This is a genomic window from Stenotrophomonas sp. CFBP8980 (assembly GCF_034046095.1).
GTDB lineage: Bacteria > Pseudomonadota > Gammaproteobacteria > Xanthomonadales > Xanthomonadaceae > Stenotrophomonas > Stenotrophomonas lacuserhaii.
In genome coordinates this window covers 230687-284643 of record NZ_JAXCXF010000005.1, presented here as the reverse complement: position 1 = coordinate 284643, position 53957 = coordinate 230687, and the positions used below count along the sequence as shown (strand labels likewise).

Genomic DNA, 53957 nt, shown 5'->3' with positions numbered 1-53957 from the left:
AGCTGCGCCGATGGTAGTGTGGCTCAAGCCATGCGAGAGTAGGTCATCGCCAGGGTTTATACCCAAAAACCCCGCTGCTCACGCAGCGGGGTTTTTTTCATGCCTGGAAACCTGCCGCTGCGCTCGCCGGGCGTGGCTCGGCGCTACCGGTTGGGTGCTGGCGTCCCTTGCAGCCACGCTGTCCACTGCAGTGTCGATGCACGGTGCAACGCTTCCAGCTCCGCCAGCGCCGTGTCTCCGACGTGTAATGCATTGAAGATCTTCAGCAGCGTTGGATCTTCCAGCGCCTGTTCAAAGCGCCCCTCCAACAGCGTGGTCATCTCACTCAGGTAGAGATGCTTGCTGCTGGTTATCCGGCTCGTGCCCATGCGTTCAATGTCGCCTCGCTCCAGCACCTCGACGTGTGCCTCCAGCCATCGCAGCGTGGCAGGCAGCAGTGACCGCAGGCAACCCGGCTTATCGAGGAACCCGGCAAATACCGGCTGCTTGCCCAGCTCCGAAGGCGGCTGGTCCAGCAACAGCTGGCGTGCCGACATTTCGAAGATCTGGCGTGACGCATGAGGCCAACTGGGATCAAGTTCCGATACGCCGTGGGCAATCAGATCATCCTGTAAGTTGCTCCAGCCAGAACGCAGTTGTACGGCGCAATGCTCAAAGGTCTGTCGCTCATAAGCAGTCAGCGCTTCGCTGCGTGGCGGGCTGATGACCGGCTGTGGCCCGTCGCTGTCGAGGCCAACGACGTCAATCGGCAGCGCCGATGCGTGCTGGATGACCGTAGGGCGGCCCGTGCCGATCAAAGGCTGGGGTGCCGACTGTGCCCAGACCAGCGTTGAGGGCAGTATCCGGCGACATCCGGTGCGGCTCTGCGGTGATTGCAGCGCGGTGGCACGTGCAGACCCCGCATTGGGCGCCCAGGCGTGAGGCATGGCTTCGTTTCCGACGCGGCAAGGTGCAGCCAACCGGCCGCGTGGGGGCTGTGCGGGCGACGCTGCGGGTTCTATCGGGGCGATGCGCCGGCTGCTCAGCACGGACGAGGTGTCGGTGATGGCCGGAGTGGTCTGCGGCATGGTGCCTCCAAGGTTGACGAAATCACTTCATCGTTCCTCCCATGAGACCACTGGAGCCACACGCACATCTGTCAGAAAACGCTCAGGCACAGAACCGCACGATGAGCTCGGCAACCTCGGCCGGCCGTTCCATGTGCACGTGGTGCGTGCCAGGCAGCACGGCCAAGCGGCCATCGCGCAGGTGCTTGAGCCGCTCGCTGCGCTGGGGTTCCGGGTAATACGCCTGCGCGGGGCTGGCATAGATCACCTGCACGGGGCAGGCGATGGCCTGCAGCAGGTTGTCGATCTGGCCCTCGGTGAGCCGTATCGCGGTTGGCAGCATCAGCCGCCGGTCGGTGCGCCAGCGGTAACCCCCCGGCACGTCGCATACCCCGCGCTCCACCAGCAGGCGGGCGTTGGCTTCGCTCAGCTGGTTGGCCATCATCCTGGCGCGGATCGGTGCGGCCAGTGTAGGGAACACCCTCAGCGGCCGGTCGTTGGTGGTGCGGCTGGCGGTTACGTGGTCGTGCAGGCGCTGCGCGGTCTCCGATTCCGGGCCTCGCAGGCCGCCGAGGGCTTCGATCGCCACCAGCCGCTCCACGCGATCAGAAACGGCGGCCGTCAGGCTGGCGATGCCGGCCCCCATGGAGTGGCCCAACAGCGTGAAGCGTTCCCATCCCAGCGCGTCGGCCACATCCAGCACATGGCAGATGGCTGCCGGCGTGGTGTAACCGGCACCTGCCGGCAGGTGGCTGCTGAAGCCATGCCCGGGCAGGTCCAGCATGACGATGTCCAGCTCCGGCAGATGCGCGAGCAGCGGCACGAAGCTGGCGGCGTTGTCCAGCCAGCCATGCAGCGCCAGTACCCGACGCCCCGTCCCTGGCCGCCGCAGTCCACTGACGGTCTGGCCGCCCAGTTGCAGCGAAAACGCCTGCGGCGTCACTTCAGCGCGTCCTCCGCCAACTGCGCCAGGGCGCCTGCGTGCGCAGGATCATCATTCAGACAGGGAATGTAGCGCATCTGCGCGCCGCGCTCGGCCAGGGTGTGGGTGAAGCCCAACGCGACCTCTTCCAGGGTTTCCAGGCAGTCGGTTGCGAACCCAGGGCAGACCACGTCGATCTGCTTGACGCCGCGCTCGGCCAGCGCCCACAGGCTGGGTTCGGCATAGGGCTGCAGCCACTTCTCGCGGCCGAACCGCGACTGGTAGCCCATCTGCCATTCGTCGGCGGACAGGCCCAGCGCCGCAGCGATGGCCGCCGCACTCGCTTCGCACTGCCGCGGATAGGGGTCCCCGGCATCGGCGACCCGCTGCGGTATCCCATGGAAGGAGAACATCAGTTTCTCCCCCCGGCCATTGCGTTCCCACCAGCGACGGATCGACCCGGCAACCGCATCGACCCATGCCGGATGCACCGGATAGTCGCGGATCAGCTCCACCTGCACATCGGGATTCCTGCGGCGCCAGCGCTCCACCAGATCCTCGACCGACGCCGTGGTGGTGGTTGAATACTGGGGATACAGCGGCAGCACCGCGATGCGTCGGACGCCGGCATCCTTGGCGGCATCCAGCTCGTTGCCCAGCGCGGGTACCCCGTAGCGCATCGCGTGGCGGACCCGACGGCCGGGCATCAGTCGCTGCATGGCCTCGGCCAGATTGCGCGTGTGCACCATCAGCGGCGAGCCCCCGGGCAGCCACACCTGCGCGTATTTTTCCGCCGAACGCCCGCTGCGCAGCGGCAGGATGACGCCGTACAGCAGCGGCTTCCAGAACAGCGCCGGGATCGCGACGACGCGCGGATCGGAAAGGAATTCAGCCAGATAGCGCCGCACTGCCGGGGCAGTCGGGGCTTCAGGCGTGCCTAGGTTTACCGCCAGCACAGCGGATTCGGGTGCGTTGAGCATGTGCCATTGTCGCTGATCGCGTCCGATGGCGGGATGAGATCGATCAATGAGGTGGATCGAAAGAGTGAATGAATAGCCGGACAACTCATTGCTGATTCATCTAAACAGCCCTACTTTCAGCTGCTTGCTATATCTTCTTGGTGAACTGATACGGAGTCCGTCATGCGTCGCCTTCGCCTTACCCTGTTGATCACCGCTGGCTTGATGTTGTCCAGCCAGGCCGCGCTGGCCGGCCCCCAGGAAGACCAGCGTGCGCGCAACGCGGTACGCGTGCTGGCCGAAATCCAGGAAATTCCCGAGCAGGGGATCCCGGACAAGCTGCTCGATGAAGGCCATGCCGTCGTCGTCATTCCCGACACCATCAAGGCCGGGCTGGTCATCGGCGGGCGCCGCGGGCATGGCCTGATGTCGGTGAAGATGCCCGATGGCAGCTGGTCCAATCCGGTGTTCATGAAGCTCACCGGTGGCAGCATCGGCTTCCAGGCCGGTGTGCAGTCCTCCGACGTGGTGCTGGTGTTCCGCAACGAACGCAGCCTGGACAACCTGGTCAATGGCAAGTTCACGCTTGGCGCGGACGCCGGCGTGGCCGCAGGTCCGGTGGGGCGCAATGCGGCCGCCGCAACGGATGGCCAGCTGAAGGCGGAAATCTGGTCGTGGTCGCGTGCACGCGGCCTGTTCGCCGGTGTCGCCCTGGACGGTGCCGTGCTGCAGATCGATGATGCCGCCAATCTGGATGCCTACGGCAGCGGCACCACGCCGCGCATGATCTTTGAAGGGCGTGCCGCAGGTGCCCCGTCGATGGATGTGGTGGCCTTCCGTGACCGCCTTGAAGAGGCCACCTACGCCGCCCGCAACAACCGTGGCTCCGGTGGCCCGGCGCCTGCCCCGCGTGCGGCGGCTGCCGCTCCGGCACCGCAGGTGGCTCCGCCGCCGGCCGCCGAAGCGACCACCGTGCCACTGCAGAACGTACCTGCCGCGCCGCCGCCGCAACAGGGCTTCCAGCCGGTCACCGAAGGCGAGATCCGTACCGAGTCCCTGGACGGCAACTGACTTCCAGCATGCGCGCCGGCCCCCTGCCGGTGCGCTATGCTCGGGGTCCTGATCCCTGAAAATATTTGCGAGCGTCTTTATGGGCAGTTTCAGCATCTGGCACTGGTTGATCGTGCTGGCCGTGGTCCTGCTGGTGTTCGGCACCAAGCGGCTCACCAGCGGCGCCAAGGACCTCGGCTCGGCCGTGAAGGAATTCAAGAAAGGCATGCGTGACGAAGACAAGCCGGGTGCACAGCTCGGTGATGAATCGCGCAACGATGCCTCGCGCAGCAGCACGGTGCAGGACGAGCGCGACCGCGACCCGCGTTGATCCGGAGGGGTAGCGGTGTTTGATATCGGCTTCAGTGAGCTGCTGGTCGTTGCGATCGTGGCACTGGTGGTACTTGGCCCGGAACGACTGCCGAAGGCGGCGCGCTTTGCCGGCCTGTGGGTGCGCCGTGCGCGCAACCAGTGGGATTCGGTGAAGCAGGAACTGGAACGCGAGCTGCAGGCCGAGGACATCAAGCGGCAGATGCAGGACGTGCGCCAGTCGATGCAGGACACCGAGAGCGAACTGCGTGCCAGCGGCGAAGCCGCACGCCGGCAGATGCAGGATGTGGATGACCAGGGTCGGGTGATCGCCGATGAAGTGCGCGGCACGCCACGCGCTACCGCGTCGATGGGCGAGGTGCCCCCCACGCCGGAAACCACCGCATTGGATCGGCCATCATCCGCACCGGCCGTGCTGCCCGGTTCGAGTCCGGCACCTGCAACGGCGGAGCCGCCGGCCGATGCGCCTGCGCCTGCCAATGCGAAGGAGAACAGCCCATGAGCGAGCACGAGTTCGGTGAAAGTTCGCTGGTGGAGCATCTGGTCGAACTCCGCGCACGGCTGGTACGCGCACTGCTGGGCCTGGGTGTCGTACTGCTGGGCCTGCTGCCTTTCTCGCGCACCCTCTACACGCTCGTCGCCGAACCGCTGATCTCGCAGCTGCCCAATGGGCAGTCGATGATCGCGATCAACCCGGCCGGTGCCTTCTTCGCGCCGCTGAAGCTGACCTTCTTCCTCGCCCTGTTCGTGGCGATGCCATGGTTGCTGTACCAGCTGTGGGCCTTCGTCGCGCCCGGCCTGTACGCACGCGAAAAACGACTGGCAGTGCCGATCCTCGGCTCGTCCGTGCTGCTGTTCTACATCGGCTGCGCGTTCGCGTATTTCCTGGTGCTGCCGGCGGTCTTCCACTTCCTGACCACGTTCCGGCCGGATGTTATTGCGATCACGCCGGATGCGAATGCCTATCTGGATTTCGTTCTGGCGATCTTCTTCGCCTTCGGCGGCAGCTTCGAGCTGCCGGTGGCGATGGTCATCCTGACGCTGCTCGGTTGGGTCACGCCGCAGCAGTTCAAGGAAGGACGCGGCTATGCGGTGGTCGGCATCTTCGTGCTGGCCGCGGTGCTGACGCCGCCGGACGTGGTGTCACAGCTGATGCTGGCCATCCCGATGTGCCTGCTCTACGAGCTGGGCATCCATGCCTCGAAGTGGCTTGTGCCCTCCCGCGCCGGCCAGACCGAGCCCTGACCGGGGCCACACCGGGCGCATCGCCGGTAGCGCCGAGCCATGCTCGGCGAGCGCAGCGGCAGCGGCAGCGGCACGCAAAGCCTCAGGCGTGGAACACGTTCGACGGTCCGCTGTCCGGCAGTGCCGGCGGTTCACCGACCTCGCCGAACATCTGCTTCCAGGCGCTGTACACCGCGCCGGCGAACACCGGCATGATCACGCCCATCAGCAGCAGCTGCGCGGCGAACAGGGCCAGCATCGCCCCGCCCACCAGCTGGGCCACCATCGCCACGATCATCACCAGGAAGTAGACGGCGAACACCGCCACGAAAGCGAGCAGGAAGAACACCCCCATCGGCAGCAGGTTGTGCACGCAGGCGCGCAGGCTCAGGCGCAGCGCCTGCAGCCCGTTGCGCTGTTCGAACATCACCTGCGGGGACAGCGTGAACAGCGCCAGCGCCACCGCGATGAACACCACCAGCACGCACAGCAGCCACAGCAGGATGCGGCCGGCGGGCAGGCTGGCGGCCAGCGCTTCCATCTCCGCCGGGCTCGGCTGCGCACCGGACTGGCTCAACTCATTGAGCTTGGTCATCACTTCGCTGAGCTGGCCCAGGCCGGAGCTGCCGATCAGCAGCAGCAACAGAATGCCCAGTACCAGGCCGGCCACCAGCTGCGGCAGCAGCGAGACCAGAAGGTGCGGCGCGCGGCCGTCGTGCAGGCCCTGCAACAGGTGCGCCGGCTGTGCCGGCCGACCGTGGTCGACCTCGCGCACGGCCCAGACCAGGCCGCCGAAGATCAGCGGGCCGGCCAATGCCATCACCAACTGCGCGGGCAGCGCGAGCACGGGCACCATCGTCGCCAATGCCGTCACCAGCAGCGCTGCCAACGCCCAGATCATGCCGAGGATGCCCAGGCCCAGCGGCGCCTTGCGCAGCAGGGTGAACCCGGACACCAGCCATTCCGCACCAGCCGAAGCCGGTAGCTTGCGCATCTCGCTCATACCAATCCGAAGAACAGGGGAGGGGCGGGGCGCAGGCCCCGCATCCGGTGATTATCCCTGTTTTATGGCGCCGTGACCTGAAGCGTGGCGGGCCTGGCGCACGAAACGGCGTAGCAGTTGCCGGGCCAGCGGGGCGGCGGTGATGGCACGCTCGATGCTGCGTGCGCAGCCGCCGTGCTGGCGGATGCACTGGGCACGCGCGCGCACGTAGCCGCGCATGTGGTGGGTGGCGAATTCCGGATGGAACTGCACCCCCCAGGCGCGGTCACCCCAGCGGAAGGCATGGCAGCCATCCAGCGTGGAACGGGCCAGCACCGAGGCACCTTCCGGTGCGCGCAGCACCGTCTGCATGTGCGTGGCGTGGGCCGGGAAACGCGAGGGCAAACCGCTGAACAATGGGTCTTGATGGGCAGCAGGATCCAGCGACAACTCGATCGTGCCGGATTCGCGGCCGGCCGGGTTGTAGTCCACCTGCCCGCCCAGCGCGTGCGCCAGCAGCTGGTGGCCGTAGCAGATGCCGAACACCGGGCTGCCGCCGTGCACCGCCTCGCGCAGCCAGGCGGCGCTGCGTTCGCTCCAGTCGGCACGGTCGGTGACATAGGCCGCCGAGCCGGTCACCAGCACGCCGGCATAGCCGCGCACGTCCGGCAGGGGGTCGCCGTGTTCGGCATCGACCACCACGGTTTCCTGTTCTTCCAGCCCCGCCGCGACCCGGATCCAGTGCGGAAAACGGCCGTAGCGCCGCAGCGAGGCAAGCGGTCGGCCGGTTTCAACGATCAGGAAGGGAAGGCGGTTCATCGGCAGGGGGCACGACTGACAGGACTTCTTCGATTGTAGTCAGCCCAAGGGCCACCTTTTCAAGCCCTGCCTGGCGCAGGGTGCGCAGTCCTGCACCGCGTGCTTCACGCGAAAACGCGCCCAGATCCATGTCCGCGCGGATCCGCCCGCGCAGCCGCGAGCCCAACGGCAGCAGCTCATACAGCCCGATCCGTCCCATGAACCCGGTGCGCCGGCACTCCAGGCAGCCGACCGGCCGGTACGGCGTGGCGGCATCTGGATATGCCATCTGGCCATCAGCCAACACCGCCCAATCGGCCGCTTCCAGCACGTGCGGCACCTTGCAGTGCGTGCACAGGGTGCGCACCAGGCGCTGGGCCAGGATGCCGTTCAGGGTGGAGGCCAGCAGGTAATGCGGCACGCCGAGGTCGAGCAGGCGGGTGATCGCCGAGGGCGCATCGTTGGTGTGCAGGGTGGACAACACCAGATGGCCGGTAAGCGAAGCCTGCACCGCCATCTGCGCGGTTTCCAGGTCGCGGATCTCGCCGATCATGATGATGTCCGGATCCTGCCGCAGCAGGGTGCGCACGCCGCTGGCGAAATCCAGGTCGATGTTGGTCTGCACCTGCATCTGGTTGAATTCCGGCGCGATCATTTCGATCGGGTCTTCCACCGTGCACACGTTCACGTCCGGCGTGGCCAGCCGTTTCAGCGTGGAATACAGCGTGGTGGTCTTGCCCGATCCAGTCGGGCCGGTGACCAGCACGATGCCGTGTGGCTGTTCGACCAGCGTGTTCCAGCCGGCCGCTTCCTGCGCGCTGAAGCCCAGCTGGTCGATGCTCTTGAACGCCGCGTCGGGGTCGAAAATGCGCATCACGCACTTCTCACCGAACGCGGTGGGCATGGTGGAAATACGCATTTCCACTTCGCGGCCACCGGGCGAGCGGGTCTTGATCCGGCCGTCCTGCGGGCGCCGGCGTTCGCCCAGGTCCATCCGGCCGAGCACCTTGATCCGGCTGACCACGGCGGTCATCACCGCTGGCGGCACTTCGAACACCTTGTGCAGCACGCCATCGATGCGGAAACGCATGCGGCCCATGTCGCGCCGCGGCTCCAGGTGGATGTCGGAGGCACGCTGCTCGTAGGCGTACTGCAGCAGCCAGTCGACGATGTGCACGATGTGCTGGTCGTCGGCATTGACGTCGCCGGCGCGGCCCAGCTCGACCAGCTGCTCGAAGCTGGGCAGGGTGCTGCTGGTTTCCGAACGGGCATCGCCGCGGGCGCCACGCACCGAACGGGTGACCCCGTAGAACTCCATGGTGTAGCGGTGCAGGTCCAGCGGGTTGACCAGGGCCAGTTCGATCGTGCGCCGGGTCAGGTGCTGCAGGTCGCGCCGCCACTCCTGCGCCAGCGGTTCGCTGGTGGCCACCAGCACGCGTTCACTGGTTACCGCCAGCGGCAGGAAGCGATGCCGGCGCGCATAAGCGTGGGACACCAGCGCGGTCACGCTGGCTACGTCCACCCGGGTCGGGTCGATGCGCAGGTAGCGGGTGCCGGTGCGCTTGGCCAGCCAGTCGGTGAGCCGCTCCAGCCCCAGCTCGCCGCCGCCGCTGGCGGCCAGTTTCAGGTTGGCCAGCAGCACCAGCGGATGCACTTCGCTGGCGTTCTTCGCGCCCTGGGCGGAAAAGCGCACGCGCTCCAGGTCGCTGTCGGCGACCAGGCCGTCGGCCACCAGCGCGGTGGCGACCTGTTCGAACAGCAGCCGGCCGGGCGGCAACACCGCTGCCGGATGCGGGGACGACGCCATCGGGTGCTGCTCCATCGTCCTGTGTCCTTGGTTGCCACATGGTGCGTTGAACGCCGCCGCCGCGTGGTCCGGATCACGTCCAGCGCCCGGCGGTGGTCGCTCGTTATACTAGCGCACCCCTCCGCCCGGCCAAGAAACGACCGCATGTCAGCGACCCCGACCGTTCCGATCACCTTCCAGGGCCTGATCCAGACCCTGAACCAGTTCTGGGCGCAGCAGGGCTGCGTGCTGATCCAGCCGCTCGACCTGGAAGTGGGCGCCGGCACGTTCCACCCGGCGACCTTCCTGCGCGCGATCGGCCCGGAGACCTGGAATGCCGCCTACGTGCAGCCTTCGCGGCGCCCCACCGATGGCCGCTATGGCGAGAACCCGAACCGCCTGCAGCGCTACTACCAGTACCAGGTAGCGATGAAGCCGGCGCCGGACAACATCCAGCAGCTGTACCTGGATTCGCTCAAGGCGCTGGGCATCGATCCGCTGGTGCATGACCTGCGCTTTGTCGAAGACAACTGGGAATCGCCGACCCTCGGCGCCTGGGGCCTGGGCTGGGAAGTCTGGCTCAACGGCATGGAAGTGACCCAGTTCACCTACTTCCAGCAGGCCGGTGGCCTGGAGTGCCGGCCGGTGCTGGGCGAGATCACCTATGGTCTCGAACGCCTGTGCATGTACCTGCAGAACTGCGACAACGTCTACGACCTGGTGTGGACCTACGGTCCGGACGGCACCCCGGTGACCTACGGCGATGTCTACCACCAGAACGAAGTGGAGCAGAGCACCTACAACTTCGAACACGCCGACGTGGAAGAGATGTTCCACCGCTTCGACGCGTGCGAACGCGAAGCGAAGAAGCTGGTCGAACTGGGACTGCCGCTGCCGGCGTATGAGCAGGTGACCAAGGCCAGCCACGCCTTCAACCTGCTCGATGCGCGCCGTGCGATCAGCGTGACCGAGCGCCAGCGTTACATCCTGCGCGTGCGCGCGCTGGCCCAGGGCGTGGCCCAGGCGTACTACGAACAGCGCGAGAAGCTGGGCTTCCCCGGTGCCAAAGCGCAGGCCTGAGTCCCGCACCTTCCCGAACCACCGGGCGCCGGCCGCCTCGCGCGCTGCGCCCCCAACTGGATTGAACCGATGAGCCACCTGTCTCCCCTGCTGATCGAACTGGGCACCGAAGAGCTGCCGGTCAAGGCGCTGCCGGGCCTGTCCCAGGCGTTCTTCGACGGCATCGTCGAGGGCCTGCGCAAGCGCGGCGTCGAACTGGACCTGGGCGATGCGCGCCCGCTGTCCACGCCACGCCGCCTTGCTGTGCTGTTGCCGGGCGTGGGCACCGAACAGCCCGAACAGCACAGCGAAGTGCTGGGCCCGTACCTGAACATCGCACTGGATGCCGACGGCCAGCCGACCAAGGCGCTGCAGGGCTTCGCGGCCAAGGCCGGGATCGACTGGAGCGCGCTGGAAAAAACCAGTGACGCCAAGGGCGAGCGCTTCGTGCACCGTGCGGTGAAGCCGGGTGCGCGCACCGCCGACCTGCTGCCGGAGGTGCTGCGCGAAGCCATCGCCGGCATGCCGATCCCCAAGCCGATGCGCTGGGGTGACCATGCGTGGGGCTTCGCCCGTCCGGTGCATTGGCTGGTGCTGCTGCATGGCCCGGACATCGTCGATGCCGAGCTGTTCGGCCTGAAGGCCGACCGCATGAGCCGTGGTCACCGTTTCCACCACGACAAGACCGTGTGGCTGACCCAACCGCAGGACTACATCGAATCGCTGCGTTCGGCGTTCGTGCTGGTCGATCCGCAGGAACGCCGCGAACGCATCGCAGCGCAGGTGCAGGCCGCCGCTGCGGAAGCGGGTGGCAGTGCGCGCATCACCGAGGACAACCTCGGCCAGGTGGTCAACCTGGTGGAGTGGCCGTCGGCGGTGCTGTGCAGCTTCGAACGCGCCTTCCTGGCGGTACCGCAGGAAGCGCTGATCGAGACGATGGAGATCAACCAGAAATTCTTCCCGGTGCTGGATGACGGCGGCAAGCTGACCGAGAAATTCATCGGCATCGCCAACATCGAATCCAGGGATGTGGCGGAAGTCGCCAAGGGCTACGAGCGGGTGATCCGTCCGCGCTTCGCTGATGCCAAGTTCTTCTTCGACGAAGACCTCAAGCAGGGGCTGGAGTCGATGGGCGATGGCCTGAAGACCGTGACCTACCAGGCCAAGCTGGGCAGCGTGGCCGACAAGGTCGCTCGCGTGGTCGCGCTGGCCGATGCCATCGCCCCGCAGGTCGGTGCCGATCCTGTGCTGGCGCGGCGTGCCGCGCAGCTGGCCAAGAACGACCTGCAGTCGCGCATGGTCAATGAATTCCCCGAACTGCAGGGTATCGCCGGCCGCCATTACGCGCTGACCGGGGGCGAGTCGCCGGAGGTCGCGCTGGCCATCGACGAGTCCTACCAGCCGCGTTTCGGCGGTGACGATATCGCGCTGTCGTCGCTGGGCAAGGTGCTGGCGATCGCCGAGCGCCTGGACACCCTCGCCGGTGGCTTTGCCGCAGGCCTCAAGCCGACCGGCAACAAGGATCCCTTCGCGCTGCGCCGCAACGCGCTGGGCCTGGCGCGTACGGTCATCGAAAGCGGCTTCGAACTGGACCTGCGCGCGCTGCTGGCGCAGGCCAACACGGCGCTCGCACCGCGCAACGTGCAGGCCGACGTGGCCGAACTGTACGACTTCATCATCGAACGCCTGCGCGGCTATTACGCCGACAAGGGCGTTCCGGCGTCGCAGTTCAACGCGGTGGCCGAACTGAAGCCCGCATCGCTGTATGACTTCGACCGACGTATTGACGCAATCCGCACGTTTGCAGCCTTGCCGGAAGCGCCGGCACTGGCGGCGGCGAACAAGCGCATCGGCAACATCCTGCGCAAGGCCGACATCGCCATCCCGGGCCAGATCGACCCGTCGCTGCTGCGGGAAGAGGCCGAGCGCGCGCTCGCCGAAGCCGTTGCCGCGGCCATCGACGATACCGGCGCCAGCCTGCATCAGAAAGACTACGTCAGTGTGCTGGAACGGCTGGCGCGCCTGCGGCCGCAGGTGGACGCGTTCTTCGACCAGGTGATGGTCAACGACGAGGATCCGGCCGTGCGCGCTAACCGGCTTGCGCTGCTGAAGCGGCTGTCCGACCGCTTCGACGCGGTGGCCTCGCTGGCACAGATGTAACACCCGGGGAGTCGGGGCCGGCCGCCTGCCGCCCCGTTGAGCGACCCGCAGGCAAAAGCGCAATTCGGCTCATAGCCCTCTGCGGCATGACGCAACACCATGTGCGTCATGTCGTACACCCCTCTTCCCCAGTCGCCGACGGCGCATCCGACCACCCTGTCGTGCGTGGTTCCCCGCACGGAATCGGTGTTTCTGGTCGCCGACCACCACGTGGCGGAGGTCGACCTGGGCGCGGCACGCGACTACGACGGCAACTCCCGCTTCACGATCGAACCCGGTGGCGTCCGCCTGCTGGCAGGCGGCGAGCGCCAGCTGAAACTGCTGGGACGCCATGTCCGGGTGCTGGCGGTGCCGGACAGCATGCCGCGCCTGCTTGCGTTCCACGATCACGCCAAAGGCCTGCAGCGCAGCGTGGAAGGCGATCGCCGCACGGCGGCGCTGCTGCCGGTCACCGGCGCGCTCGATCACCCGAACGCACCGCAGCACTGGCTGATGAACGAGCTGCTGGATGACACACCGGCCTTCCAGGCCGTGGCCGCGCGCTGGGCACGGCGTGAGGTCTACCAGCTGGTGCGGTTCGTGCTGGAAAGTCCGGACCAGGGCGTCCAGAAGCTTGCTGATCGCTACGGCCTGTCCGTCGCCCAGTTCCGCCGCATCGGCCGGCGCGCCTTCGGCCGCTCGCTGAAGGAACAGCTGCGCCTGCTGCGCGCAGGGCGGGTGCTGCATCGCTATGCCGAAACCGGAGCGACCTTCACCCGGCTGTCGTCGGATTTCGGCTTTTCCTCGCCTTCGCACTTCTGCAGTGAAATCAAATCGCTGCTCGGCAGGTCGCCCAGTTCCATCTATCAATCAGTCCATTCACTGTGAAAACCGTGCGCTACACCGTCTGTCTGTTCGTCGTGCTGCTGGCCGGCACCTTTCCCGCACCGTCGCATGCCCAAGAGGCGGGCGGCGACGATGTGCCGCTTGAAAACACCGCGATCCGCCATCGCGGCGAACTGTCCGCCGACGCCACCTTCGTATCCCGTGGCGACGGGGTATCGCTGCTGCTGCAGTCGGTGGCCGCGCAGATGAAACTGCCGGTCATCGTCAGCACCAAAGCGCAGAAGAAGCGTGTCCAGGGCAGCTTTTCGCTGCGTGAACCGCAGGCGGTACTCGACCAGGTCGCCCGCGATGTCGGACTGATCTGGTACAGCGACGGCCAGACGCTTTACGTGCATGACGCCAGTGAAACCCGCAATGCCATCGGCCACATGCAGCATGCCTCGATCGCGGTGCTGGAAGACTTCCTGCGCCGCACGCGCCTTGCCGATCCGCGGCATGCGCTGCGGGGGGGCAGCGGTGCGGGAACCTTCTACGTGTCCGGATCGCCGGTCTATGTCGACATCGTGCTGAATGCGGCCCGCTACCTGGATGAACTGTACCGCGGCGCCGATGCACGCGCCGAGCACGTGGAGGTCATCGCCCTGCGCAATAGCTTCGCGCAGGGCCGGCGCTATGGCATGCGGTCCTGGGAAACCACCCTGCCCGGCATGGCGGAAACACTGGCCAGTGTGCTTGCGGACTCAGGCGTCAGTGACATCATCGTGCGCAGGCCGCCGAACGAGGCCAGCGCGGAAGATCCCAGCCAGGAGAGTGCCGTTGCGGCGCGGCAGGGCCAGCCGCTGGCACGCCGTGAAAGCGGTATACCGGCTGCCTCGGAAGCCTCCACGCGTACGGTCGTGGTGGCCTACCCCGAAACCAACAGCCTGATCGTGCGAGGCACGCTGTCGGGCATCCAGAAAGTGAAACAGCTGGTGGCGGAGCTTGATCTGCCGCGCAAGCAGGTCGAACTGTCGTTGTGGATCATCGATGTGCAGAAGAAGCAGCTGGACGGCCTGGGGGTGAAATGGAGCGGTCAGGTGGGCATCAGTGGCCGCCTCGGCGTGGGCTTCAACGGCTCCACCTCCACCCTGGATGGTGAGCGCTTCCTGGCCTCGGTCACTGCGCTGTCCGAGCGCGGCCACGCCAGCGTGGTATCGCGCCCGGTGCTGCTTACCCAGGAAAACGTGCTGGCCCATTTCGACAGCAACAGCACCTTCTATGCGCGGCTGCAGGCAGAGCGCGCGGCGTCACTTGAAGCGGTGACCTACGGCACGATGATCAGCGTGCTGCCACGCGTCTCCGCCGACGAAGAAGTGGAGATGCAGCTGAAGATCGAAGATGGAACCGACAGCGGCAGTGAAGTGGAAGGGTTGCCGGTGATCAACCGCACCACCATCGATACCGTCGCCCGCGTGCCGCATCAGCTCAGCCTGCTGGTGGGCGGTTACACCCGCCACGAACAGGCACGCAACCGTGCGGCCATTCCCGGGCTGGGGCGCATCCCGTGGCTGGGCCATGCCTTTCGCCACCGTAGCAACCGTCGACAGGAACTGGTGCGTGTCTTCCTCATCCAGCCCCGCGTACGCACGCCGGCGGATCTGCTGCCTGGCGCAGGCTTCAACCGTATGAAAGACCTTCAGCTGCCCATGCCGGAACATTTCCAGCGCGTCCGCGAAAGCGTGCGGGAGGCGTTGAATGGCACACATTGACGTAGCCGCCGCACGGCTTTCCGTGCCGGTCCAGCGCCCTCGCACCGCACCGGTTGCCCAGCCCGTGCCCGAAGACGAGCCTGCATCCTCGACCTCCGCCATGCGGCGGACGAATTCGCAGCAGGGCTTGTTGAACCAGGCGCTGACCATGAGTGACGACCTTTCCGCTCTGGTATCGAGCCTGCGCCGCAACCGCTCGCGGGATGCCGACGAGTCTCCCTTCAACGCCCATGCCTGGCTGGAACAGGTGCTCGACCCGAAAGGCCCGGAAAAGCTGTCCGCCCTGCGCCTGCAGCTGCAGCAGTTTCCGCCTGCCGACGTGGAGCAGCTGCGGAACCTGCTCGGCGCGCTGTTCGCCGATCCCAGCGATGCAGTGGCCGCGTTGCGTGCACTGCGCTCCGGGGCGGAGCTGGAGGAGCTCGCAGAGATCCTTGACGAACTGGAACAGGAGTTTCTCGGCGGCAGCAGCGGCAAGGCAGTGCGCGCGGGCCTCAACGTCGCGTTGAAGGCGCGCCTGCATTCCAGGCTGCTGGACGCGACACCTGCCCAGCTCCGACAGACCTACCGCGATTTCCTCGGCGACGGCGAACCGCTGACCAGCTATGAAGAATGGATCGCCCTGTACGGCTTCGAATCCCGCACCCGGGTGGTCGACTTCATCGAACATGCCATGGGGGCGGACATGTATGCGCTCGACCCCTCCTGCAGCCGCCTGGAGTTCGGCTACCTGCTGCAGCGCGTGCGGCAGCTCACCATGCTGCGTTCGGCCGATTACCTGCTGCTGGCGTGCTGTTGGGAAGCCTCCGTGATGATCCGCATCGGCGTCACCCAATCGGCGCTGCTGTCGGCCCTGTTCGCGATGATCCGGCGGGGGGGAGGGCTGCAGGAGCTGTTCGACGGCGTGTTCGGGCAGGTGGCATGTGCCCTGCAGACCAAGGAAAAATCCCGCTTCGCCGCCAACATGCGGCGCTTCCTGAAGGCGGTGCCGCATGGCCTGTGGAGCGATCCCGGGCAACATGTCCGCGCGCTGGACGAGGTCGAGGGCTTGCTCGAAGCCGCGTTGAGGCAGGAACAGCAGCAAGCGGCTGCAGGCCGCTGGGTGGCGGTCTGATGTCCGCCAATGCACCCGCCGCCGGCGGGCTGGGTCAGGTGGCGCGTACGTTGCTGCGTCCGGAACTGGCTTTGGTCGTGCTGATGGCGGTCATCATCGGCATGCTGATCGTGCCGCTGCCGACCTTCCTGGTCGACCTGCTGATCGCCGTCAACCTGCTGATTGCGATCGTCATTTTCCTCAGTTCGTTCTACGTCGAACGCATCCTGAACTTCTCCACGTTCCCATCGGTGCTGCTGTTCACCACGCTGATGCGGCTGGCGCTGTCGGTCAGCACCAGCCGGCTGATCCTGGTGGACGCCGATGCGGGGCATATCGTGGCCGCATTCGGCGAGTTCGTGGTTGCAGACAATCTGGTCGTCGGTTTCGTCATCTTCGCGATCGTCACCATCGTGCAGTTCATTGTCATCACCAAGGGCTCCGAGCGGATCGGTGAGGTGGTGGCGCGCTTCTCACTGGACGGCATGCCAGGCAAACAGATGGGCATCGACGCGGACCTGCGCGCCGAATCCATCGATGCGGCCGGCGCCAAGCTGCGCCGCCGCGAAGTGGAGAAGGAGAGCCAGCTATACGGCTCGTACGACGGCGCGATGAAGTTCGTCAAGGGCGACGCCATCGCAGGCATCGTGATCGTGTTCGTCAACCTGTTCGGCGGCATCGCCGTCGGTATGCTGCAGCACGGAATGGGCTTCCAGCAGGCGTTGAGCGTGTTCACGCTGCTCACCATCGGTGATGGTCTGGTCGCGCAGATTCCGGCGCTGCTCATCTGCATCAGTGCCGGTTTCATCGTGACCCGCGTAGGGGGCGATGAAGGCAACCTGGGTTCGAGCATCATCAAGGAGCTTTTCAGCAGCCAGAAAGTGCTGTTCATCGCCGGCACGCTTGTCCTGCTCCTGGGCCTGCTGCCTGGATTCCCCTTGCCGGTGTTCTTCGTGCTGGCGGCCGGCCTGTTCGCGCTGGCAGCGTGGCGGCTGCGCGCCGATGGCGCTGAATCACAGCGCAGCGGCAGCGGCATCGCGCAGGCAATCGGGCACAGCGGCAAGCCGGACGCATCGGGCGGGCAGGGACAGCTGACCCACGATGGCAAGCAGGTCAACGAGACAGTCCCGCTGCTGCTGCTGGTACCGCCGGCGCACCATGCCAAATGGCACGCGGCCGGGCTGGAGCGCCAGCTTCGCGCGGAACTGCACCTGCGTGCGGGCATGCAGCTGCCGCCCATGCTGCTGCGCAAGCACGAAGCCGGCGCGCACCGGATCATGGTGATGATCAATGAGATCCCCGCTGCCAGCACGGAGATCGTCCTCGACCACGTCCGCGTGCTCGCCGACAGCGATGAGCTTGCGATGCTTGACGGTGCCATCGCGCTGCCCGGCGACAACGGCGCACCAACGCGGTGCTGGATGCCCGCCAGCATGCAGGAACAGCTGCAGGCGATGGGCATGGGCACCCGCAGCGATGAGGAAGAACTGCACCAGCTGGTACACGATGCACTGATGCGCAACATCGGCGAACTGTTCGGTATCCAGGAAACCAAGTACCTGCTGGACGAAACCGAAAAACGGTTCCCCGAGTTGCTCAAGGAAGTCCACCGCCACATTCCCGTACAGCGCGTCGCCGAAGTGCTGCAGCGCCTGCAGCGTGAGGGCGTCTCCATCCGCAACATGAAGATCATCCTGGAAACGTTGGCGCAGTGGGGCCAGCGTGAGAAGGACGTCATCCTGCTGGTGGAGCACGTGCGCACCGGTTTGGCGCGCTATATCTCTTCCCAGCACGCGCGGAATGATCGCATCGCGGCGGTCCTGCTGGCGCCGGATACCGAACACCTGGTCCGTTCGGGCATACGCCAGAGCCAGGGCGCGGCCTTCCTGAATCTTGACCCGACACAGGCGGAGCAGCTGCTCGACCGCCTCGTCATCGTCATGGAGCCGCTGCTGGCCAGCCGCCCGGAAGCGGTGCTGCTGGTCGCGCCGGACGTGCGCCGGTTCGTCAAACGGTTCGTCGAGAACAAGCTGCCCGGTCTCGCGGTTCTCTCGTTCTCGGAGATATCCGATGCCATCTCCCTTGATGTCGTGAAATCACTATGACCCTCAAAGAAACACTCTGCCAGGCACTCGAACAACTCGGTGCCAACTCCAGCGACTACGAGTTCGATGACCATTCGACGATCGTCATGTCATTCGACGATGTGGGGGATATCTACCTCGACCCACGCGATGGCGAACAGGTCTGGCTGTGGGGCTCGATTGAAGAAATCGGTGAACAGGCGCGCAGCGTGCTGGCCGAGCCGCTGCTGGGCGAGGTCATCCGGCCCGTCGCCCATTGGGATGCCGGGGCCATGGTGCTGCGTGAGGACGGCCGCGTCGGCGGCATGCTGCAATCCGAATACGCGCGCGATCCCTCGCGGTTGGCCGAGGCGCTGCAGGATTTCCATCAGTGCCTGGCCCGGATGCAGGCCATTCGATGACGTACCCACGGTCTCTCTGGCGGCCTGCCGCGCACCCGACGACCATCATCGGTTCGATGATGCGGGCGCCGCTGCCCCACGTGGCCATCGGCGATGTGTGCCGGCTGCAGGCCGCCTCGCACGATGACACGCCTGCCGGGTCCGGCACGGTCGTCGCAGTGGAGCATGGCCTGGCATCGATCGGACTGCTTCGGGACAGTACCGGTCTTTCATCGCAGTGCCTGGTCCTGCCCACTGGCCATGGCCCCCTGGTGGCCATATCCGAGGGGCTGCTGGGCAGCGTGATCGATGGACAGGGCAATGAAGTGGAACGTCTCGCGCCCGCGATCGTCTCGCATACCGAGATGAGGCGCACCGATGGACGCGGCGTGGAGTATCACCAGCGTCGCGCGATCGAGTCGCCACTGTGCACGGGGATACGCGCGGTGGACGGTCTGCTGACCTGTGGCGAAGGCCAGCGCGTCGGCATCTTCGCCGGGGCCGGCGCGGGCAAGACCACGCTCGCTGAAATGCTGCTGGACAATGCCGACGTCGATGTCAGCGTTATCGCGCTGGTGGGCGAGCGTGGCCGGGAAGTCGCTTCGCTGGTGGAGCGCTTCCGCCATTCCGAACGCGCCGGACGCACCGTAATCGTGCAGGCAACCTCGGACACCGCACCTGCACTACGCAGCCAGGCGCCGTTGATCGCCACCACCATCGCCGAGTACTTCCGCGACCAGGGCCGGCGCGTGCTGCTGGTAATGGATTCGGTGACCCGTTACGCGCGTGCGTTGCGCGAACTGGCGCTGGGCGCCGGCGAGCCTCCCGCTCGCCGTGGATTTCCCGCGTCTGTGTTCGAAGCACTTCCCCGCCTGCTGGAACGCAGTGGGCGTACTGACTCCGGTTGCATCACCGCCTTCTATACCGTCCTGCTGGAAGACGAGCAGGACGCTGATCCCATCGGCGAAGAGGTGAAGTCGCTGCTGGATGGACACCTCTACCTCAGCAGCAAGCTGGCCGGGCGCGGCCACCTGCCCGCCCTGGATGTGCTGCGCAGCGGAAGCCGCCTTTTCGGCTCCCTGACCAATGCGGCGCACCAGCAGGCGGCGGCGCGCATACGCGGTCTGTTGGGCACGCTTGAGGACCTGCAGCTGATGCGTGACCTCGGCGAATACACGCCCGGGGTCAGCGCGGCCTATGACAAAGCAATAGCGAGTGAAGCGGCACTGATGGCCTTCCTGCGCCAAGGGCAGCACGAACGGGCCGAGCTTCCGCACACGCTGGAGGCCTTGCATGGACTTTCGCGTTGACGCCCGGGGCCCGCGGCTGGTCCAGCTGAAGAAGGCGCAACGGCAGCTCTCGCTGCTGTCGGCACAGGCGCAGCACGCCGCGGCGAGCGCGCGGCGCGAAGAGGCCGATGCGCTGCGCAACGCCGCCGAACAGGCATTGCACCGCGCGATCCTGCAGCCGGAATCCGGCCTCAGCCGCAGCGCCCTGTTCGACCGCCTGCGGGTGCTCGCCGTCGCCCGCGCGCATGCGCTGGAAAGCGGGCATGCGGCCACCGACCTCGAGACCGATGCCGCGCGTTGCGATGCCGAGGAAGCCGGCCAGCGCCAGCGCGCCGCAGTGCAATACCGCAAGCAGAAGAAGATCGAGCACTGGCATGCCCACTACCGGCGGCAGGCCAGCCGGCTTCGCGAACTGCGCCTCCATACCCAACAGCTGGATGAAATCTCATGTCGTCGCCGCCCATCGCGCTGAACCCCGTGCACGCTGCCGAGCCTGCTGCTCCGGTCACCCCGGTGGTGCCGCTGCTGCGACGCGCACAGCAGGACCCCCGCCCGCCCCGGCCGGACAGGACGGAGGAGCTGGGGCCGCCGGATATGCCCGTCGATCCCGAGCCGGAATCCGAACCTGGGCAGTCGCAGGCGCTACCGACCACACTGGATGGCAATCCGTTCGCCACGGCCCCGCTTCACCCCGCAGCGCCGCAGGATCCGAGGCCGGGCGTGGGCCGCGGCGCGGCGAACCCGGCATTCCTCCGCAGCACCGGCGTGCATGCCCGGTCCGATGCGGCCGACGCGCCCGTGGGCGATCCCGTCCCGGTGCGGTCGCCACCCCGGCAGACCGCGCGGGTCGCATCGCCGCATGGCGCGGGCATCGTCGCGGCCGCGGGCGATCACAAAGCGGACGCCGCGCACCCGCTGCCCGCATCGGACCCCGCCCGCATCGCGGGCCCACCCCGCCAGGACCAGCCTGCTGATCCTCCCGCGCCCGCCCCGAACGCGGCGCACGTCCGCGACGGCGGCCACTCCGTGGCCGCGGCAGACGCGTTGCCGACCGGGGAACCGTCATTGCCCCAGGGCGACGATCCTCCACTCGTCGTGAGCGCAGGACGGAGGGCCCGCCACAACCGCGAGCAGGGCGCGCTGATACCGCAGCTTGCTGGACATGCGGGAGCGGCGACCGCCGCGAACCGGCCGCAGCCGCACGCGGCCCTCAACGCCGCGGGCACGCGCCCGGGAAGCCAACCGCCTGTCGCAGCGCGGACCGATGCACCGGGGGCCGATCTGCCGCCCGCCCCGGCGCAACGCATGGTGACGGTCAGCGTGCCGTTCAGCAGCTGGGGGCCGGGCCACCAGGCCACTGCAAGCTGGCTCCCCGGCGCATCGGGCAGTCTGCCGGCAGCGCCGGTGTTCCTGCGCGGCAGCAGCGAGAACGCGCAGCGGGCGCTCGGCGCCGCACTGGCCGCCGATGAAGGGATGACCTTGGGCCACCTGCAGGTCATCGCAGCAGATGCACCGGAAGACGGCACCGCTGAACGCAGGGCCGCCCGCCACCTGCCCGAGGACGAAGAATGAGTCCGCGCTTGCCGCTGCTGGCCGAGGTCGATCCTCAACAGCTCCGCGTCCTGACCCTGCTGCGTTGTCTCCGCCGCAGTGGCGTACACGCCGTGGCCAGCACGCCACCACCGGTAACCTGCCTGCGGTTCGAGCTGGGCACCGCCGATGGCGCGATGGTCTGCTGCGTGGACGCCAATGCGTGGGCAGCCGTGCACCTGCCCGGCCTTGTCGGCCTGGACTGGTCATCGATGGATCCGACCGTGCTGGCAGGCCTGACTGCGGTAGATCGCCCCCTGCAGTTCGCCGACGCCGTGCTGGATTACGGCCACGCCCGGGCATTACCCCCCACGACACCGCCCGCCGACGCTCCGGCGCTGGCCGCCGTGGCCGCCGCAGAAGGCGAGGTGTGGATCGAATCACGAACCGCCCCGTTGCCCCCTGCTCCGGGTGGGCCGGGACTACCCGCCGGGCTGCCGCTGCCGGTCCGCCTGCAGGTGGGCCACGCCTGCATGAGCCTGCAGCGTCTGCGCCGCCTGCGTGGGGGCGACATCGTCCTGCTGTCCGTTTCCGTAATGCGGGCGTGGCAGGGCCGCTACCCGTTGTTCGATTTCCACCTCCATCCGGACTCACTGATCGTGACCACCATGCATCTGCCCCTCACTCCTGATCCCGCCGCGACAGCCTCCGGCCTGCCTGCCGAACTCTCCGCGTCCGAAGCGCGCGGCCTGGACACATTGCCGCTGACCCTTGATGTGATCTTGTGCCGCCTCGACATGAGCCTGGGCGAGCTGGCCGCGCTGGAGGCGGGGAGCGTTGTCGCGTTGCCGGAACGCGCCAGCCAGCGCGTCGAACTCGTCCACAACGGACGGCGGCTTGCGGTGGGCGAGCTGGTGCAGGTGGGTGACCGCCTGGGGGTGAAGCTGGCGCAGGTGCCGGGAAGGGCATGAGCGTCGTGCAGATCAACAACGATGTGTCGTTGATCGCGATCCTTGCGGCCGCGTCCCTGCTGCCGTTCCTGGTCGCGGTGGGTACGTGCTACATCAAGTTCAGTGTGGTCTTCACCCTGATCCGCAACGCGCTCGGCCTGCAGCAGGTCCCCTCCAACATGGTCATCAACGCGTTGTCGCTGATCCTGGCGTTCTACGTCATGCATCCCATCGTCACCTCGGTGCAGGCCGCCTACCAGGAGCTCGGGCACCCGCTGACGACGGTGCAGGAAACCGCGGATTTCCTCGACAACAGCCTGGGCGAGTACCGCGCCTACCTGGCCCGCCACGCCGACCCGGAACTGCTGCGGTTCTTCGAACGCGCCCAGGTGACCGACGGCACCGACGTGCCTGCGGCAGACACCGCCGCGGAAGACCGCTCGCTGTTCGCGCTGCTGCCGGCCTATGCGTTGAGCGAACTGAAGGATGCCTTCCTTATGGGCTTCTATCTGTACCTGCCCTTCATCGTGGTCGATCTCATCGTGTCCAGCATCCTGCTCGCGCTGGGCATGATGATGATGAGTCCCGTCACCATCTCCGCCCCGATCAAGCTGATCCTGTTCGTGGTGCTGGACGGCTGGAGCCTGCTCTCGCAGGGGCTGGTGATGCAGTACATGGATGTGCCGGCATGAGGCGGGCGCAGCAGCCACGTGCCGGCCACCCAGGCAGCCACGGATGAACGAACTGATCACCATCGGTAACAAGACGCTGATGCTGGTGCTGCTGCTGTCGGCCGGGCCGGTCGCCGTGGCGACCGTGGTCGGGCTGCTCATCGGCCTGTTCCAGACCGTCACCCAGCTGCAGGAGCAGACCCTCCCCTTCGGTGCGAAGATGCTGGCGGTCGTGTTGACCGTGCTGGTCCTGCTGGGCTGGATGTCGCGCATGTTGATCGACTTCGGCATCCTGGTCTTCACCCGCGCGCTGGGCGTATAGCGCAGATGGGCCTCACCGCACTGAACACTGTGCTGATCGAATCGCTCGGTGAGTACGCAGTGCCTGCCACGCTTGGCATGGCCCGATTGCTGGCCTGCTTTGCCTGGCTGCCTTACCTCTCCAGCGGCGCGATTCATTCGCGCATGATGCGCGTCGTGCTGTCCCTGGTGGTGCTGATCGGGCTGTGGCCGGTTACCGAAACCGTGGAACGGCCAGCGGACATGACGGCGCTGGCGATGGCGGCGTTGCGCGAGGCCGTGGCCGGCACCGTCCTGGGGCTGATGCTCGCCTTGCCCTACCACGTCTTCCACGCGCTCGGCTCGATGATCGATACCCAGCGCGGCGCAGGCGTCGGCGCGATGCTTGATCCGCTTACGGGCGTGGAAGCGACGGAAATGGCCAACCTGCTTCAGATGATGAGTGCGGTCGTATTCCTCGTGGCCGGTGGGCTGGTGCCGCTGCTGGAAGCCATCCAGGGCAGCTACGCACTGCTGCCGATGGGCACGGGATTCCTGCCGGAGTCGTCCAGTATCCACAGCTTCGTGGATATCGTGCTTTCCTCGGCGATACGCATGGCGGCCCCGGTGCTGCTGCTGTTGCTGCTGGTGGAAATCCTGCTGGGCGTGGTGTCCCGGTTCGCCCAGCAGCTCAACGCGTTCTCGGTGTCGCTGGCGGTGAAATCGGTCCTGGCATTCGCGGCGATGGTCGTCTACCTGATGCTGGCCATGACCGAACAAGTGCCTGCGCTGTGGCGGCAGTATCCGGTGCTGCGCGCCCTCCTTCCCGGAGTGGGCGGATGAGTTCCGGCGCCAGCGAGAAAACCGAAAAACCGACCCCTCAGCGCCTGAAGAAGGAATCCCGGAAGGGGAAGTCGTTCAACAGCCGCGACCTGGTGGCCGCTGCCGTTCTGTGGGCGGGGCTGCCGGCGATCGTACTGCTGGGCTCGCTGATGCCGGTAGCGCATCTGTACATGGATATTGTGCGCGGTGGCTTCTCCATCACCCCCGCGGCGGCAGCGCTGGGCGCGCTGAAGGCGCTTCTGCTGGCGCTGGCCCCGGTGTTCCTGGCGTGTGTGGCCAGCGTAGTGCTGTGTTCGCTGTGGATGAGCGGGGGAATGATCGCGAGCGAGGCGATCCGCTTCGATCTGAACAAGCTGAACCCGATCAACGGGTTCAAGAACCTGTTCTCCGTGCGCGTGGTGAAGGACCTGCTGCGTACCGTGCTCTACATCGTGTGCTGCGCGTTGTTCGCGTGGTGGGCCATCGCGCTGTGGGGCCCGCAGCTGTTCAGTCAGATCCACGCCACCGACGCGCAGCTCGCTGCGCTATGGCAGCACGTGGCGTTGAGGTTCGCCCTGGGCTTGTTGGTGGCCTTGGCGCCGGTCTATCTGTTTACCGCCTGGCTGGACCACGTGCTCTTCATCCGCGAAATGAAGATGGAAAAGCATGAAGTCAAGCGCGAGCACAAGGAAAACGAAATAAAGCCGGAAGTAAAACAGCGTCGCCAACAGATCAGCGACGAGCTCTCCGCGCAGGTCCAGGCGGACACCCGCGGTTCAACGGTGGTGCTGGCCAACCCGACCCATATCGCGGTCGGCATCTTCCTGATGGACGATGACATGCCGATGCCCTTCGTTTCGGTACGCGAGCGCGGCGCGCGCGCGCGCAAGGTCATTGCGCTGGCCGAAGCCCACGGCGTGCCGGTGGTGCGCGACATCAAGCTGGCGCGGGCCATCTATTCCAGTACGCGGCGCTACCGCTTCGTCAACGATCGCAACATTGATGCGGTCATGGCCGTCGTGCGCTGGCTGCGCGACGTGGAACGCGCCGGCAAGCCGCCGGAGGACGGTGATGCAACGCCTGCCGAGCCCCCGCACTGACTCCTTCAACCAACCCACAACTGGAGCACCACATGACTATCGATGACGATCCGACCCGCCCCCCCGTGACCGCCGACGACCATGGAGAGGTAGCCCGGTTGATCCTGGAGGGGCTGCGGGAAGGCGCTACCCTGTCCGACCTCAAAGGCGTCAGCCGGGATACCCTGGAAGGGGTGTATGCGGTCGCACATCGCTACTACCAGAACGGCCAGCTGGAGGAAGCCGAGGCCTTCTTCCGCTTCCTGTGCCTGTACGACTTCTACAATGCGGACTATGCATTGGGCATGGGCGCGGTGCTGCACCTCAAGCGCGAGTATGAGAAAGCCATCGGCATGTACGCCGTCGCCCAGGCACTGGACGTGACCGACGACCGCGCAATGTTCCATGTCGGCCAGTGCCATCTTGCGCTGGGTCGGCTGCGCAAGGCGCGCGAATGCTTCGAGGCGGTTGCCGGCAGGGCGGCCGGAAGCGAGCTGGGCAGTCGGGCCGAGGCCTATCTGCAGGCGGTCAAAGGCCAGCCGGATGGAGCGCCTGAAGCCGGGGCGACCCCGCGGCAGGAAGGCTGAGCCGTCCTCTGTCATCCATCACGCATCGGCCGCGGCTGCATGGGGCGAACCCGGTGGGCAAGGACGGAAACTGAAAGTTGCCCTGCCAGGTGCTCGCGATACTGGCCGCACTGACATCCGCTGCCGCGCTTCTGCGGCGCCGACCCGCCCCACCAGGGCCCAACCGCACAAGGATTCTCCCATGAGCGATCTGCTCCTTGCCATGCCGGCTCATCGCACACCGCTGGTGTTGCGCACGACCGGCCATGAAAGCACCCTCCGCGCCGCTCAGGGGTTCGGCGTCCCGATCACCGAGGCACAACTGGCCAGGATCGAGGCGGACCTGTTCGCTGCATTTGAATCCGCCTCGCCGCAGGCCGATGGCCAAACGTTCAAGCCCAATGACCCGATGGCCCTGCGCCAACCGGACATGGCGCGCGTGCATCGTGCCGTGGGCGATGGTGCCCAGCGGCTGAGCCCCGAGGCGACGATGACCCTGCTGATGAGCACGCTGCAGGCCACCCTGGGCGACGCCAGCCTGCAATCGCTGCGGCAGCGGCTGGACATGCATCGCGTCCAGTTGAGCGCGCGTGTGGCGCACGGCGGCGCGCTGGCGGCCAGACTGCAGGCTGCGCTGGATGCGGCCGTGGCCGCCCAGGGCCTCGCCGATGCGGCGGCCGCCGAAGTGGGGGCGCAGGAAGGCGCTTTGAACGCGGCCAAGGAAGAAGTCCTGCGGCTGCGCGCCGAGCTGGAGGCGCTGGACCCGGATGATCCCGCCCATGCGGCCAAACAGGCCGAGCTGGGCTTGGCACAGGCTGCGCTGCAGCGGACCCAGAGCCGCCTGGAGGCCGCCGGGCGCGATCTCATCGAGGCCGCCAGCGCGCTGGACCAGGCACTGGGCGACCTGGACGCAGAGCAGGCCAAGGCGGACGCATTCAATGCCGGACAGCCACTGGGCGTGGACCCGGGACGGCAGAAGAAGCTGGACCCCACCAGCACCTTGCAGCTGATCATGGGAATGCTCAGCAGGTTGATGTCCGAGATGACCGATTCGGGGATGAAGGCGACGGCCGAGTTCACGATGACGTGGATCGAAATGCGCCGTGAGATAGAGCTGGAGAAGATCCGCAAGCACGAGGAAGAGGTGCAGCGGGCGCGCGATGCAGAGAAGAAAACCGGATGCGCCGGCAAGATCTTCGGCTGGATCGGTGCGGCGGTGGGTGCGATCGCCAGCATCGGCGCCATCGTGGTCGGCGCGCTGCATGGCAACGTCGCGCTGGTCGCCGCTGGGGTGATGGGCATGATGCTCACCGTGGACAGCATCGTAGGGATGACCACCGGATTCTCGGTCGTCGGCAAGACCATCGAAGGCCTCGGCAACGTGATCTCCAAGGCGCTGATCGCCTTTGGGGTGCCCGAAGACGTAGCCAAACAGATTGGTGCGATCACCGCCACCGTCGTGGTGATCGTGGCCATCGTGGCGGTGATGCTGGTGACCGGCAACATTGCCGCGGCAGGGCGCACGGCGGCCGGCGCCGTGGTTGCGGCGAAGGCGGCGGCCGATTCCGGTTTGACGGCGGCGCGCCTGGTTGAGCAGGGCAGCCGGATCCTGCAGTTCGTCGCGCAGGCCGCCGGTGCCATCGGACAGATCACCCAGAACGCCGGGCAGCTGGTGGTGGCCGGCATCATGCTGGAGGCCACCAAGCTGCTCGCGCAGATCCAGGAAAGCCTGTTCGGCAATGAAGTACTGCTGGACATGCTGCGCAAGCTCGGCGAGGCCGTCGCGCTGCAACACCGTACGGCGCTGGACCTGCTGGTGCGGATGACAGAGGTCGCCGACGACCGCGCTGAAACCGCCACGAGCATCGTTGCCCATATCCGCAGCCGCGCCTGAGTCTCTCGGCGGCGCTTCAACAGACAGGAATCACTCCAATGACTATCAGCATTTCTCCTACCGCACCCAGCACGCTGCTGCGATCCCTGCAGGAACTGCCCAGCGCGCATGCTCCCGCTGACCTGGATCAGGCGCAGGCACAGCGTGCCGCAGAGCGGCTCAGCCAATCGCTGGGCAAAGGTGCGCAGGGCAGGCGCCTGCGCGTTTCGCCCGAACTGACCGCGCCCGGCGCCACCGCGCTGGATGCGGCGCAGCTTTCCGCGCTGTTGCCGCAGATGGCAGGTCAACACCCGGCGATGGTGCCTGGCGCCACCGCAGAGGCCTTCGTGACGCTGCACCGGATGGCAGCAGCGCTGGCAGCCGCGGGCGGCGCGGCGCAACGGACCGACGCCGCCGCGATGCGCGCGGTGATGGCACAGGCGCAGGCCCTGGTCGGGCTGGCGAGCGCGCAGGACGAGCGGGCCCAACCCATGGCGGCGCAGCATTCGGCGCCTGCGGGTACGGCGAAGGTCGGACCTGCAACGCTGGAATTCGTCAACGACGTCCTGGCCGATGCGCCGGGCCTGCGTGAGGTGTTGGACGACGCACACACCGTGCCGCCGGAACAGCTGCCACTGCGGATGGAGCTCGATACCCGGATGGCCTACGTGCTGCTGCTGGTCGAGATACTGATGCAGATGAATGTCGGCCAGCGCCGACAGGCCGTGGCCATGGTCCAGTTGGCCGCGCAATCGGTGCAGGCGATGGGCCAAAGCATGGTGAAAAGTGCCAAGGCCACGCAGACCGCGAAAATCGTCGTGCTGGCGGTGGGTGCGGCGGTGGCGGGTGGCGGCGTCGCGATGGGTGGCGTGGCGGCGGCCAAGGGCGTGGCCAGCCTGCGCGCCAACAAGGTGGGCGCCCAGAACAACGAGATCAAGGCCGACCAGCACAATGTAACGCTGGCGGAGAACTTGAACACGGCGCCGGCCGGTTCGTCAGCGACGCCGGCGCAATTGGCTGCCCTGCGCCAGGAATCGCAGGGTCTGCAGGAAATCGCCTCGGGCCAGAGCACGGCTCACGCCATCGATACCACCAAGCTGGGCGTGATGACCAATGCCAGCCATGCGGTCGTCCAGACCAGCAACGGCGCCGGCGCGGTCGCCGGCTCGCCGCTGGATCTGGAATCGACCGGGCATTCGGTGGATGCCGAAAAGGATCGCGTCAACAAGGATATCGAGTTGGACGTCGGCGGCCGCACCCAGCAGGAAGTGAGCAAGACCAGCGAGGCCGAACGCGCGCTGTTCAGCGCTTACGGAAATCGCGGCCAGGACAACAAACAGACGGCCGATCACATGGTCGGCAACATGAAGCACTGACACTGCCGCCTGCTCCCCTGATCACAAGCGCCGCCCTGCGTGGCGCCCTTCTGCAAGGAAATCATCATGATCGAAACTTCGACACCCGCGGTGTATCCGCCTGTCATGCGCTTGCCGGCCCTCGGCACCGTGGGCAAGCAGACCCCCATAGAGACGGATAACGAGGATCTGCCTGCGTTGCGGTCCCATGCCGCCGGCTCGGCGCTCCTGCAGCACCTGCGACAGCGCGCGGCGGGCACGCTGCCGGGCGCTGTGGCCGATCAGCAGGCGCTGTATCTGCACGCACTGCGCAAGGATGAAATGTGGCTGGCAAACCAACAGGCCAGCATACTGCAGGCCCTCGTCAGCACGGCGCTGCCGGACGCTGCCGACGCCGGTGATCCCGACGCCGCGCGGATCGTCGCGCAGGTGCGCGACCTTGCTTCGGGCCTGCTGGGCGACACACTGCAGGAAGATGCAGCGATAGGCGAATCCAACCGCGAGTTCTTCGAAAGGATCGCCGCGCTGCTGGGACAGCTGGATACGGAGTGGGTGAAGAAGTTCGGCGATGCGCTCTCCGAGTATGTCGCGATCTTTGCCAGGATCAACAAGGCCATGCTCCTGTTGTCTGCCGACGGCGCACTGGGGAAGCCGGACAAAGACGGCAACGTCGAGGTGGACTTTGACGCTCTGGTCCAGGCGCTGGCGGAGATCGAGAACGCGCTGGCCAGCAAGGGCCTCGGCCCGGTATTCAAAACCGAAGACGAAGCCAAGGCATTCCTGCAAGAGCTGGGCGGCCTTAATGGACTGACGGTCCTCACGCTGAAAACCTGGCACTTGGGCCCCCCTCCGTGGGTCGAGACAACCTACCAGGTGGGTGTGAATCCCGCTCTGGTGACATCCCTCAGGGAAGTCTTCGAAGGGAAAACCAAGCTGTCGGCAACCGAACTCAGCACGCTGATGTCCAGCAAGGAAAGCGCGCTGGAAGCGTTCAATCAGCTCAATCGCGCGTTCCCGGAAAAGTACCAGCAGCTGCTGCGCCTGTGGGACACCCTGCAGAAGGTGCTCAGCAGCAGTATCGAGACGATGAACGAGGGCAACATGGCGGCCATCAGAAACATTGGCGGATGACAGGAGAAGAACATGCCAACAGCTCAGTTAGCACCGGCGACGTCAGCGCGCTTTCAATCCTTGCACATGGAGCCATCGGCAAAAACCAAGGCCTTCGTACCGGAAAATGTAGGTAACTGTCCGAGCCCGCCAAGGTGGCCAAGCAATACCTCGCTCAGCAGCATCAGCAGCAGCGGGAGTGGTCGCCTCGACCCGGATGGTGACGACATCAACCGGGCGGCCTACCGCGCGCCGCTCGCACGTTCCAACCCGCTGGACAACGCACCACGTCCTGCAGGTCCCTGTGCCGCCCACGTGCTGGCAGTGGGCACATCGCTGGCGCCGCTGCTCAACGAGTGGGGCGGTCTGGATGCACGCGTGGCGGATGCCCGTACCATCGCAGGCGGCACGCTGCAGGTCAGCCATCTCTATGACCCGGAGCAGGTACGTACTGCGTTGTCGCCACGTGAGACGCATACCCGCGCGGTGCTGGGTGACCTGAAGACGTCGGCCGACATCATCAGGGCCGTACTGGACAGCGAGCGCAGCGCGGGCGGCCGGGCGATCATCGATGCCTGTCGTCTGTTGTCCATGCCGGAAGTGCGCGAGCATGCGCAGGTGGTAGCAGCCCTGGAGGAGGCGCTTCGTTGCTACATCAAGCGAGCGGAAGGTGACTACTCCGGTAACTACAAGGCATTCGGTCACCGCTCGCACGAGGAATGCAAGGCGCTGGAGGCCTGCATCAAGGACAGTATCGCGAAGATCGGGCCGCAGCAGGTGCGTGATCGCCTGCTCAAGGACATGGCCCCGGCGATCCTGGACACGATGGCCCGCAAGAATCCGGGCGTCTGCGCGGGTGAACTGCGTGGCAGGCTGGCCGAGCTGCTGAACGTGCAGGGATTCTCGGCATACAAGGGCCTACTGGACTCCGCTACCGGCCAGGAGCTTCTGCACGTTGCCGAACTGCTGCCCAACTTGATCGAATCGGCGGAAAAGCCCGCCCGTCCACCGGCCAACGAGCGCGATGCCGCTCCGCCCACAGCCGTGCGGCCCACGGCAGACCCGATAGCCGATGTGGCGCGCATTCTCAAGGCACTGCAGGGCGTGCTGCCGCCTATCCATATCGGCAACATCGGCAACAACAACGGCAACAACAACGGCTTCCGCGGCAAGAACTTCGGAAACGCGAAGATCGAGTGGCCGACGATGCCATTGCGATCCGAGCCCGCCTTCGAACGGCTGGCATCCCGCGAGGAACAGCCCGTTGAACGCCCGGTCGTGCACACTGAACAACGCGCGATCGTCCGTGTCCCCGTGGCTGACAGAGTAGACGAGGACAGGCACGTCGAGCAGGCCACTGCCCAGCAGGCCTTTTCACCGCCACCGCCACCGCCGCCTGGGAATCCCAACCCGCCAGCGGTTCGAGACCACATGCCGCGCCTTCCGGAGGGGCTGAACAGGGAGATGTTCAACCGGCTGCTCGAAGAGGTACGGCAACGCCGTGACGTGGAAGGATTCGGACTGCGGAGAACCCTCGCACCCGCAGCGAGATTTGTACAGGACCTCTCCGCACAAATCGACTTTGATGATTACCGAAAGGGCAATGTCCCGATCACGCAGTACACCCGCACGAACACCGAGCACCTCGCTGCGATCAATCCATACATGAAGGCACCGATCAGGCCCGGCGCTACAGTGGACTCGACCTTCCTGGCCTTCGGCGAAAGCACGCGCAACAACGTTGCGGGAGCCGTGCCGCTGGCCGTTGCGCCAGCAGCGGAAGAGGCTGGTCAGGCATCGTCTGGTGCAGGCACCGCTACGACGCTCGGTCGGGTCAAGGTGCAATGGGACGTGAAGGCCCTACGCAAGCACTTTGGGGAACCCGGGTTGCCCGAGCCCGCGCCCATCCCTGAGCGCAGCGCGAGTACGTCGCAGTGAATCTGAATCAGCTCATCTCCCTGGTCATTCCTGCCTCCATCGCCCGGAGCATCGCCCCGAGCGACCGGCTTCATGAAGACCTTGGCATGGATTCGCTGGAAGTGGCTGATCTGCTGGTATGCATCGAAAGCCAACTCGGCGTGGTCATCACCGCGCCGATGCTGGCGCAGATCAAGACAGTGGCCGATCTTGAATCGGCTATTGCACTGGCCACATGCGGCGTGGAATGAGGCCATTGCTGGCGCTGGGCGTAATGCTCGGCGCCAGCACGGTTACACAGGCACACAGCTTCCACGCAGGACTGTCCGCCGACGGCAGGTTGATCGTTTCCGCAGCGCCCGCTGCGGGGCTGCACCGCTTCGATCCCCATGCGCCGTCGCCACCGCATCGCCCGGTATCGGCACCGCGCCTTGAAAGCACGGTCAGCGAATTGATTGATCGCGCTGCGATGGAGAGCGGCGTCGCCCCCAGTCTGCTGCGGGCGGTGGTGCAGCAGGAGTCCGCGTTCAATCCAGCGGCCGTCTCGCGTGCCGGGGCTGCCGGCCTGATGCAGCTGATGCCAGGCACCGCGCGGCGTTTCGGCGTGCAGGATCGATTTGATCCCGCTCAGAACCTGCGCGGAGGGGCAGCCTACCTGGCGTGGCTGCTGCGCCACTTCAACCACGACATCGATCTGGCATTGGCCGCTTACAACGCGGGCGAGGGCAGTGTGCGTCGCCATGGCAACCAGATTCCACCCTTTGCCGAAACGCAAGCGTATGTGCGGTCTGTCAGGCGTTACGAGGCGCAGTGGCTCAGGAAACTCCGCGCCGAATAATTGCAGTTCTTCTGATATCGATCTGCTGCAACCGCGCAGAGAATAGCCGTCAGCCAACCACGGCACGTCATTGTCTGTTGAATCCCATGTCGTATGTTCTGAAAATCCTGGCCGGGACGTTGCACGGCGTCGAGTACGCCGTAGCAGAGGGTGAAACGGTGTTCCACGTGGGCCCGCAGGACGATCTGGCCAATGGCCGCGCCGAGCAGCTGCTGGGTGACAGCGAGGCGGCGTATTTCATACCGGCGGACCTGCCTTCGGCCGCCTTCGCCATAAGATGTACTGCGGACGACCCCGGCCTTCAACTGGGCGAGCGTTCGAACGATCAGACGCCCTGGGCCTGGCGGCCGATGACGCTGCAGCGCCCGCTGCAGGCCGGTGGCATCCATTTCGCCGTTCGCGAAGCTTCTGCGGAGTGGTCGGCCGATGTACAGACCTTCGCAGCACCTGCATTGCCGGTTGAATATCCGGTCGATCCAGCGAACGCCCGTCCGGTGCCCATGCGGCGGCGTGGCGCGCTGCTGTTGGGTATCACGGTACTGCTGGCGGTAGCCACGACGGCGGCATGGTTCTACTGGCAGCATCAACCTGAAGCACGCGTGCGCGGACTGGCCGCCGTGTTGGCGTCTGCTCCCGTGGACTATGCGATCGCCGCGGGCCACGACGGCCGTCTCTATGCTTTCAGTGACAGCCCCGCCGCGCGTGCCTGGGGTGAGCGTGCCAGTCGCCGTGCGCAGCGCCGCAATGATGTGCACCTGCTGCGTCCCCAGGAGGCGCTGCGGTTGGAGCAGGTCCTTGTCAGCTCCGGCGTGGAGCTGGTGGTGGTCCGCCTGGATGACCCGGCGCGACCGGAGGTGGTGCTCAGTGGCCAAATGACAACCGCCCGCAGCGCACAGGTCGCCACGCTGCTTGCCGCCCAGGCGCCGTATGTGGTGCAGCCGCAGGTATCGACCATCAGCGACCAGGCACTGCTGGCGCTGGCCCGTCAGGAACTGGCGGTACTGGGTATCAGCACGCGAACGGAGCCCCGCGGTCAACGGGTCAGCGTGGTCAACGACGTGTTCCTCGACGATGCCGGGCTGAACGCGATGGCGGGTGCCGCGCGGATGTTCCATCAACGCTGGGGCACGCGCCGCATAAGCGTTGCGCCGCAGCTGTGGGACGACCTGCTGCAGGGGCGGTCCTATCGCTATTCCCCAGGCCAGCTGCTGTCGGTTGGCAGCGGGCGCTGGGACTACGCCGGCGCCGCTAATCGTCATGCCGCGCCTTGATTACACGCTGTCACAACGGAGATAAACGATGAGCGACATGAACAAGCCCGTGGTACCCAGTTACGGATGGGGCGATCCACCGGAGGCGGGCGGTGATGCCAGCAGGTGGGACGGCTGGATGAGTAATCACTCCCGATCCTTCAACAAAGGCGTCAATGACCTGAAGGCCCTTCTCGATAAGGCATTCAACGCTTTGGCCGCCAAGCCCAGCAGCCCCGAACTGCTTGCCGAATACCAGAGCGCGCTTTCCGAATACAACATGTACCGGATGCTGCAGTCCAATTCGACCAAAAGCCTGACCGACCAGAGCAAGTCCGTCATTCGCAACCTGGCCTGAGTTCATCGGCCCCTGCACCGCAGGGGCCGACTTTCGCCGCAAGGATTTTCCATGATCAGCATTGCCCCCCTTTCCGCCGCCGGACTCGGCGTCAAACCGGTCGACGGTGTGCCCGTTCCGCTTTCAGATCATTTCAATACCGCACTGGCCGAAGCTTACGTGTGGGCCGGGCAGGAACGTGCCGGCATTCTCGCAGCGGCCAACAACCCCGCCGTGGCCAGCGACCCTGACAGCATCTACGCACTGCAACTGCGCCAAGAGGCGTACATCAAGACGATCTCGTTCGGCGCGGCGGTTACCAGCCATATGACCAAGGCCGCTGAAACGCTGCTGAAGAGTTGAACGATGAGTTGCTTTCTCATGCGTCGTGTGACGGCGGTTGCCCTTTGCCTGCTGCTGGCGGGTTGTGCACGATCCGAACTGCTGCAATCGCTGGACGAGCGCCAGGCGAACGAGGTGATGGCTGCGCTGCTGCACCATAATATTCCCGCTGAGAAACGCCCGCAGGGCAAGGCCGGCTTCGTGGTCCGTGTGAGTGCGGCAGACCTGGCCGAGGCCATCGATCTGGTGCAGTTGAAGGGCCTGCCTTCCACCCCCCGGATGCAGATTGCCACGCTGTTCCCTGCCGATACGATGGTCAGCACGCCATTGGCCGAACGGGCGCGTCTATTGTCGGCGATCGAGCAGCGGCTGGAAGAGTCGTTGACCACCCTGCTCGGCGTGAAGAGCGCACGCGTACATGTGAGCTACGACGCCGGGCCCACCGAGGGCAGCCTGCAGCAGCGCAAGCCACCGGCCATGCACGTGGCGGCCGTATTGGCACATGCACGCGATATCGACCAGGCGGTTCTGCTGGTCACCGCGAAGCGGTTCCTACGCAACGCTTTCGTCGATGTCGCATATGACAACGTATCGGTCGTGCTGACGCCCGCAGCCGAGCCGCGCAGCCTGGCGGTAACCCCGGCCGAGGAAACGACCCCGACCTGGATGCTGCTGGCCGTGGCGTTGTTGCTGCTGGCACTGATCGTGGTGGCGGCGGCTTGGTTGCTGCGGCGGGGCGACCCGCGTGCTGTCGGCATGCGTGACCGCATCCTGCGCAGGGGCAGGGCAGCGGACGGCCCCTCCCATGCATGACCGGCTGGGCATCCTGCACGATCCGATCAGCTACTACCGGCCCTGGTTGGCGCTGGAGCTGCCCCGCGTGGCGGCCCAGCGCAGTGCCTTGAACCGATGGATCTGCCAGACCCACGGGCTGCCCTCGCCGCCTTCCCGCACTGCCTCCGGCCCGTTGGCGGACAGGATGATCCGAGCCTGGCGGCGGGTACCGGCAACGGCGTGGTTGCTCGCCTGCGCCCGCCACCGCAGGCATGTGCTGGGGGCACGCTGGCTGCCCAGCCAGCCGCCGGCCCTGCATGCTTTCCTGCGTCTGGGATGGCCGGAGACATCCGCCTGTTGGCCTGCTCCGCCTACGTCTGAGCTGTTGCTGGCCTGGGGGGGGGGGCAGCTGCAGCACGGCCTGCGCGCGCACCTGCCGGACTGGCTGCACGCCCGGCTCGCGCTGTGGTTCGCCGGCCTGCCGGTTGTGCCGGCAGCGGTCCTGGACGCTCCGCCCCCTTTTGACATGACCTGTTTCCTGAGTGCCTGGAACCATGCTGCAGACCTATCCTGAAAGCCTGCTGGCGCGCGCCGTCGACGATGTCATACAGGCATCCAGCGTCCAGCAGGGCATCGATCTCGCCCGCGTGCAGGCATTTGCTCGACGGCAGATAGCCAAGGAACGTGAACAGGCCCTGCTGGATGCGCGTGAACTGCGTGCGACCGCTGCGTTCGAGGGCTACCGCGACGGCGTGCTGTACGCGCTGGGTGCCTTGCAGAACGTCATTGACGGCATGCAGCAGCAGCAGGTAGTGCTGGCAGCAGCGGTGCGCGATGAAGTGCAGGCCGCCCTGCTGTCGATGAATGCTGCACCGGATGTCGTGGTGGAGCCCATCTGCACCGCGTTCGCCCATCGCATGGCGCAGGCCGGTGCCGACACGCAGGCGGTGCTGCACGTGCCCCGTGAGCAGGAGGCCTTGTTGCAGGCCTTGCGAGACCACCCACGCCTGCAGGCGCTTGATGTCCGCCCGGCTGATCGCGAACGCCCGCTGCTTGAATTGGGCCCGCTGGCATGGGAGCTGGACCTGCAGGGCAGCCTGCTGGAGGACGTGGAACTCGCCTTGGCCCGGGCGTTGCCCGGCGTGCAGGACCGCCTCAACGCGCTCGCCAGCCAGTACAGCAGCGGCGTGCTGGATGCACTGGACTCCGCCGCACAGGTACGCGGCTTCGCTCGACTCGGTGACACACAAATGGAGACGCAATGAATCCCATAGATCCGTACGCAACATCAATGGCCGTCGGCCCCCATGAAACAGGCGGCGCAATCGGCTTGGCCGATCGTGTGCTCGCCCAGCGCAGGATGGCTGTCCCCACCGAGCCCACTATCAAGTCCACGCAGGACAATCTGGTGCCGCTGCCGGAGCCGGTGAACCTGATGGATCAGCTGGTCAGTGACTGGGCCATGCTGATCTTCAAGCAAATGCTGGTTTTCGGTGAGGTAGAAGAAACCGGCAATCCTCCCCTCACCATCGACATCTGACCGCCAGGCCCGGGCAGGGCGCGGCGAAGTCGTTCTCTTCATTCCCGATGCCGCCGCCCCCGGCTATGCTGTGGGGATGCCGCCCATGAAATCGACCCTGCCGTTGGCCTGCCTGGCCCTGTTCTCCATCGCTTCAGCGCATGCGCGAGGCACTATCGAAAAAGTGGATATCCGTGGGTTGGACAAGGGCGACGACGCCGAGATCATCGAAAACATCCAGGTCTCGCTGACGCTTTTCGACACGATCGGCAAAGTGCAGGGAGAATCCCGGCTGGAGTATCTGCTGTCACAGGCCGAACGACAGACCCGCGAGGCGCTGGAGCCGTTCGGTTTCTACAACCCGACCATCACCGTCGAGGCGCCCCGTACGGGCGAGACCCTGCGCGTGGTGATCGATGTGAAAAAGGGCGAGCCGGTACGGGTCCGCGAGGACCACATCGAGATCACCGGCCCGGCCATGTACGACCGTTACCTGCAGGATGATCTGGAGGCGTTCAGGCCGCGCAAGGGTGACGCTTTTGAACATACGTTGTACGAAGCGAGCAAGATCACCGTGACCCGGCGACTGGCCGAGCGCGGCTATTTCGATGCCGATTACACCCAGCACCAGGTACAGGTCACCCGCGCGGAAAATGCGGCGGATATCGACCTCGCCTGGGACAGTGGGCGCCGTTACAACATGGGCCCGATCACCTTCAAGCAGAATTACTTCGTCGACAAGCTGTTCGATCCGCTGGTGTATTGGGAAGAGGGCAGCTATTTCCACGAGGGCAAGCTGGACCGGCTGCGCGAATCGCTGACCAAGCTGGATTACTTCAGCACCATCGACATCCAGCCCAAGCCGGAAGAAGCCGACGAGAACGGCAATGTGCCGGTGGACGTCAACCTGACCCGTGCCAAGCGCAGCATCTACACCACCGGCCTGAGCTATGGCAGCGAGAGCGGCGCCGGTGTGCGTGGCGGCCTGGAGCGGCGCTGGCTCAACAGCCGCGGGCACAAGATGAACACGCAGCTGGACTATGCCCAGAAGCGTAAAAGTCTTACTACAAGCTATCGGATCCCGGCCTTCCGCTGGCTCGACGGCTGGTATACGTTCGCCGCCAGCGCCTACGACGAACAGACCGATTACATCGACCTGCGCAACCTGAAACTGATCGCCAGCCGCAGCGGGCAGATCAACGAATTCTGGACGGCCACCGCATCGATCAACGCGCTGCGCGAGCGATGGGGTTATGCATCGGGAACCGAGTTCACCGATGCGGTCTACCAGTACTCCACCCTGGTCTATCCGCAGATCGCGGCGGACTACGTCAACGTCGATGACCGCCTGTTCCCGCGCAGTGGCATCAGCGGCAGCGCGACGATGCGCGGTGGCGTGGAAGGCGCCGGCTCGGACACCAGCTTCGTGCAGGCCAACATGGTGCTGCGCTGGTACGTGCCACTGGGACAGACCAATCGCCTGATCCTGCGCGGTGAAGGCGGCACCACCTGGACCAGTGACCTGGTCGCGATGCCGCCCAGCCTGCGCTACTTCGCCGGCGGTGACCGCAGCATCCGCGGCTACGCCTGGCGTGAAGTGGGGCCGCGAACGCCTGAACCGGACAAGTTCGCCCTCGGTGCCAAGCACCTGGTGGTGGGCTCGGCCGAATACGAGCATTACTTCAATGATGGGCCGTGGGGCGCGGCGGTGTTCGTCGATACCGGCAGCGCCTTCGACAACACCATCGACCTGCACACCGGTGTGGGTTTCGGCGTGCGCTGGAAGTCGCCGGTCGGCCCGGTACGCGTGGACATCGCCCATGGCCTGAACGATCCGGACTCACAGTTCCAGATCTACCTGAACATCGGAGCTGACCTGTGAGCACGCCGCCCCCGACCCCGCCGAACGCACCCAACGCGCAGGCCCCCGTGCCACGCCGGCGCTTCTACCGCCGTCGTCGTTTCTGGGCGTGGTCCGGCGTGGGCGTGCTTGGCCTGGTGCTGGTTGGCCTGCTGGCGCTGTACTGGTTGCTGCAGACCGTCGCCGGCCGCGATGTGCTGCTGGCCCAGGTGATCGCGCGCCTGCCGGCCGGTGCCAGTTTCACATGGGACAAGGCCGAAGGTCCGGTGGCCGGACCGCTCACCCTGCACAACGTCGATTTCCGTTACAACGACATCCACTTCCACGCCGATCGCGCACACCTGGAGCCGGACCTGCGTCCGCTGCTGGGCCGCAAGCTGATGCTGGACCGGCTGGAACTGGACAATGCCACGCTGAACCTGGCCAAGAGCGAAGAGCCCTTCGAGCTGCCGTCATGGCCGGACTCGCTGCCGCAGATCGAGATGCCCCTGGCCATCCAGGCCGACTTCATCCAGGTCAATGGGCTGCGCGTCACCACCGGCGGCGAGCCGACCATCGACATCGCGCGCATCGGCGGTGGACTGGAAATCGCCAACGGCGAGTTCAAGGCCAACCAGTTGCTGGTGGACAGCGACATGGGCAATGTCCGCATCAACGGCCATTACATTCCGTCCGATGATTACGACACGGACCTGAGCGCTACCGCCATCCTGCCCGCGCCGCGTGGCCGCACGCCGGCCAGCCTGGGCCTGGTGGCACGCGGCAACCTGGGGCATATGGAAGTGGCCGTGGCCGGTCGTGCACCCAAGCCGCTGCGCGCGATGCTGGTGTTCGACGGCCGCACCGATCCCACCTGGAAGGCCAGCGTAAGCACCGATGCGCTGGACGTGCGATTGCTGACCCCGGCGCTGAGCGCCTCCACGCTGGAGCCGCTGACGCTGGACTTCACCGCGTCCGGCAAGGGGGGCAGTGCCGATCTGCAGGGTACCGCCCAGCTTGGCGAACAGAAGATCGAGCTTGCCCCGTCCAAGGTGCAGCTGGAAGACCAGGTGCTGAATGTATCGCCGCTGGTGGTGAAGGCGTTCGGTGGGCAGGTGCGGTTGAAGGGCAGTGCCGACTTCCGGGAGCAGGGCAACCAGAAACTCAATTTTTCCATCGTCGCCAATGACCTGACGTATACCCCGGCTGCTGATCCCAACACCGCCGGCAGTGTCGCGGTGCCGGTGATGTTGCGCGAAGCCCGCATGGGACTGGCCGGTACGCTGCAGGCGTGGGCGGCGATCGGCACCGCCGACATCGAGCGCGATGGCCAGAAGGCGGCGTTGGATTTCGATGTGCGCGGCAATGAGAACGCGGCGCGCATCGAGCAGCTGCAGGCGCGCACGCCCGGCGGCACGCTCGACGTGGAAGGCAACGTGGCCTGGGCGCCGCAGCTGCAATGGGATGCCAAGGCGACACTCGACGCGTTCGATCCGGGCTACTTCATGCCGGGCTGGGACGGCCGCTTGTCGGGCCATCTTGCCAGCACCGGCCGCCAGCTGCCGGTGCCGGCGAATGCACCGCCGGGGACCGCCGGCGTTATCGAAGCAACGGTCGATCTGCCCTCCTTGAAGGGCAGGTTGCGCCAGCGTGCGGTGGATGCGCAGGGCAGATTCGCGGTGCAGGGCGAGCAGGGCGAAGGCCAGCTGAAGTTGGCCGTCGGTGCGAGCCGGGTCACGGCATCGGGCAAGGTCGGCGACCGGCTGGACATCGACGCGCGCTTTGCACCGCTGCAGCTCAGTGACCTGCTGCCGGGTGCCGATGGCGGCCTGCAGGGCACGGTGCAGATCAAGGGGCGCCGGGATGCGCCGGACATCACCGCCGACCTGGTGGGCCGCAACCTGCGTTGGGACGATTACGCGGCCGAAGCGATCAGCCTGAAGGGTCGCCTGCCGTGGAGCGGCGACACCGGCACGCTGGCGCTGCAGGGCCGCAACGTCAACGCCGGGATGCTGCTGGAAAGCCTGAACGTGGACGCGCAGGGGAGCGTCAGCAACCTGCGCTTGACCGCGCAGGGTCGCAACGAGATGGGGGCGGTGGACCTGCAGGGCAGTGTCCGCCAGCAGGGCCAGCAGTGGCGCGGCACGCTTGAATCGCTGCGGCTGGCACCACAGAAGGGCGATCCCTGGGTGCTGCGCAGCGCCTCGGATTTCGCGATCAACGGCAGCAACTACAGCCTGACCGAAACCTGCCTGGCCCCGGCCACCGGTGGTGCCCTGTGCGTGCATGCCAACTGGCCGCGCGACGGGCTGGTGGTGCGCGGCGACGCGCTGCCGCTGACCCTGGTGCAGCCGTGGTTGCCGCCGACCTCCGGGCGTCGCATCTTCCTGCGTGGCGAGGTGACGATGGACGCGCAGATCCGTCCGCGGGGCAATGCCTGGGAAGGCAACGTGGAGGTGCGTTCGGCCGAAGGCGGCGTGCGTCTGGGCGACAACGCCCGCGGCGAGCTGCTGAAGTACGACCAGTTTTCGATCAGGCTGGACATGACGCCGGCGCGTATCGACGGTTTCCTCGGCATGGGCTTCCAGGGCAACGGCTTCGTCAATGCCAAAGTGCAGACCGGCTGGGATGCCAGCGCGCCGTTGAACGGTGAGCTGTACCTCAACATGGCGCGGCTGTACTGGCTGGAACTGTTCTCACCGGATATCGTGCGGCCGACCGGCCTGATCGAAGGCCACGTGAGCCTGCGTGGAACCCGCAGCCAGCCGCTGCTGGGCGGTGAGGCCACGCTGAGTGACTTCAAGGGCGAATTCCCGGCTCTGGGCCTGACGTTTGAACAGGGCAAGGGCAACTTCACCGCACAACCGGATGGCTCGGCGAAGATCACCGCGCAGGCCAATTCCGGCAAGGGCACGCTGTATGTCGATGGCGGCCTCTCCTGGTTTGGTGATGCGCAGCCGCTGCAGCTGCATATCCACGGCGAGGACGTCTTGTTGTCCAACACCAGCGAACTGCGCGTGGTGGCCAACCCGAACCTGGATTTCACCTTGGCGGGTACCGCAATGCAGCTGAAGGGCGAGGTGCTGGTGCCGGAGGCCGACATCGACCTGGAACGCCTCGACCGCGGTACCTCGGTCTCCTCGGATGTGGTGGTGCTCGATCCGGTGGATCCGGAAGAGACGGCCAGCTCGCCGCTGGACATGGACCTGACGGTCAGCCTTGGCGACAACGTCAAGATGGCCGGTTTCGGCCTGAAGGGCGCGTTGACCGGCAAGATGCAGGTATGGGCCAAGCCGGGTCGCGAAATGACCGCCAATGGCGGGCTGGAAGTGAGTGGCCGCTACAAGGCTTATGGCCAGGACCTGACCATCACCCGCGGCCAGCTGACCTGGAACTACAACCCGGTCTCCGATCCACGCATCAACCTGCGCGCGGAACGTCGCATCGGCGATGTCACCGCCGGCATCGATGTGACCGGCCGCGCGATGCAGCCGCGCGCCCAGGTGTGGTCGGACCCGTCCATGTCGCAATCCGAGGCGCTCGGTTACCTGGTGCTCGGCCGCAGCCTGACCGGTGCCACCAGCGACCAGACCCAGCAGGTCAACGCCGCATCGGCGGCCTTGTCGGCGGGCAGCGGCCTGCTTGCCTCGCAGCTCGGCGCGAAACTGGGCCTGGATGACGCAGGCGTCAGCCAGTCGCGCGCACTTGGCGGCTCGGTGCTGGGCGTGGGCAAGTTCATTTCGCCGAAGTTGTATGTCGGCTACGGCGTTTCGCTGGTCGGCAGCGGTTCGGTGCTGACGTTGAAGTACCTGCTCAGCCGCGGCTTCGATATCGAAGTGGAATCGAGCACGGTGGAGAACCGGGGCTCGTTGAACTGGCGCCGCGAAAAATAGCGGCATCGCGTTCGATGGGCGGGAAATGAAAGGCGAAAAGAACGGCGAGGGCAAGAATCTCGCTCCGGCTGAAGCCGGACGCCTTTCCATCGGATCGTTCCATGATTGCCTCCCCCACGCTTGTCCCCCCTTCTTCCTCTGCGCCGCGCGTTGTCCAATGCACCGAAGCCAGCCACCCGAACGCATCATCGGCACGCGCGGAACGCCATTCCGCGCCGCAGCGTGTCATCAACCTGCCACGGCATACCGCAAGCGGATCGCCCGCGCCTGCTTCGCTGCAGAAGGCGCGGCTGGCCGCTGAACTGCTGGCACTGCCGCTGACCTCGACCGGTCTTACGCTGCAGCAGCACCTCTGCGCCTGGTTGCGGCATGGCGTGCAGCCAGGGCACGACGAACACCAGCTGCATGAAGCGCTGCGATGGCTGCACGCGCCGTTCGGCGATGCGGTGGCCGCCGCTTACGGAAGCGCGTCGCGCGCGCTGGTGCCCTACGTGCTGGATCAGTTGCTGCTGGGACTGTTTCCCACCTTGCAGGACGCGCAACGCCAGCAGCTGACCGCTGATATCCGCATGCACGCGCAGGATCTTCCGCTTGCCACGTGGACGCGCGCACTGGCCCTGCCGCGTGATGGGCAGGGTGGTGAAATGCGCCTGCGCGCGTTGCACGACGCCGAGCACTGGGCGGCGCTGCGCACGGAGTTGACAGCTACCCCTGTGCCGGGCAGCGGCCTGGCGCAGGTCGGCCTGGCAACCGCGGCACTGGGCACGGCGGCGATGGTATCTACGCTCATGCCTGCGGTCGCCGTGCCGGCGCTGTTGGCCGGCAGCGCGGGCTTCCTGGGTATCACCGCGCAGGCTGCAGTGTCCGATGCCACCGCGGCACAGGCCGGGGAGGTGCAGTCCGATGTGCTGCGAGAGCGTGCCGATGCGGTGCTGCAGACGTTGCTGCCGGCGTGGGACGGCGCGCAACGGGATGCCTTGTATGCGATCTGGGCTGAACGACCGAATGACCGCTCATTGCTGATGGTCAGCCTGCAGGCTACGCAGGCGCTGCAGGACGCCGGCGGCTGCATCGATCGGGCACTGGCCGCGGTGAAAACGGCCTCCCGGTTGCCGCCCGCCGTGCCCCCGGCAGGCGACCGGGCGGCCGTCGCCGAAGCGCTGGCACGGCTGCTCGCTGGCTTGTCGCCGCCGCAGTCGACGGTGGCGGCCGGCACTGCGCCGACCGATAGCCAGCCATTGCGCGGAGTATTCCCGGCCGGCCGCGCCGAGCCGGTGCGACCGGCCTCGGTGGGGTTGTTCGAACTGGCGCAGCACACCGCACGAATGAACTACCGCGCCATCGTGGAGCGACAGATCGACCAGGTCGGTGCAGACCCGGAAGACACCCGCACGACGTACCAGCGTCGGTGCGCCAAAGCCGGCCTGCGCCTGCTGCATGCGCGCTCGATTGCCCCTGGGCCTGGGCGCCTGGACGCCATCGCGACCGCCCGGGCGCGCGTGGACAACCTGCGAAATCAGGCACCGCTGATCGCCCAGGCGCGTGCAGGGAAGGTCCAGCAGGCGATGGCGCTCAACCGCCTCGCTGCGGCGCATCCGGTCGCGACGGCGAGCACCCCGCAACGGGCCATTGCACCGGACCTGCCACGGACGGCACGCACCGGTGCGCTTACCGAACCGGGCTCGCTGGAGAGGGCGCCTTACGACGTCGCCGGCGTCTTCAGCGGCATTGCGGCGATCGCCATGCGATTGCGCGCGGACGCCGTCGCACCGGTCGCGGGCGGCGCGAGCGAGCCGCAGGCGCTGACGCCCGCCGCCTCGCCGGCTGCCAACGCGACGGCGCCGGCCAAGGCACAGGCGCGGCTGCGGCTGCGGCTGGGTCTGATGCCGGAGATCGCGGGCGACGGCCAGGAATCGGCGATCGCCGACTATCTGGACCTGCCGGCAACGACGGGCGGCGGGCAATCGACCACCGTTCGCGCCGAGCTGGCGCGGGCCTGGGGCGACCACCTGCAGGACCAAGCGGAGGCCGGTAGGGCCCGGAAGACGCTGAGCGCGGCGGCGGCCGACCTGGTGACGCACTTGGTGGAGCAGGACCGCCAAGGCACGCCGGCCGGCGCGCATGCAGTGGGTCGTTTTGACCTGCGGCTGCTGGTGGATGGCAGCGGCGAGGTGGCCGTGCCCGGTGCGGTGGTGATCACCGGCAAGCCCACCGATACCTCCCCGCGCAGCGCGAGCGGGCCGATCGTGGTGATGCTGCCGGGGATCGGCCTGCTTGAGTACGCTCCGGGGGCACTGGACACCCTGTTGCGCGACATGGACGCCCATCCCGTGCTGCGTGCGGCGCTGTATGGATTGATCCCACTGGGGCGCCTGCAGCCGGCACCCGGTGGCAGGGGCCAGGTCACGCTCGGGTTCACACCAATGGACGCGGACCGCACCGACGAGGAAGTGATCGGGCGTGTGCTGCAGGGTGGCATCGACATCCGACGCGCGAGCGCGCAGCGGGCGCAACCGGTGCGGCCGCTGGCTGATCTGGTCGGCCCCTACGTAGCTGCGGCCGGTGTGGTCGAACACGCGCTGGCACAACTGGCCGACCATGGCCTGCTGCAGGCACCCGTGCAGGACGCCGGGCGCGCGCTCGGCTTGACCACGGCATGGATCGATTATCTGGACGCGCTGGTCGATGCGCCGACAGTGCCCGGCCTGCAGTCACCACAGGATTACGCCACCGGCGATCAACTGCAACGGCATATTGGTGAGCGCCTGCAGGCGCACCTTCAAAGCATCGGCATCGACGCCGCGCCAGACGAGATCCGCGTGCGCTGGCAGCAGGTCCACTACCGCCCGGAGCCGGTCGGCTTGCCGCACAACCCGGCCGGGGCCAGGCTGCTGCCGCCGATCCAGCATGATCTCAGCCTTGCCGAGCTGGCCACTCGCAACATCGGGTTCGTCGACATCCCGTTCGGCGCCGGCGCGCAGGCGTTCGACAGGCATGGAAAGGCCCTTCCGTCTCTGACCCCTGCGCTGATGCGCGAATGGATCCGGGGACTGGACCTGGATGGATCGTATCGGGGGCACCTGCAGCAGCAGTTCGACAGCAGCCAGCGCGGCGGCCCGGGCGACCTCCGGTTGCGCGCCTTCCGCCACACATTCCCGGCACGGATCGCGCTGGAAGAACAGCTGGCGTTTGCCCATCAGCGCCTGCAAGGCCCGTCCGTGCTGCGGCAGATGCTGGCGCACCCGGGATCCCGGGCAGTGGAACACCGGGGCAGGGTGCAGCAGGTGCAGGTTGGACCGCTCACGCTGATCACCCATGCCGTGATCGATGACACGTATGTGTTCGATCGCAACTCCGTGCTGCCCGGCACCCTGGCCGTACGTACCGGGGATGGCCGCGTGGAGGCCTACGTGGCCGGCCTGCACCCGAGCCCGTTCCTGTCCGCCGACAACGAGGCCGAGCTCAACGCCCTGTTGGCCGGCCACGCCATGCAGGACTGGCTGAAGGCCCATCTGCCGGCCGCCAGGCACCGACAGGACATGGAAGAGCCGGGCACCTGGTCGGAACTCTCGGTGACCCCGGACCAGGGCGATGTACTGGACGCCTGCTACCGGCGTTGGGCCGGCCACCTGCAGCGGCAAGCCGATGATCTGGTGGTCTCTGACCAGGAGCAATGCGGGAGGGACATCCTCGACGTGCTGAGCGGCGTATATGAGTTCGCCGAGAACCTGCTGCCGCTGCGCCTTGAGGCGTTGTCGATGGCGGCCCGGACCCTGGCGCCGCTGCTTTCCCGGAATGGTGTCTCCGCGCGGGCCGGCCGGCTGGCAGCGGAAACCGCGCTGCTGCAGTTGTTCAGCCATGCCGCAACCGGCACGACGCTGGGGGCCGCGCCGAACCGGCCGTTGCTGGCTGCCGGCGTACCGCGATCATTGCGCCAGCAGGCCAGTCTGGCGCGCCCGGTATACATCCAGGCCCGGCAGGGCGACTACCGCATCCCCGAAGGCAGCCGCACCGCTGCGTCGGGCCTGGCGGTGCTGCTGGACCCTGTCACCGGCCAGCCGGCGGGGGGCGTGGCGCGCTACGACAGGAAGACCCTGCAGTGGCGGATCGAACCGGCGCAGCCCAGCCGCAGCGCGGACTACTCACACCTGGAAGAGCACCTTGACGACCACCGACTGCGTCGCCTGAGCACCCAGGGCAATGGCGTGTACGACCTGGATGGTGCGCAGTTCGTCCGCATCGACGGCGGCTGGTTCCGCACTGAGGTGCGTTCCGAACTCGGGGGTGGCCGCTACCTGATGGCACCCGGTGGCCGCGTCCGGAGTGATCTGCTGCTGGCCCGCGTGGATGGCGTGTGGAAGGTGACCCAGCGGCCGCGCGGAGGATTGCGCGGAGGCGCACCCGGCACGCAAGACACGTCCGATCTGGCCGTGCTGAAACATGCGGTGCCGGCACCGCGGCTGCTCGACGACACCGCCATCCATCGCGCGCTGAGCGTGCATGGCCCGCTGGGCGGGCAGGTCGGTGCCAGCCTGCGCCGCGACCTGCGTGACAGTGCACAGCAGGCGATGGTGGGGCGTATCGGGGCAGGCAAGGCCTCCTTCGAAGCACCCGGGTTCGGCCCAGCAGGCCGCATGGCCATGCTGTGCGCACTCGCCAGCGACCCGCTGCTGGGACAGGGCCGGCGCATCGAGCTGTATACCGGCTCGGCGGCCACCGGCCAGCGCCGCATCGTGATCGGCAGGGGCGCCGAGCCGTTGTTCCGGCTCCAGTTGTCCTCTGAACTGGCGACTCTGGAGCAGGTGATCGTGCTGCTCAATCCGGACGTCGTAGCGGCGGCATTGAAGCTGCCAGCAGGTACCGCGCCAGCGGCGCTGGTGGACCCGGTCACCGCTCACCTGCAGCGTACGGTGAAGCGCCATCGTGACGACGTGCAGGCATCCCTGCGCACGTTGGCCGATGATATCGACGCGGCGCAGCCGGCGGTGGCTGCCCTGCAACTGCAGTTCGGCCTTGACCGCGGGCTGGCCGAGGAGGTGCTGCAGCGGCAGCCCGAGCTCACCGGTGCCGTCCTGCGCTACCAACGGCCGCAGCAACTGGTTGATGCCATCGCCGACGCATTGGCACGGCAGGGCGAGCGCACGCTGCGGCAGGCGTTGCTGGATGGGCGGGTGCCGTCGGTCGATGCGCTGACGCTGCTGCAGGATGTGCTTGCTGCCTTGCTGCCCTCGTGGAAGATCGTGAGCGACCTGCATCCTGAGGGCAGGCCGCAGTTGCACATGGCGCTGCAGCCCAATGCGCGTCGAACGCATACGCTCGTGTTCGGCGCCGATGGCGTGCGGGTCAGCGGCCACGCGCAGCCCTACGCGAAATGGCAGCAGGCGGTCAGTGCGGTGCTCGGCACCGAATCGGCGATCGCGCTGCGCAACGCCAACGGGCTGGGAAGCGCGGTGGCCGAACGGCTGCGCGCGCTTGAAATGGCCGCCCCGACGGCACGCATCCAACAGCACCGCCACGCCGTGCTGCAGACCGCGGGCCGGCCCGCCTGCCCGACCGCGGCAGGCAGCTGCCCGGCCAGTGCGCGCCGCCCGGACCAGAACGACCTGGAGCGGCAGTTGAATCTTCGCGATACGGCCGTGAGCCTGCGACGGGACGCCGCAAAGGCGCTGGACGACGCACTTGGACAGGCACGTGCCGCAGCGAGTGCGTGGTTGGCAAAGGACACCTCAGGCACGGCGGCGCGTTCCTGGCGGGGAAATAATCCGCCCGGCAGCCATGCCGGTGACGATGCGCGTCTGAGGGATTTCATCAAGGCACATTGGAAGTCCTCCGCCGCTGCACCGCGGGAACTCTCTGCCTTCGTGCAGGCCTTCGCTGCGCGCGAGGCGTTGGGCACGGCCAACATCCTGGTGGCCGACGTCTCGCTGCGGATCGACGGACGCCCCCTCGCCTGGGACAAGCCGGCATTCGTCTCAAGTAGCCAGTTGGGGGGCAGGTACGGGTTCTCGAAGGTGGAGGGGGTGAAGGTGCAGAAGGTGATGGTGCCCGCGCGCCGGCGACCGGGCCACGAAGGCGTCGCCACGCCGGTGCAAGCCGATTTCGAAGCACCGCAAGCGTTGCTGCACCGGGTCATGACCGAGGACCATCCGTTCGGTCGCTACGTGGTGGAACCGCGCGCCCAGCTGCCGGGCAGCGCGCCCCAGGGCGTCCCGGACACCCAACTGCACTGGATCGGCAGCGAGGCCGACCTGCAACATCTGCTCCGCACCCACGTCAACATAGGCGGTACGCAGCTGCATGTGGGTGACCCTGTCTACCTGTCATCGGTGCGCCGCTGCACCGAATCGCAGTTCCTCAATGAAGTCGCTGATGCGGTGGAGGCGGAGTTGCCCGGCGTGTGGCAGCGGCCGGAGATGCTGGACCGGGTGACCGGCTCGGTGGGCCTGTTTTCAGACAGGGTGCCCTGCCTGAACAACTGCCAGTTGCTGATGCAGGCGGCAGCGGAGACATTGCCGGGTGTGGACATCAAGATGAGCTATGGCGATCCGCCGGGCCATGGCGGGGTCATCCGGCCGCACAGGAACCCGCCGCGCCTTTTTCCGCTGCCCTGAGCCCGGATCTGCGCCATGACAGGTATCGCTCATCGGCCTCGTCGGTGCTCTCCGGCAACGGCCCCTGGCCTTACGCTTTCCACTCACCCATCTGGTTCATTCCATGACCTCCATCGATTCCATGCCTCCCCCGATGCCGCCACAACACGTTCCTGCCCAGCACCCGGCTCCTACCGGGCCGCTGGCGGCCCATCGCGCTGCCATCGAGAGCTGCATCGCGCAATGGGAGATCGACCAGCTGCTCGACGCCGACGGCATCGCCGGACTGCGCGGCCTGCTGGCTTGGACGCGTGTACCGCCGGACGCACGCTTCGATGCGTCGCAGATCGACCCGAGCGGGCAGTGGGGTGATAACTGGCTGCAGCTGACCGCCGCCATCGATGGTGATGTGATCTACCTGGGCCCCGATGCACAGGAGCAGGTGCTGCTGCCCTGTGCGTTGGACGCCATGACCCTGGCGCCGGATGTGGTGGTACTCAAGGTGGAACGTCCCGAGGACGATGGTGTCTTCGATGTGACCCGCCTGGACGCGACGGTCTGGTGGCGGGGGGCCGCCTGGACGCTGCAGTTGACCGATCACGGCGATGGCAAGTGCCTGGTGCAGCTGTCCGGGCTGCCCGACTGACCCTCGGGTGCCCAACGTCCGGCGGTTGTCGTGCGGGGCATGCAGAGGCTAAGGTCACGGGCTGACCTGATCCGCCGGATGCCCGCATGTTTCTCCGCAGAACCCTTTCCGTCTCCCTGGCCCTGGGCCTGTCCATGGCGGCAGGCGCACATGCCGATGAAGGCATGTGGATGCCGTCCCAGCTGCCCGAGCTGGCCAAGCCGCTGAAGGCGGCCGGCTTCAAGGGCGATCCGGGCGCACTGGCGACGGTCACCGCACCACCGCTCAGCGCGGTGGTGCGCGCAGGGGGCGGCACCGGTTCGTTCGTCTCGCCCGATGGGCTGCTGTTGACCAACCATCACGTGGCAATGGGGGTCATCCAGTACAACAGCAGCGCCGAGCACAACCTGATCGACGACGGTTTCATTGCGCGTGACCGGGCCGACGAGCGGCCATCCAACCCGGATTTCCGCGTGCTGGTCACGGTGGGGTTCGACAAGGTCACCGACCAGGTGCTGGCGCAGGCCAAGGGCAAGACCGGCCGCGCCTATTTCGATGCCGTGGACAGGGCCAGCAAGCAGATCGTGGCCGAGTGCGAGCGCGCCGGCGATGTGCGCTGCAGCGTGGCCGACATGTACTACGGCACCGACTTCTACCGTATTTCCCAGCTGGAACTGAGCGACGTACGGTTGGTCTACGCACCGCCGCGGGCGATCGGCAACTATGGCGATGAGATCGACAATTTCATGTGGCCGCGGCACACCGGTGATTTCACCCTGCTGCGCGCCTATGTCGGCAAGGATGGCAAGCCGGCCGCGTACAGCGCCGACAACGTGCCGTACCAGGCACCGGCACACCTGCAGATGTCGTTGCAGGGCCCGAAGGCGGGCGACTTCGCGATGCTGGCCGGCTACCCGGGAATCACTTATCGGCACCGCACCGCGGGCGAGTTCGCCAGCCAGATCGACAGCGTGCTGCCGCGCCGCGTCGCCCTGTTCCAGCAGATGATCGATACCATCGAGGCGGCCACCCAGGGCGATGCGCAGGCGCGCACCCGCTATGCCTCGCAGCTGCAGTCGCTGAAGAACAACCGCAAGCGCGCCGCCGGTGAACTGGAAGGCCTGCTGCGCAGCGACGCGAAGGCCCAGCGCGCCCGTGACGAGCAGGCGATGCTGGCCAGTGTCGATTCCCGCTATCGCGGTGATATCCAGGCCCTGCTGGCCACGCTGTCACAGGGCGCCTCGGTGGGTGAGCGCGACCTGCTGCTGGACCAGATCGCCAGCCAGACCCAGCTGCTGCGCTCGGCACTGCTGCTGGAGCGCCTGCGGCTGGAATCGGCCAAGCCGGATGCCCAGCGTGAAAGCGGCTTCCAGCAGCGTGACCAGGCGCTGATCGAAGGGGTGCTGAAGCAGGCCCAGCGGCGCTATGCCCCTGCGGTGGAGAAGGCCTTGCTGGGCGCGCTGCTGGGCCGCTACCAGCAGTTGCCGGACGCGCAGCGCCTGGCAGAGTTCGATGCTGCCTTCGGGCGCACGCCGCAGTCGCTGGGCAGCGCGCTCGATGGCCTGTATGGACGCACCACCCTGGGTGATGAAGCACAGCGGCTGTCGCGCTTTGCCGCGGCGCGTGAGGGCAAGGCGCTGGCGCCGGATCCCCTGCTGGCCCTGGCCGGCCCGCTGGTACAGGCGCAGCTGCGCGTGGAAGGCGAGCGCAAGACCCGTGAGGGTGAGAGCCTGCGCCTGCGCCCGGCCTACATGCAGGCGCTGTTCGCCTGGCGTGCCCAGCAGGGCCGGGCGGTCTACCCCGACGCCAACCGCAGCCTGCGCATCAGCTTCGGCAAGGTGGAAGCGCTGAGTCCGCGCGATGGCGTGCATTTCGATCCGGTGACCACCGTGGCCGGCATCGTGGAAAAGAACACTAATGCGTATCCGTTCGATGCACCGCGCCCGCTGCAGGACGCCATCGCCAAGGGCGACTTCGGCAGCACCGCCGATCCGGCGCTGAAGACCCAGACGGTCAACTTCCTGACCAACCTGGATACCACCGGTGGCAACTCAGGCTCCCCTGTTCTCAATGCCAAGGGCGAACTGATCGGCCTCAACTTCGACAGCAACTGGGAATCGGTCAGCGCCAGCTGGTGGTTCGATCCGCGCTTCAAGCGCGCCGTCCACGTGGACATGCGTTACCTGCGCTGGCTGCTGGCCAAGGTCTATCCGGCCCCGGCACTGCTGCAGGAGATGGGTGTGCCGGCGGAGCAGTGAGCGGGCAGGGCAGGCGGCGGCCCCGCACCGCCCCCGGTACAGGCTTGCTCAATTGCTGATGAACGTCAGCAGCAGGCGACGCACCGGCGCTTGCATGGCATCGAAGGTCGGCTGACGGTACTCCGGGACATCCAGCGGGTTGTTCGGATCCCAGCCGATGGCGTTGCTGCCCGGGCCTGGTTCGAACACGGGTGGGGCGGTCAGGGCGTTCCACGCACACACGAACAGGCCGTGCACGCCCTGGTCCCAGCCTTCCACGATGCGCACCGATGACAGCGTGAGTCCCTGCCTGGCGCTGTCCTGGACCAGATCGGCGCTGATCGTGTCCACCAGCCGGGTAGTTTGCTCGGCCGTGCGTTCCTGCACCCATTCCCACGTGGCCGCTGCCAGTGCGCGCTCGACGAGCAGGCGCACATCCGCTTCCGGTGTCGCGGCCGCATGCTGCAGCGGCGCATTCGCTATCCGGCCTGGCATCGCCGGAGGGTCCGCCGCGACCCCGATCGCCCGAAGATCGGGATGGGTGCCGCGGAGCGCGGCAACAAGCACCGGGAAGGTTGTCTGGACAGGGGCGGTCGAATTCATGGCGATCCGGGCATCAGGACGCAACGGCAGGCGCTGCAGCACGACAGCGTGCGCTTCTGCCACGGCCACGGCTTTCATCGAGCGCTTGCCCGCGCGCAGGCTGGCCGCGGCCCAACCCACTACACTGTCGGCACTGCCGCCCCGGAAGACCGCCTTTGGTTTCCAGCTGGATCCTGCTGCTGGTGTCTGTCGCCTATGCTGCGCTGCTGTTCGGCGTGGCGTGGTGGGGTGACCGACGCCCGCTGTATCCGGACCGGCCCTGGCTGCGCCCGGTGGTCTACAGCCTGGCGCTGGCGGTGTACTGCTCCTCGTGGACCTTCTACGGCGCGGTCGGCACCGCCGTGCGCAGTGGCATCGGCTATCTGTCGATCTACATCGGCCCGCTGCTGATGATGCTGTTCGGCTGGCGCATCATCGAGCGCCTGGCGCTGGTGGCGCGCAGCCAGAACGTGGTCTCCATCGCCGACTTCATCTCTTCGCGTTTCGGCCGCTCGCGGCGACTGGCGGCGCTGGTGGCGATCATCGCGCTGATCGGCGTGGTGCCGTACCTGGCGCTGCAGTACAAAGCCGTTGCGATGAGCCTGCAGGTTCTGACCGGCGACAGCGGACCGACCGGCTACTTCAGTGATCCGGCGTTGTACGTGGCGCTGCTGATGGCCTTGTTCGCTACCTTGTTCGGTACCCGCCAGGTGGACGCCACCGAGCACCACCACGGCATGATGCTGGCCATCGCGCTGGAATCGGTGATCAAGCTGCTGGCGATGGTGGCCGTGGGCGTGTTTGCCTATCTGTGGCTGAGCGAGCGCACCGATGCGGTGGTGCAGTCGGCGCATACGCTGTTCACGTCGCTGCCCCCGGTGGGGTTCATCTCGCAGACCCTGCTCAGCTTCCTGGCCATCGTGTGCCTGCCGCGGCAGTTCCACGTGGCGGTGGTGGAGTGTGGCGATGTACGTGACGTGCACCGCGCGCGCTGGATGTTCGGCGGCTACCTGGTGGTGATCTCGGCGATGGTGATCCCCATCGCCACGGCCGGCGTCACCCTGTTCGGTACCGGCGGCACGGTGGCCGACGATGCGATGGTACTGGCCCTGCCCCTCCACGAGGGCCGCAACGCGCTGGCGCTGGTGGCCTATGTGGGGGGGTTCTCGGCGGCGACCGGCATGGTCATCGTATCGTCCATCGCACTGGCCACGATGATCAGCAACGACCTGGTCATGCCGGTGCT

At 66.8% G+C, this 53957-nt stretch carries 45 protein-coding genes and 1 pseudogene (1 of these 46 cut by a window edge); 39 read left to right on the top strand and 7 right to left on the bottom strand.

The genetic code is table 11. The features are described from left to right. Positions 1-143 precede the first annotated feature (143 nt). The 3 genes from SOM47_RS13000 to hemH form a co-directional block, all read right to left on the bottom strand. A complete protein-coding gene (locus tag SOM47_RS13000; protein WP_320505808.1) occupies positions 144-1067 on the bottom strand; it encodes a hypothetical protein in 924 nt (307 codons plus the stop codon). Positions 1068-1149: 82 nt separating this feature from the next. Next, positions 1150-1989, bottom strand: coding sequence for an alpha/beta fold hydrolase (locus SOM47_RS12995; RefSeq protein WP_320505807.1), 840 nt, complete (start codon positions 1987-1989; stop codon positions 1150-1152). Continuing rightward, the gene (gene hemH / locus SOM47_RS12990) at positions 1986-2948 is read right to left on the bottom strand and encodes a ferrochelatase (RefSeq protein ID WP_320505806.1); all 963 of its coding nucleotides are present in this window, start codon (positions 2946-2948) and stop codon (positions 1986-1988) included. Before hemH ends, SOM47_RS12995 begins: the two co-directional genes overlap by 4 nt. 162 nt (positions 2949-3110) lie before the next feature. Between hemH and SOM47_RS12985 the strand changes: the two genes are divergently transcribed. From SOM47_RS12985 to tatC, 4 genes are all read left to right on the top strand, one after another. Further along, positions 3111-3998: a lipid-binding SYLF domain-containing protein gene (locus SOM47_RS12985; RefSeq protein ID WP_320505805.1), complete on the top strand. Its 888-nt coding sequence runs from the start codon at positions 3111-3113 to the stop codon at positions 3996-3998. A 79-nt stretch (positions 3999-4077) separates the two neighbouring features. Then, positions 4078-4308 carry a Sec-independent protein translocase subunit TatA gene (gene tatA, locus SOM47_RS12980; protein ID WP_057507047.1) on the top strand — a complete coding sequence of 77 codons (231 nt, stop codon included), beginning with the start codon at positions 4078-4080 and terminating at the stop codon, positions 4306-4308. 15 nt (positions 4309-4323) lie between these two features. After that, positions 4324-4809, top strand: coding sequence for a Sec-independent protein translocase protein TatB (gene tatB / locus SOM47_RS12975; protein ID WP_320505804.1), 486 nt, complete (start codon positions 4324-4326; stop codon positions 4807-4809). Then, positions 4806-5552, top strand: a complete 747-nt coding sequence (gene tatC, locus SOM47_RS12970) for a twin-arginine translocase subunit TatC (RefSeq protein WP_320505803.1) — start codon at positions 4806-4808, stop codon at positions 5550-5552. Before tatB ends, tatC begins: the two co-directional genes overlap by 4 nt. A gap of 82 nt (positions 5553-5634) precedes the next feature. Here tatC and SOM47_RS12965 read toward each other — a convergent pair whose 3' ends face one another. Genes SOM47_RS12965 through SOM47_RS12955 form a run of 3 tightly spaced genes read right to left on the bottom strand, consistent with a single transcriptional unit; the run spans position 5635 to position 9133 of the window. Beyond that, complete coding sequence (locus tag SOM47_RS12965) at positions 5635-6534, bottom strand: BPSS1780 family membrane protein (RefSeq protein ID WP_192084970.1); 900 nt, start codon at positions 6532-6534, stop codon at positions 5635-5637. 51 nt (positions 6535-6585) lie between these two features. After that, entirely contained in the window at positions 6586-7332 is a 747-nt protein-coding gene (locus SOM47_RS12960) for a glutamine amidotransferase (protein WP_320505802.1), read from the bottom strand. Then, entirely contained in the window at positions 7304-9133 is a 1830-nt protein-coding gene (locus SOM47_RS12955) for a GspE/PulE family protein (protein WP_320505801.1), read from the bottom strand. Before SOM47_RS12955 ends, SOM47_RS12960 begins: the two co-directional genes overlap by 29 nt. Positions 9134-9262: 129 nt before the next feature. On the opposite strand from SOM47_RS12955, the gene glyQ reads away from it, so the two are divergent. The 34 genes and pseudogenes from glyQ to SOM47_RS12785 all read left to right on the top strand — a co-directional run bounded on the left by glyQ (position 9263) and on the right by SOM47_RS12785 (position 52150). Beyond that, a complete protein-coding gene (gene glyQ / locus SOM47_RS12950) occupies positions 9263-10177 on the top strand; it encodes a glycine--tRNA ligase subunit alpha (RefSeq protein WP_042612032.1) in 915 nt (304 codons plus the stop codon). A gap of 69 nt (positions 10178-10246) precedes the next feature. Continuing rightward, the gene (gene glyS / locus SOM47_RS12945) at positions 10247-12316 is read left to right on the top strand and encodes a glycine--tRNA ligase subunit beta (RefSeq protein WP_192084973.1); all 2070 of its coding nucleotides are present in this window, start codon (positions 10247-10249) and stop codon (positions 12314-12316) included. Positions 12317-12424: 108 nt separating this feature from the next. After that, positions 12425-13183, top strand: a complete 759-nt coding sequence (locus SOM47_RS12940; protein WP_161793537.1) for a helix-turn-helix domain-containing protein — start codon at positions 12425-12427, stop codon at positions 13181-13183. Positions 13184-13188: 5 nt separating this feature from the next. Then, entirely contained in the window at positions 13189-14889 is a 1701-nt protein-coding gene (gene sctC / locus SOM47_RS12935; RefSeq protein WP_152620515.1) for a type III secretion system outer membrane ring subunit SctC, read from the top strand. Continuing rightward, entirely contained in the window at positions 14876-16000 is a 1125-nt protein-coding gene (gene sctW, locus SOM47_RS12930) for a type III secretion system gatekeeper subunit SctW (protein ID WP_320505800.1), read from the top strand. Before sctC ends, sctW begins: the two co-directional genes overlap by 14 nt. Next, positions 16000-18084 (top strand): EscV/YscV/HrcV family type III secretion system export apparatus protein, encoded by a 2085-nt coding sequence (locus SOM47_RS12925; protein ID WP_042612030.1) that lies wholly within the window; start codon positions 16000-16002, stop codon positions 18082-18084. The genes sctW and SOM47_RS12925 overlap by 1 nt, the downstream gene beginning before the upstream one ends. After that, complete coding sequence (locus SOM47_RS12920; RefSeq protein WP_042612029.1) at positions 18081-18464, top strand: InvB/SpaK family type III secretion system chaperone; 384 nt, start codon at positions 18081-18083, stop codon at positions 18462-18464. Before SOM47_RS12925 ends, SOM47_RS12920 begins: the two co-directional genes overlap by 4 nt. Next, on the top strand, positions 18461-19753 hold the full coding sequence (locus tag SOM47_RS12915) for a FliI/YscN family ATPase (protein ID WP_042612028.1): 1293 nt from the start codon (positions 18461-18463) through the stop codon (positions 19751-19753). The genes SOM47_RS12920 and SOM47_RS12915 overlap by 4 nt, the downstream gene beginning before the upstream one ends. Continuing rightward, positions 19737-20204, top strand: coding sequence for a hypothetical protein (locus SOM47_RS12910; RefSeq protein WP_042612027.1), 468 nt, complete (start codon positions 19737-19739; stop codon positions 20202-20204). The genes SOM47_RS12915 and SOM47_RS12910 overlap by 17 nt, the downstream gene beginning before the upstream one ends. Further along, a complete protein-coding gene (locus tag SOM47_RS12905) occupies positions 20180-21304 on the top strand; it encodes a hypothetical protein (protein WP_042612026.1) in 1125 nt (374 codons plus the stop codon). Before SOM47_RS12910 ends, SOM47_RS12905 begins: the two co-directional genes overlap by 25 nt. Continuing rightward, positions 21301-22233: a FliM/FliN family flagellar motor switch protein gene (locus SOM47_RS12900; RefSeq protein WP_192084979.1), complete on the top strand. Its 933-nt coding sequence runs from the start codon at positions 21301-21303 to the stop codon at positions 22231-22233. Before SOM47_RS12905 ends, SOM47_RS12900 begins: the two co-directional genes overlap by 4 nt. Then, positions 22230-22904: an EscR/YscR/HrcR family type III secretion system export apparatus protein gene (locus SOM47_RS12895; protein WP_197974426.1), complete on the top strand. Its 675-nt coding sequence runs from the start codon at positions 22230-22232 to the stop codon at positions 22902-22904. The genes SOM47_RS12900 and SOM47_RS12895 overlap by 4 nt, the downstream gene beginning before the upstream one ends. 43 nt (positions 22905-22947) lie before the next feature. Beyond that, positions 22948-23205: a type III secretion system export apparatus subunit SctS gene (sctS, locus tag SOM47_RS12890; RefSeq protein WP_042612024.1), complete on the top strand. Its 258-nt coding sequence runs from the start codon at positions 22948-22950 to the stop codon at positions 23203-23205. Between the two features lie 5 nt (positions 23206-23210). Continuing rightward, positions 23211-24005, top strand: coding sequence for a type III secretion system export apparatus subunit SctT (gene sctT / locus SOM47_RS12885; protein WP_052811731.1), 795 nt, complete (start codon positions 23211-23213; stop codon positions 24003-24005). Continuing rightward, on the top strand, positions 24002-25084 hold the full coding sequence (locus tag SOM47_RS12880) for an EscU/YscU/HrcU family type III secretion system export apparatus switch protein (protein ID WP_042612023.1): 1083 nt from the start codon (positions 24002-24004) through the stop codon (positions 25082-25084). The genes sctT and SOM47_RS12880 overlap by 4 nt, the downstream gene beginning before the upstream one ends. A 32-nt stretch (positions 25085-25116) precedes the next feature. Then, complete coding sequence (locus tag SOM47_RS12875) at positions 25117-25650, top strand: SycD/LcrH family type III secretion system chaperone (protein ID WP_042612022.1); 534 nt, start codon at positions 25117-25119, stop codon at positions 25648-25650. A 181-nt stretch (positions 25651-25831) separates the two neighbouring features. Beyond that, positions 25832-27523, top strand: coding sequence for a type III secretion system translocon subunit SseC family protein (gene sctE, locus SOM47_RS12870; RefSeq protein ID WP_042612021.1), 1692 nt, complete (start codon positions 25832-25834; stop codon positions 27521-27523). Between the two features lie 38 nt (positions 27524-27561). Then, positions 27562-28878 (top strand): hypothetical protein, encoded by a 1317-nt coding sequence (locus SOM47_RS12865; RefSeq protein ID WP_320505799.1) that lies wholly within the window; start codon positions 27562-27564, stop codon positions 28876-28878. A gap of 66 nt (positions 28879-28944) precedes the next feature. Continuing rightward, positions 28945-29988 (top strand): hypothetical protein, encoded by a 1044-nt coding sequence (locus tag SOM47_RS12860; protein WP_152620513.1) that lies wholly within the window; start codon positions 28945-28947, stop codon positions 29986-29988. Positions 29989-30000: 12 nt separating this feature from the next. Beyond that, positions 30001-31905: a hypothetical protein gene (locus SOM47_RS12855; protein WP_152620512.1), complete on the top strand. Its 1905-nt coding sequence runs from the start codon at positions 30001-30003 to the stop codon at positions 31903-31905. Further along, positions 31902-32135, top strand: a complete 234-nt coding sequence (locus SOM47_RS12850) for a phosphopantetheine-binding protein (protein ID WP_192084982.1) — start codon at positions 31902-31904, stop codon at positions 32133-32135. Before SOM47_RS12855 ends, SOM47_RS12850 begins: the two co-directional genes overlap by 4 nt. A 203-nt stretch (positions 32136-32338) precedes the next feature. Next, positions 32339-32722 (top strand): annotated as a pseudogene (locus SOM47_RS12845) (lytic transglycosylase domain-containing protein); the annotation flags it as partial. Between the two features lie 86 nt (positions 32723-32808). Further along, complete coding sequence (locus SOM47_RS12840; protein ID WP_320505798.1) at positions 32809-33993, top strand: PrgH/EprH family type III secretion apparatus protein; 1185 nt, start codon at positions 32809-32811, stop codon at positions 33991-33993. Between the two features lie 28 nt (positions 33994-34021). Next, a complete protein-coding gene (locus tag SOM47_RS12835; RefSeq protein ID WP_197974427.1) occupies positions 34022-34330 on the top strand; it encodes an EscF/YscF/HrpA family type III secretion system needle major subunit in 309 nt (102 codons plus the stop codon). A gap of 51 nt (positions 34331-34381) precedes the next feature. Next, complete coding sequence (locus SOM47_RS12830; protein WP_042612015.1) at positions 34382-34672, top strand: hypothetical protein; 291 nt, start codon at positions 34382-34384, stop codon at positions 34670-34672. An 18-nt stretch (positions 34673-34690) separates the two neighbouring features. Beyond that, positions 34691-35464, top strand: a complete 774-nt coding sequence (gene sctJ / locus SOM47_RS12825; RefSeq protein WP_192084984.1) for a type III secretion system inner membrane ring lipoprotein SctJ — start codon at positions 34691-34693, stop codon at positions 35462-35464. Beyond that, entirely contained in the window at positions 35457-35999 is a 543-nt protein-coding gene (locus SOM47_RS12820) for an OrgA/MxiK family T3SS sorting platform protein (protein ID WP_320505797.1), read from the top strand. Before sctJ ends, SOM47_RS12820 begins: the two co-directional genes overlap by 8 nt. After that, positions 35980-36690: a hypothetical protein gene (locus SOM47_RS12815; protein WP_042612012.1), complete on the top strand. Its 711-nt coding sequence runs from the start codon at positions 35980-35982 to the stop codon at positions 36688-36690. The genes SOM47_RS12820 and SOM47_RS12815 overlap by 20 nt, the downstream gene beginning before the upstream one ends. Further along, positions 36687-36965: a hypothetical protein gene (locus SOM47_RS12810; protein ID WP_152620511.1), complete on the top strand. Its 279-nt coding sequence runs from the start codon at positions 36687-36689 to the stop codon at positions 36963-36965. Before SOM47_RS12815 ends, SOM47_RS12810 begins: the two co-directional genes overlap by 4 nt. A 76-nt stretch (positions 36966-37041) precedes the next feature. After that, positions 37042-38826, top strand: a complete 1785-nt coding sequence (locus tag SOM47_RS12805; RefSeq protein WP_192084987.1) for an autotransporter assembly complex protein TamA — start codon at positions 37042-37044, stop codon at positions 38824-38826. After that, entirely contained in the window at positions 38823-42677 is a 3855-nt protein-coding gene (locus tag SOM47_RS12800) for a translocation/assembly module TamB domain-containing protein (RefSeq protein ID WP_320505796.1), read from the top strand. Before SOM47_RS12805 ends, SOM47_RS12800 begins: the two co-directional genes overlap by 4 nt. Positions 42678-42778: 101 nt before the next feature. Next, complete coding sequence (locus SOM47_RS12795; RefSeq protein WP_320505795.1) at positions 42779-49288, top strand: hypothetical protein; 6510 nt, start codon at positions 42779-42781, stop codon at positions 49286-49288. 103 nt (positions 49289-49391) lie between these two features. After that, positions 49392-49913, top strand: a complete 522-nt coding sequence (locus tag SOM47_RS12790; protein WP_320505794.1) for a hypothetical protein — start codon at positions 49392-49394, stop codon at positions 49911-49913. Between the two features lie 86 nt (positions 49914-49999). Continuing rightward, positions 50000-52150: a S46 family peptidase gene (locus SOM47_RS12785; protein ID WP_042612006.1), complete on the top strand. Its 2151-nt coding sequence runs from the start codon at positions 50000-50002 to the stop codon at positions 52148-52150. Positions 52151-52198: 48 nt separating this feature from the next. On the opposite strand, the gene SOM47_RS12780 is transcribed toward SOM47_RS12785, so the two are convergent. Beyond that, complete coding sequence (locus SOM47_RS12780; protein ID WP_192084990.1) at positions 52199-52774, bottom strand: hypothetical protein; 576 nt, start codon at positions 52772-52774, stop codon at positions 52199-52201. Between the two features lie 113 nt (positions 52775-52887). Between SOM47_RS12780 and SOM47_RS12775 the strand changes: the two genes are divergently transcribed. After that, on the top strand, positions 52888-53957 hold the beginning of the coding sequence (locus SOM47_RS12775) for a hybrid sensor histidine kinase/response regulator (RefSeq protein ID WP_042612004.1). 2377 nt of this gene lie beyond the right edge of the window; the window shows 1070 of its 3447 coding nt (coding positions 1-1070); its start codon is at positions 52888-52890; its stop codon lies beyond the right edge, outside the window.

Coding starts and splice junctions, on each gene's coding strand:
- sctW (WP_320505800.1), top strand. CDS start 14,876: ATGGCACACATTGACGTAGCCGCCGCACGGCTTTCCGTGCCGGTCCAG.
- SOM47_RS12965 (WP_192084970.1), bottom strand. CDS start 6,534: ATGAGCGAGATGCGCAAGCTACCGGCTTCGGCTGGTGCGGAATGGCTG.
- sctS (WP_042612024.1), top strand. CDS start 22,948: ATGAACGAACTGATCACCATCGGTAACAAGACGCTGATGCTGGTGCTG.
- tatC (WP_320505803.1), top strand. CDS start 4,806: ATGAGCGAGCACGAGTTCGGTGAAAGTTCGCTGGTGGAGCATCTGGTC.
- glyQ (WP_042612032.1), top strand. CDS start 9,263: ATGTCAGCGACCCCGACCGTTCCGATCACCTTCCAGGGCCTGATCCAG.
- SOM47_RS12895 (WP_197974426.1), top strand. CDS start 22,230: ATGAGCGTCGTGCAGATCAACAACGATGTGTCGTTGATCGCGATCCTT.
- SOM47_RS12785 (WP_042612006.1), top strand. CDS start 50,000: ATGTTTCTCCGCAGAACCCTTTCCGTCTCCCTGGCCCTGGGCCTGTCC.
- SOM47_RS12880 (WP_042612023.1), top strand. CDS start 24,002: ATGAGTTCCGGCGCCAGCGAGAAAACCGAAAAACCGACCCCTCAGCGC.
- SOM47_RS12815 (WP_042612012.1), top strand. CDS start 35,980: ATGCTGCAGACCTATCCTGAAAGCCTGCTGGCGCGCGCCGTCGACGAT.
- SOM47_RS12790 (WP_320505794.1), top strand. CDS start 49,392: ATGACCTCCATCGATTCCATGCCTCCCCCGATGCCGCCACAACACGTT.
- SOM47_RS13000 (WP_320505808.1), bottom strand. CDS start 1,067: ATGCCGCAGACCACTCCGGCCATCACCGACACCTCGTCCGTGCTGAGC.
- SOM47_RS12810 (WP_152620511.1), top strand. CDS start 36,687: ATGAATCCCATAGATCCGTACGCAACATCAATGGCCGTCGGCCCCCAT.
- SOM47_RS12925 (WP_042612030.1), top strand. CDS start 16,000: ATGTCCGCCAATGCACCCGCCGCCGGCGGGCTGGGTCAGGTGGCGCGT.
- SOM47_RS12830 (WP_042612015.1), top strand. CDS start 34,382: ATGATCAGCATTGCCCCCCTTTCCGCCGCCGGACTCGGCGTCAAACCG.
- SOM47_RS12960 (WP_320505802.1), bottom strand. CDS start 7,332: ATGAACCGCCTTCCCTTCCTGATCGTTGAAACCGGCCGACCGCTTGCC.
- SOM47_RS12875 (WP_042612022.1), top strand. CDS start 25,117: ATGACTATCGATGACGATCCGACCCGCCCCCCCGTGACCGCCGACGAC.
- sctJ (WP_192084984.1), top strand. CDS start 34,691: ATGCGTCGTGTGACGGCGGTTGCCCTTTGCCTGCTGCTGGCGGGTTGT.
- SOM47_RS12985 (WP_320505805.1), top strand. CDS start 3,111: ATGCGTCGCCTTCGCCTTACCCTGTTGATCACCGCTGGCTTGATGTTG.
- SOM47_RS12855 (WP_152620512.1), top strand. CDS start 30,001: ATGCCAACAGCTCAGTTAGCACCGGCGACGTCAGCGCGCTTTCAATCC.
- SOM47_RS12840 (WP_320505798.1), top strand. CDS start 32,809: ATGTCGTATGTTCTGAAAATCCTGGCCGGGACGTTGCACGGCGTCGAG.
- SOM47_RS12865 (WP_320505799.1), top strand. CDS start 27,562: ATGACTATCAGCATTTCTCCTACCGCACCCAGCACGCTGCTGCGATCC.
- SOM47_RS12805 (WP_192084987.1), top strand. CDS start 37,042: ATGCCGCCCATGAAATCGACCCTGCCGTTGGCCTGCCTGGCCCTGTTC.
- hemH (WP_320505806.1), bottom strand. CDS start 2,948: ATGCTCAACGCACCCGAATCCGCTGTGCTGGCGGTAAACCTAGGCACG.
- SOM47_RS12900 (WP_192084979.1), top strand. CDS start 21,301: ATGAGTCCGCGCTTGCCGCTGCTGGCCGAGGTCGATCCTCAACAGCTC.
- SOM47_RS12795 (WP_320505795.1), top strand. CDS start 42,779: ATGATTGCCTCCCCCACGCTTGTCCCCCCTTCTTCCTCTGCGCCGCGC.
- SOM47_RS12835 (WP_197974427.1), top strand. CDS start 34,022: ATGAGCGACATGAACAAGCCCGTGGTACCCAGTTACGGATGGGGCGAT.
- sctT (WP_052811731.1), top strand. CDS start 23,211: ATGGGCCTCACCGCACTGAACACTGTGCTGATCGAATCGCTCGGTGAG.
- SOM47_RS12910 (WP_042612027.1), top strand. CDS start 19,737: ATGGACTTTCGCGTTGACGCCCGGGGCCCGCGGCTGGTCCAGCTGAAG.
- SOM47_RS12955 (WP_320505801.1), bottom strand. CDS start 9,133: ATGGAGCAGCACCCGATGGCGTCGTCCCCGCATCCGGCAGCGGTGTTG.
- glyS (WP_192084973.1), top strand. CDS start 10,247: ATGAGCCACCTGTCTCCCCTGCTGATCGAACTGGGCACCGAAGAGCTG.
- tatA (WP_057507047.1), top strand. CDS start 4,078: ATGGGCAGTTTCAGCATCTGGCACTGGTTGATCGTGCTGGCCGTGGTC.
- SOM47_RS12860 (WP_152620513.1), top strand. CDS start 28,945: ATGATCGAAACTTCGACACCCGCGGTGTATCCGCCTGTCATGCGCTTG.
- SOM47_RS12905 (WP_042612026.1), top strand. CDS start 20,180: ATGTCGTCGCCGCCCATCGCGCTGAACCCCGTGCACGCTGCCGAGCCT.
- SOM47_RS12940 (WP_161793537.1), top strand. CDS start 12,425: ATGTCGTACACCCCTCTTCCCCAGTCGCCGACGGCGCATCCGACCACC.
- SOM47_RS12920 (WP_042612029.1), top strand. CDS start 18,081: ATGACCCTCAAAGAAACACTCTGCCAGGCACTCGAACAACTCGGTGCC.
- sctE (WP_042612021.1), top strand. CDS start 25,832: ATGAGCGATCTGCTCCTTGCCATGCCGGCTCATCGCACACCGCTGGTG.
- SOM47_RS12820 (WP_320505797.1), top strand. CDS start 35,457: ATGCATGACCGGCTGGGCATCCTGCACGATCCGATCAGCTACTACCGG.
- SOM47_RS12915 (WP_042612028.1), top strand. CDS start 18,461: ATGACGTACCCACGGTCTCTCTGGCGGCCTGCCGCGCACCCGACGACC.